This is a genomic window from Rahnella sp. CG8 (genome assembly GCF_023701875.1).
GTDB classification, from domain to species: Bacteria; Pseudomonadota; Gammaproteobacteria; order Enterobacterales; family Enterobacteriaceae; genus Rahnella; species Rahnella aceris.
Window position 1 is genome coordinate 1 of record NZ_JABAED010000019.1, and the last position, 57,671, is coordinate 57,671.

At 52.1% G+C, this 57,671-nt stretch carries 52 protein-coding genes and 1 riboswitch (1 of these 53 running past the window's edge); of the genes, 27 read left to right on the plus strand and 25 right to left on the minus strand.

All coding sequences use genetic code 11. The annotated features are described in order from the left end of the window. Positions 1-122 precede the first annotated feature (122 nt). Positions 123-1,004, minus strand: coding sequence for a glutamate racemase (gene murI, locus HGO41_RS17375; RefSeq protein WP_217192453.1), 882 nt, complete (start codon positions 1,002-1,004; stop codon positions 123-125). Beyond that, positions 949-2,826 carry a TonB-dependent vitamin B12 receptor BtuB gene (btuB, locus tag HGO41_RS17380; RefSeq protein ID WP_241916837.1) on the minus strand — a complete coding sequence of 626 codons (1,878 nt, stop codon included), beginning with the start codon at positions 2,824-2,826 and terminating at the stop codon, positions 949-951. Before btuB ends, murI begins: the two co-directional genes overlap by 56 nt. A 71-nt stretch (positions 2,827-2,897) precedes the next feature. Beyond that, positions 2,898-3,172: riboswitch (cobalamin riboswitch) on the minus strand. Positions 3,173-3,313: 141 nt separating this feature from the next. Between btuB and trmA the strand changes: the two genes are divergently transcribed. Then, positions 3,314-4,414 (plus strand): tRNA (uridine(54)-C5)-methyltransferase TrmA, encoded by a 1,101-nt coding sequence (gene trmA, locus HGO41_RS17385; RefSeq protein ID WP_241916836.1) that lies wholly within the window; start codon positions 3,314-3,316, stop codon positions 4,412-4,414. 70 nt (positions 4,415-4,484) lie between these two features. Here the strand turns inward: trmA and bglB are convergent, their stop codons facing one another. The 4 genes from bglB to fabR all read right to left on the minus strand — a co-directional run bounded on the left by bglB (position 4,485) and on the right by fabR (position 8,523). Next, positions 4,485-5,624 carry a beta-galactosidase BglB gene (gene bglB, locus HGO41_RS17390; RefSeq protein ID WP_112152604.1) on the minus strand — a complete coding sequence of 380 codons (1,140 nt, stop codon included), beginning with the start codon at positions 5,622-5,624 and terminating at the stop codon, positions 4,485-4,487. A gap of 24 nt (positions 5,625-5,648) precedes the next feature. Beyond that, positions 5,649-7,235, minus strand: coding sequence for an MFS transporter (locus tag HGO41_RS17395; RefSeq protein WP_013577562.1), 1,587 nt, complete (start codon positions 7,233-7,235; stop codon positions 5,649-5,651). 273 nt (positions 7,236-7,508) lie between these two features. Then, positions 7,509-7,868, minus strand: coding sequence for a YijD family membrane protein (locus tag HGO41_RS17400; RefSeq protein WP_013577564.1), 360 nt, complete (start codon positions 7,866-7,868; stop codon positions 7,509-7,511). Then, a complete protein-coding gene (fabR, locus tag HGO41_RS17405) occupies positions 7,843-8,523 on the minus strand; it encodes an HTH-type transcriptional repressor FabR (RefSeq protein ID WP_013577565.1) in 681 nt (226 codons plus the stop codon). Before fabR ends, HGO41_RS17400 begins: the two co-directional genes overlap by 26 nt. 212 nt (positions 8,524-8,735) lie before the next feature. On the opposite strand from fabR, the gene sthA reads away from it, so the two are divergent. Next, positions 8,736-10,136 (plus strand): Si-specific NAD(P)(+) transhydrogenase, encoded by a 1,401-nt coding sequence (gene sthA, locus HGO41_RS17410; protein ID WP_037035313.1) that lies wholly within the window; start codon positions 8,736-8,738, stop codon positions 10,134-10,136. Here sthA and oxyR read toward each other — a convergent pair. Then, positions 10,119-11,042 carry a DNA-binding transcriptional regulator OxyR gene (gene oxyR, locus HGO41_RS17415; RefSeq protein WP_013577567.1) on the minus strand — a complete coding sequence of 308 codons (924 nt, stop codon included), beginning with the start codon at positions 11,040-11,042 and terminating at the stop codon, positions 10,119-10,121. The genes sthA and oxyR overlap by 18 nt on opposite strands. A 160-nt stretch (positions 11,043-11,202) precedes the next feature. Here oxyR and HGO41_RS17420 point away from each other — a divergent pair, with 160 nt between their 5' ends. Next, on the plus strand, positions 11,203-11,964 hold the full coding sequence (locus HGO41_RS17420; protein WP_013577568.1) for a glutathione peroxidase: 762 nt from the start codon (positions 11,203-11,205) through the stop codon (positions 11,962-11,964). A 54-nt stretch (positions 11,965-12,018) separates the two neighbouring features. Here the strand turns inward: HGO41_RS17420 and argH are convergent, their stop codons facing one another. The 3 genes from argH to argC all read right to left on the minus strand — a co-directional run bounded on the left by argH (position 12,019) and on the right by argC (position 15,385). Beyond that, complete coding sequence (argH, locus tag HGO41_RS17425; protein WP_013577569.1) at positions 12,019-13,392, minus strand: argininosuccinate lyase; 1,374 nt, start codon at positions 13,390-13,392, stop codon at positions 12,019-12,021. A gap of 83 nt (positions 13,393-13,475) precedes the next feature. Next, positions 13,476-14,249, minus strand: a complete 774-nt coding sequence (argB, locus tag HGO41_RS17430; protein ID WP_013577570.1) for an acetylglutamate kinase — start codon at positions 14,247-14,249, stop codon at positions 13,476-13,478. A 131-nt stretch (positions 14,250-14,380) separates the two neighbouring features. After that, entirely contained in the window at positions 14,381-15,385 is a 1,005-nt protein-coding gene (argC, locus tag HGO41_RS17435; RefSeq protein WP_013577571.1) for an N-acetyl-gamma-glutamyl-phosphate reductase, read from the minus strand. Positions 15,386-15,523: 138 nt separating this feature from the next. Here argC and argE point away from each other — a divergent pair, with 138 nt between their 5' ends. Continuing rightward, entirely contained in the window at positions 15,524-16,675 is a 1,152-nt protein-coding gene (argE, locus tag HGO41_RS17440) for an acetylornithine deacetylase (RefSeq protein WP_041673179.1), read from the plus strand. Positions 16,676-16,965: 290 nt separating this feature from the next. Beyond that, a complete protein-coding gene (gene ppc / locus HGO41_RS17445) occupies positions 16,966-19,611 on the plus strand; it encodes a phosphoenolpyruvate carboxylase (protein WP_013577573.1) in 2,646 nt (881 codons plus the stop codon). Positions 19,612-19,683: 72 nt separating this feature from the next. On the opposite strand, the gene metF is transcribed toward ppc, so the two are convergent. The 3 genes from metF to metB form a co-directional block, all read right to left on the minus strand. Further along, entirely contained in the window at positions 19,684-20,592 is a 909-nt protein-coding gene (gene metF / locus HGO41_RS17450) for a methylenetetrahydrofolate reductase (RefSeq protein WP_013577574.1), read from the minus strand. 247 nt (positions 20,593-20,839) lie between these two features. Beyond that, on the minus strand, positions 20,840-23,275 hold the full coding sequence (locus tag HGO41_RS17455; protein ID WP_013577575.1) for a bifunctional aspartate kinase/homoserine dehydrogenase II: 2,436 nt from the start codon (positions 23,273-23,275) through the stop codon (positions 20,840-20,842). A 2-nt stretch (positions 23,276-23,277) separates the two neighbouring features. Beyond that, positions 23,278-24,438 (minus strand): cystathionine gamma-synthase, encoded by a 1,161-nt coding sequence (metB, locus tag HGO41_RS17460; protein WP_013577576.1) that lies wholly within the window; start codon positions 24,436-24,438, stop codon positions 23,278-23,280. 330 nt (positions 24,439-24,768) lie between these two features. Between metB and metJ the strand changes: the two genes are divergently transcribed. Then, positions 24,769-25,086 carry a met regulon transcriptional regulator MetJ gene (gene metJ / locus HGO41_RS17465; RefSeq protein ID WP_004392248.1) on the plus strand — a complete coding sequence of 106 codons (318 nt, stop codon included), beginning with the start codon at positions 24,769-24,771 and terminating at the stop codon, positions 25,084-25,086. A 170-nt stretch (positions 25,087-25,256) separates the two neighbouring features. Here metJ and rpmE read toward each other — a convergent pair whose 3' ends face one another. Further along, complete coding sequence (gene rpmE, locus HGO41_RS17470; protein ID WP_013577577.1) at positions 25,257-25,469, minus strand: 50S ribosomal protein L31; 213 nt, start codon at positions 25,467-25,469, stop codon at positions 25,257-25,259. Between the two features lie 201 nt (positions 25,470-25,670). On the opposite strand from rpmE, the gene priA reads away from it, so the two are divergent. From priA to rraA, 7 genes are all read left to right on the plus strand, one after another. After that, the gene (gene priA / locus HGO41_RS17475) at positions 25,671-27,866 is read left to right on the plus strand and encodes a primosomal protein N' (protein ID WP_015690597.1); all 2,196 of its coding nucleotides are present in this window, start codon (positions 25,671-25,673) and stop codon (positions 27,864-27,866) included. 203 nt (positions 27,867-28,069) lie between these two features. Next, a complete protein-coding gene (cytR, locus tag HGO41_RS17480; RefSeq protein WP_041689037.1) occupies positions 28,070-29,098 on the plus strand; it encodes a DNA-binding transcriptional regulator CytR in 1,029 nt (342 codons plus the stop codon). Between the two features lie 99 nt (positions 29,099-29,197). After that, positions 29,198-30,139: a cell division protein FtsN gene (gene ftsN, locus HGO41_RS17485; protein WP_071823634.1), complete on the plus strand. Its 942-nt coding sequence runs from the start codon at positions 29,198-29,200 to the stop codon at positions 30,137-30,139. 115 nt (positions 30,140-30,254) lie between these two features. Continuing rightward, positions 30,255-30,785: an ATP-dependent protease subunit HslV gene (gene hslV, locus HGO41_RS17490; RefSeq protein WP_015690599.1), complete on the plus strand. Its 531-nt coding sequence runs from the start codon at positions 30,255-30,257 to the stop codon at positions 30,783-30,785. Positions 30,786-30,797: 12 nt separating this feature from the next. Beyond that, positions 30,798-32,132: an ATP-dependent protease ATPase subunit HslU gene (gene hslU / locus HGO41_RS17495; protein ID WP_013577582.1), complete on the plus strand. Its 1,335-nt coding sequence runs from the start codon at positions 30,798-30,800 to the stop codon at positions 32,130-32,132. A 94-nt stretch (positions 32,133-32,226) separates the two neighbouring features. After that, positions 32,227-33,153 carry a 1,4-dihydroxy-2-naphthoate polyprenyltransferase gene (locus HGO41_RS17500; RefSeq protein WP_013577583.1) on the plus strand — a complete coding sequence of 309 codons (927 nt, stop codon included), beginning with the start codon at positions 32,227-32,229 and terminating at the stop codon, positions 33,151-33,153. A 120-nt stretch (positions 33,154-33,273) separates the two neighbouring features. Further along, positions 33,274-33,759 (plus strand): ribonuclease E activity regulator RraA, encoded by a 486-nt coding sequence (gene rraA / locus HGO41_RS17505; protein WP_013577584.1) that lies wholly within the window; start codon positions 33,274-33,276, stop codon positions 33,757-33,759. Between the two features lie 64 nt (positions 33,760-33,823). On the opposite strand, the gene zapB is transcribed toward rraA, so the two are convergent. Continuing rightward, positions 33,824-34,063, minus strand: coding sequence for a septal ring assembly protein ZapB (zapB, locus tag HGO41_RS17510; RefSeq protein ID WP_013577585.1), 240 nt, complete (start codon positions 34,061-34,063; stop codon positions 33,824-33,826). A 577-nt stretch (positions 34,064-34,640) separates the two neighbouring features. Between zapB and HGO41_RS17515 the strand changes: the two genes are divergently transcribed. The 3 genes from HGO41_RS17515 (at position 34,641) to glpX (ending at position 38,212) form a co-directional block, all read left to right on the plus strand. Further along, on the plus strand, positions 34,641-35,489 hold the full coding sequence (locus tag HGO41_RS17515; RefSeq protein ID WP_013577586.1) for an MIP/aquaporin family protein: 849 nt from the start codon (positions 34,641-34,643) through the stop codon (positions 35,487-35,489). 45 nt (positions 35,490-35,534) lie between these two features. Continuing rightward, complete coding sequence (gene glpK / locus HGO41_RS17520) at positions 35,535-37,058, plus strand: glycerol kinase GlpK (RefSeq protein ID WP_013577587.1); 1,524 nt, start codon at positions 35,535-35,537, stop codon at positions 37,056-37,058. Between the two features lie 143 nt (positions 37,059-37,201). Continuing rightward, the gene (glpX, locus tag HGO41_RS17525; RefSeq protein ID WP_013577588.1) at positions 37,202-38,212 is read left to right on the plus strand and encodes a class II fructose-bisphosphatase; all 1,011 of its coding nucleotides are present in this window, start codon (positions 37,202-37,204) and stop codon (positions 38,210-38,212) included. A gap of 56 nt (positions 38,213-38,268) precedes the next feature. On the opposite strand, the gene emrD is transcribed toward glpX, so the two are convergent. Beyond that, positions 38,269-39,462: a multidrug efflux MFS transporter EmrD gene (gene emrD / locus HGO41_RS17530; protein WP_112152573.1), complete on the minus strand. Its 1,194-nt coding sequence runs from the start codon at positions 39,460-39,462 to the stop codon at positions 38,269-38,271. A 324-nt stretch (positions 39,463-39,786) separates the two neighbouring features. Between emrD and fpr the strand changes: the two genes are divergently transcribed. After that, positions 39,787-40,533: a ferredoxin--NADP(+) reductase gene (gene fpr, locus HGO41_RS17535; RefSeq protein WP_112152574.1), complete on the plus strand. Its 747-nt coding sequence runs from the start codon at positions 39,787-39,789 to the stop codon at positions 40,531-40,533. A 16-nt stretch (positions 40,534-40,549) separates the two neighbouring features. Here fpr and HGO41_RS17540 read toward each other — a convergent pair whose 3' ends face one another. Then, the gene (locus HGO41_RS17540) at positions 40,550-40,972 is read right to left on the minus strand and encodes a DUF805 domain-containing protein (protein WP_013577591.1); all 423 of its coding nucleotides are present in this window, start codon (positions 40,970-40,972) and stop codon (positions 40,550-40,552) included. A gap of 158 nt (positions 40,973-41,130) precedes the next feature. Between HGO41_RS17540 and HGO41_RS17545 the strand changes: the two genes are divergently transcribed. Both HGO41_RS17545 and tpiA read left to right on the plus strand, forming a co-directional pair. After that, on the plus strand, positions 41,131-41,739 hold the full coding sequence (locus tag HGO41_RS17545) for a DUF1454 family protein (protein WP_013577592.1): 609 nt from the start codon (positions 41,131-41,133) through the stop codon (positions 41,737-41,739). A 127-nt stretch (positions 41,740-41,866) separates the two neighbouring features. Then, entirely contained in the window at positions 41,867-42,634 is a 768-nt protein-coding gene (tpiA, locus tag HGO41_RS17550; RefSeq protein WP_119262197.1) for a triose-phosphate isomerase, read from the plus strand. A gap of 66 nt (positions 42,635-42,700) precedes the next feature. On the opposite strand, the gene HGO41_RS17555 is transcribed toward tpiA, so the two are convergent. From HGO41_RS17555 to cpxP, 3 genes are all read right to left on the minus strand, one after another. Then, positions 42,701-43,690: a sulfate ABC transporter substrate-binding protein gene (locus HGO41_RS17555; RefSeq protein ID WP_013577594.1), complete on the minus strand. Its 990-nt coding sequence runs from the start codon at positions 43,688-43,690 to the stop codon at positions 42,701-42,703. A 184-nt stretch (positions 43,691-43,874) separates the two neighbouring features. Beyond that, positions 43,875-44,861 carry a 6-phosphofructokinase gene (gene pfkA / locus HGO41_RS17560; RefSeq protein ID WP_013577595.1) on the minus strand — a complete coding sequence of 329 codons (987 nt, stop codon included), beginning with the start codon at positions 44,859-44,861 and terminating at the stop codon, positions 43,875-43,877. A 346-nt stretch (positions 44,862-45,207) separates the two neighbouring features. Next, the gene (cpxP, locus tag HGO41_RS17565; RefSeq protein ID WP_037035326.1) at positions 45,208-45,717 is read right to left on the minus strand and encodes a cell-envelope stress modulator CpxP; all 510 of its coding nucleotides are present in this window, start codon (positions 45,715-45,717) and stop codon (positions 45,208-45,210) included. A gap of 152 nt (positions 45,718-45,869) precedes the next feature. Between cpxP and cpxR the strand changes: the two genes are divergently transcribed. From cpxR to trmL, 3 genes are read left to right on the plus strand one after another with little or no spacing between them, the layout of a single operon-like run. Next, entirely contained in the window at positions 45,870-46,571 is a 702-nt protein-coding gene (cpxR, locus tag HGO41_RS17570; protein ID WP_013577597.1) for an envelope stress response regulator transcription factor CpxR, read from the plus strand. Continuing rightward, positions 46,568-47,938 (plus strand): envelope stress sensor histidine kinase CpxA, encoded by a 1,371-nt coding sequence (cpxA, locus tag HGO41_RS17575; RefSeq protein ID WP_037035328.1) that lies wholly within the window; start codon positions 46,568-46,570, stop codon positions 47,936-47,938. Before cpxR ends, cpxA begins: the two co-directional genes overlap by 4 nt. A gap of 37 nt (positions 47,939-47,975) precedes the next feature. Then, positions 47,976-48,449 (plus strand): tRNA (uridine(34)/cytosine(34)/5-carboxymethylaminomethyluridine(34)-2'-O)-methyltransferase TrmL, encoded by a 474-nt coding sequence (gene trmL, locus HGO41_RS17580; protein WP_013577599.1) that lies wholly within the window; start codon positions 47,976-47,978, stop codon positions 48,447-48,449. Positions 48,450-48,501: 52 nt separating this feature from the next. Here the strand turns inward: trmL and cysE are convergent, their stop codons facing one another. The 5 genes from cysE to HGO41_RS17605 all read right to left on the minus strand — a co-directional run bounded on the left by cysE (position 48,502) and on the right by HGO41_RS17605 (position 51,701). Beyond that, positions 48,502-49,323: a serine O-acetyltransferase gene (gene cysE / locus HGO41_RS17585; protein ID WP_013577600.1), complete on the minus strand. Its 822-nt coding sequence runs from the start codon at positions 49,321-49,323 to the stop codon at positions 48,502-48,504. Between the two features lie 87 nt (positions 49,324-49,410). Then, positions 49,411-50,430 (minus strand): NAD(P)H-dependent glycerol-3-phosphate dehydrogenase, encoded by a 1,020-nt coding sequence (gene gpsA, locus HGO41_RS17590; RefSeq protein WP_013577601.1) that lies wholly within the window; start codon positions 50,428-50,430, stop codon positions 49,411-49,413. Further along, a complete protein-coding gene (secB, locus tag HGO41_RS17595; protein ID WP_013577602.1) occupies positions 50,430-50,900 on the minus strand; it encodes a protein-export chaperone SecB in 471 nt (156 codons plus the stop codon). The genes gpsA and secB overlap by 1 nt, the downstream gene beginning before the upstream one ends. Positions 50,901-50,964: 64 nt before the next feature. Further along, the gene (gene grxC, locus HGO41_RS17600; protein WP_013577603.1) at positions 50,965-51,216 is read right to left on the minus strand and encodes a glutaredoxin 3; all 252 of its coding nucleotides are present in this window, start codon (positions 51,214-51,216) and stop codon (positions 50,965-50,967) included. Between the two features lie 53 nt (positions 51,217-51,269). Beyond that, positions 51,270-51,701: a rhodanese-like domain-containing protein gene (locus tag HGO41_RS17605; RefSeq protein ID WP_013577604.1), complete on the minus strand. Its 432-nt coding sequence runs from the start codon at positions 51,699-51,701 to the stop codon at positions 51,270-51,272. 304 nt (positions 51,702-52,005) lie between these two features. Between HGO41_RS17605 and gpmM the strand changes: the two genes are divergently transcribed. The 5 genes from gpmM to HGO41_RS17630 all read left to right on the plus strand — a co-directional run. Continuing rightward, entirely contained in the window at positions 52,006-53,550 is a 1,545-nt protein-coding gene (gene gpmM / locus HGO41_RS17610) for a 2,3-bisphosphoglycerate-independent phosphoglycerate mutase (RefSeq protein ID WP_037035330.1), read from the plus strand. Between the two features lie 145 nt (positions 53,551-53,695). Then, positions 53,696-54,988 carry a murein hydrolase activator EnvC gene (envC, locus tag HGO41_RS17615; protein WP_015690600.1) on the plus strand — a complete coding sequence of 431 codons (1,293 nt, stop codon included), beginning with the start codon at positions 53,696-53,698 and terminating at the stop codon, positions 54,986-54,988. Positions 54,989-54,990: 2 nt separating this feature from the next. Continuing rightward, positions 54,991-55,920, plus strand: coding sequence for a divergent polysaccharide deacetylase family protein (locus HGO41_RS17620; protein ID WP_153376600.1), 930 nt, complete (start codon positions 54,991-54,993; stop codon positions 55,918-55,920). Positions 55,921-56,101: 181 nt separating this feature from the next. Continuing rightward, entirely contained in the window at positions 56,102-57,325 is a 1,224-nt protein-coding gene (locus tag HGO41_RS17625; protein WP_013577608.1) for a glycosyltransferase, read from the plus strand. 2 nt (positions 57,326-57,327) lie between these two features. Continuing rightward, positions 57,328-57,671: the beginning of a hypothetical protein gene (locus HGO41_RS17630; RefSeq protein ID WP_013577609.1), read on the plus strand. 586 nt of this gene lie beyond the right edge of the window; only the first 344 of its 930 coding nucleotides appear in the window; it begins with the start codon at positions 57,328-57,330; the stop codon falls past the right edge of the window.

Here is a 57,671-nt window from a genome sequence, read left to right on the forward strand (position 1 = left end):
CCGGGCGACTTGTCAGTCGTTGTTCCCGGTCAGTGGAGGCGCATTATAGGGAGTTCTCAGAAGGCCGCAACCCCTAAAATACAAATAATTTACCGACCGCTGAATCTTTCATCAAATGATGTTTAAAGCGACAATTCCTGGATACTTCTGAAGCCATATGCCTGTAAAACAGGCAGCAAACTTTGTGCCTCTGCAGTCATCGCCATGCAGTAGGCGACACACTCGATTTCCACATCGGCTTTTTTTTCAGGAATTGGCACATGAGAAGTTTCAATTAACCAATGCGCGCGCCTCGCAATCGCAGAACCCGAGTCGATCATACGCGTGCCGTCGGGTAAAACCTGTGACAGCTCTTGCGAAAGCAGCGGGAAATGCGTGCAACCTAATACCACGGTATCCGGCGGTTCCCGTAAACGCAGCCACGGGTGCAAGATTTTCTTCAATGCAGCCAGTGAAACCTCTTCGCCATGCAGCTTCGCTTCTGCCAGTTCCACTAGCTCTGCGGAACCCAGCATCAGAATCTGACAATCCGTCGCAAAGCGTGCGACCAGATCATGCGTATAAGGACGCTGAACTGTCGCACGGGTCGCCAGCAATCCGACCACACCATTACGCGTTAATTTAGCTGCAGGTTTGATTGCCGGGACAACCCCGACAACAGGACAACTAAATTTGGCGCGTAATGCGGGGAGAGAAACGGTGCTCGCAGTGTTGCAGGCGATGACAATAATAGAAAGGGGATGGCGTTTCGCAACAGCGGTGACAATCTCCACCACGCGCTCAACGATAAACTCTTCGGATTTCTCGCCGTAGGGGAAAGCCACATTATCGAAGGCATATATATAGTGCAGGTCCGGCAACATCTGCCGGACCTCATCATAAACCGACAACCCGCCGACGCCAGAATCGAAAACCAGCACCGTCGGGCGGTCAGGAACTTGTGTTGTATCAGAAGGTATAGCTTCCAGTAAGGTTGTACTCACGTCCTGGTGTTTCGTAGCCATAAACCGTCTCGTAATCTTTATCAAAGAGGTTGGCAATTCTACCACGAACCGTCAGATGTGACGTTACCGGATATGACACAGCAAGATCCCAAAGACTCACACCACCCAGGCGTACATTTTCATTGGTGTTGTAATTCTTATCGTATCGTTCACCCAAATACTGATAATTGAGCGACCAGTCAAAATCAGCCACAGTCCAGTCGAGCTGATATTTCGCCTGTTGTTTAGCACGGCGTAATAAAATCTCGTTGGTCTCAGCATTGCGGGGATCCAAATATTCCAATGTGACCTGATGCCTCAACGGACCCGTATCGAAAGACCCGGTCCATTCAACACCCTTAATTGTTGCCTTATCGATATTGTAATAACCGAATTGCTGATTGTCGTAACTGATCATCTGATCGATGTCATTACGATAAACAGACAAACGCCAGTTCAATGGTCCGGTCAGGCCTTCCAGCCCACCTTCCCATTCTTTACTTTCTTCAGGCTTAAGATCGGCATTACCGCCAAAACTGCCGTATAACTGTCCCAGATTAGGCGCTTTAAACGCTGTTCCGTAAGACGCAATCAAACGGTAGCCGTCAATAAACTCCCAGGCAGCACTACTTTGCCAGGTGCCATGCGAACCAAACTGTGAATTATCGTCATTACGCACTGCGCCTTCAAAAGTAAAATCGCTCACTTTTTGCTGAGCTGTCGCGTACACCCCCGTGTTTCGTTGGGTATAGCCATCGGTAATATAGTTGGTGCCTGGCTGAGTACTGAGTTTCTGCCAGTCAGCGCCAGCGCTGAGGGTTCCCTGCCCTACCTGGAAAGTGTTTCCCCATTGCAGGTTGTATTGATCTGAATCGTCCAGCGTTGCAGAAGCGGAATAAGGACCGTATTTCGGGTCATAATTGTAGTCTTTAGTATTGCTATAGCTTCCGCTGATTTGCGTCGAATAGATCCCTTGCTGGAAGCGCAACCCGGTATCGTAAGTCCGGCTGTACAACTGGCGTGTGTCAGGCAGCGCATCACTGTGTGCCGGATCTGCGTAACTGTATGTTCCGTCATAGGCCGTGCGGTTATCAAAACCGTATGCGCGGGCAAAACCGCTGAACTGGTCGTTGAACTGATGCTCAAGACCTGCCCAGAGCGTCTTACTCATGAAGCCATCACGATCGGGTTGACGCGGATCACCGTAATTATCCGGCAGATTCGCCACCACATCGGTACCTTTTGTATAGGTATAGTTCCCAGCTACCGTCAGAACAGTATTCTCACCGAGTTTCTGCTGCGTTGAGCCGTCATAAGCCTGATAGCCGTTTGAACCGATACCGGCTGTCAATGTCGTGCCTAATTTATCACGCGTGGTAATGATGTTAACCACGCCCCCAATGGCATCGGAGCCATAAACTGCCGAGCGTGGGCCACGAATAAACTCAATACGCTGAACCAGAGAAATGGGAATCTGGCTGATATCCACCGCGCCGGAAATACCTGCCTGGTTAAGACGCACACCATCCATCAGCACCAATGTGTGGCTGGCATTCGTTCCGCGAACAAATAATGAGGTCTGCTGGCCCATTCCACCGTTCTGGGCAATATCCACGCCCGGTAAACGACGCAAAACATCAGCCACAGATTTTGACTGCCACCGGTCGATATCTGCGCGCGTGACGATATCCGTCGGCGCGAGTACTGAGGAAACGGGCTGTGGAAAACGGTTCGCGGTAACAACCAGATCATCACCACTGTTTGTGGAAGTGCTGTCTTGCGCCCACCCTGAAAAAGCCGTGACAGATAATGCCGTCAGCAGCACATGCTTTTTAATTGTCATGAATCGAGCATCCAAACTTAATTGGCGGATGCCGCAGAGGATCACCGACGGTATTTCGCGACGACGATGATTAATGCGACGTAACATCGGCAGGTCTTCGGACTTAGGATTTGCAGGCTAATTAATTACGTCGTAATTAATTAAAAAATACCCGCACCGGGCGATGACTTCCCATCTCCTCTTCTCTCTTGTCTTTATATAAAGAGGGAAAGAGAAAGAAGAAACAGTGTCTGCATAATAAAGAATGCTATCGCCGTGATTTCCCCATACCGCTGCGCGCCAGTTCCGGATTCACACCGGATTCCCTTTTAACTCAGTCAATGAGGCCGAAGCGCAATCCTACGATCAACCCATTTGGAAATCCAGACATCCGTAACGTCAGGTATGTTTTACCGGAAGAAATGCAACAAAGGTGGACATAGGAGTGACTTTCCCTACAATCCCCCGCAAAGTTTGTTCATTTACTTCCTGTTAGACGAGATAACCGATGACGCCTGAAAACCTGCCCATTGAACACTATGACGACCAGCTGGCGGAAAAGACCGCACGTCTCACGGCGATGATGTCGCCTTATAATGCGCCGCAGCCTGACGTTTTCCGTTCTCCTGTCAGCCATTATCGTATGCGCGCCGAATTCCGTGTCTGGCACGATGAAGGCGACCTGTACCACATCATGTTTGATCAGCAGACCAAAGCCCGTGTGCGTGTGGACCAGTTCCCGACCGCCAGCGAACTGATTAACCGCCTGATGCCTAAGCTTATTGCGGCCATCAAACAAGATCCGGCATTGCGCCGCAAGATCTTCCAGGTCGACTATCTGTCGACCCGCAGTGGCAAAATCATTGCCTCGCTGCTTTACCATCGTAAGCTTGATGACGAATGGCAGCATGCCGCCACCGCCTTGCGCGACCAGTTGCGCGCTGACGGGTTTGACATCCAGCTGATTGGTCGTGCAGCCAAAACTAAAATCATGCTCGATCAGGATTATGTCGACGAAGTCCTTCCGGTGGCGGGCCGCGATATGATTTACCGTCAGGTGGAAAACAGTTTCACCCAGCCAAACGCTGAGATGAACATTCAGATGCTGGAATGGGCGCTGAAGGCCACGGAAAACTCGACCGGCGATTTGCTGGAACTTTACTGTGGTAACGGCAACTTCTCGCTGGCTCTGGCACGCAACTTCCGCCGCGTTCTGGCGACAGAAATCGCCAAACCTTCCGTCACAGCCGCGCAATTCAACATTGCGGCGAACCATATTGATAACGTGCAGATTATCCGCATGGCGGCCGAAGATTTCACACAGGCGCTGAATGGCGTACGCGAATTCCGCCGTTTGCAGGATATTGATTTAAGCGGGTATGAATGCAACACCATTTTTGTCGACCCGCCGCGCAGCGGACTGGATGACGAAACAGTGAAGATGGTGGCAGGCTACGACCGTATTCTTTATATCTCCTGCAATCCGGAAACACTGTGCGCGAATCTGGAAACACTGAGCAAGACGCACCGCGTGACACGTCTGGCGTTGTTTGATCAGTTCCCGTATACGCACCATATGGAATCTGGCGTGCTGCTGGAAAAAATCTGACAGCGGATGAAAAAACAAAAACGGGCACCTTTTGAGTGCCCGTTTTTACTTCAGTCCGTTATCCGCAATACTACAGATAAACCCGCAGATATTCTGACAGACACAGGATCGCCATTGCCTGTCCGTAAGGCATCGAGGTCAGCGCGATTTCACGATAGAAATCGAGATCATTCCCCATCGCCGTTCCGAATGATGTTTGCGTCAGCTCCCCTGCCGGGTTGATGTGTTTGATCACCCCCTGAATGGCTTTCTCCGCCACCGGCGCATAAGACGCATCGATATAACGTTTACGCACGGCTTTCAGAATGCCATAGGCGAAACCGGCGGTCGCTGAGCTCTCAAGATAAGATTGCGGGTCATCAAGCAGCGTATGCCATAAACCGCTGTCATCCTGACATTTCGCCAGCGCACTGACCTGACTTTCCAGCACCTGCAATAAATAGCGACGGGTGGCGTTATTTTCCGGTAAATCCACCAGTTCGAGGAATTCCGGGATCGCGATGGTCAGCCAGCTGTTGCCACGCGCCCAGCGGGCCTGCGCAAAGTTATGATGTCCGTCGAACGTCCAGCCGTGGAACCACAGACCGGTTTCGCGATCCATCAGATACTGCACATGCATCAGGAACTGATACGTCGCTTCTTCGACAAACTCCGGACGGTCCAGCAGCTTGCCTATTTTCGCCAGGGGCAACACGCTCATCATCAGCGTGTCATCCCACATTTGCTGGTGATTTTCGTTGTTATAAACGATGTGCTGCATCGCGCCTTTATCAGTGCGCGGCATTTCGTACATTACCCATTCCGCCCAGCGCTCCAGATAAGGGCGCCATGCCGCATTGCCGGTTTCCTCATAACGATAAGCCAGCGTCAGGAACGGGCTCATGGTATTGACGTTTTTGGTCGGCGTGCCTTCCGCCAGACGCGCGGTAAACCAGTCGTCGATCACCGCACGCATTTTTTCGTCACCAGTCTGCTGATAATACTGATAAATCCCGTAAAGTCCGATACCGTGCGTCCATTCCCAGCCTGCCCAGCCTTTGGTATCAATCACGCGGCCATCGTCCAACCGCAGCAGGAATTCACCGGTTTTATCTTCGATATTCACCAGATTGTTGGTCACGTTGTGGATCAGCGATTTCAGTTCCCCGCGAGAAATGAAATGTTCCGGCTGTCGCAGCAAGGCACTGTGTTTAACTTCAAAAACTTTCATGGCGTTCTCCTGTGAATTCAAAATTTATAAACGTCCCTGGACCGGCATTTCAGCGGTATTTTCACGGGTCAGCTTTTCGGGAGGCGGGTTATTGCGATGCAGATAACCGATGTTGTTATTGCCCCACAGAGATTCGTATTTCATTCCTGTCAGCATTTCGACCGTAGCCCGGTCTTCCGGCGTAATTTGCTCCGGTACGATACGGTTAGCATCACGCATTTTCTGCGTTTCGCGGGTCAGCACACCGTGCGTTTTCTGATTAAGACGGAAGAACAGGGAGATGGTGAAACCGATACTGAGCATCAGCAATGACCCGATCACCAGTACACCAAGAATGGTATGACCGACTGCCGGAACCTGCTGACTTTGCCCGGAAACGAACCCGGCAAGTTGCAAGATAATCCCTACCAGCATCACCGCACCGGCCTGTGATGCTTTGCGGGTCAGCGTCATCACGCCGGCGAAAATCCCTTCGCGGCGCTGACCGGTAATGGTTTCATCAACGTCAGCGATATAGGTGTAGATATTCCACGGCACGTAGTTGATCCCGCCACGGCCAAGACCGGCCAGCGCGGAAATCAGCAGCAGTAATGACATCGAATCATTCATACCGGTGTAATACAGCACGCCGTACGAGATAGCGGCCAGCCCGAACAGGGAAACAGCCAGACGATAAGATGGTGCAGGACCAAAGCGGATACACAGCGGGATCATGCCAATTACCGCCACGAATTGCAGGATGGCCATCATGCCCATCAGGTTGGAGGCAATTGCAGCACTTTGCATCAGCACGAACACGACGTAATAGGTGAAGACGGCATTAAACACGTCCTGCGCGATATACCCGCCAAGGTATAACCCCAGATGTTGACGGAAAATCTTGATGCGCAGCGTCGAGGATAATTCCACTTTCAGACGTTTCAGGCTCTGCGCCAGCGTCAGTTGCTGACGTTCGCGCTCAATTTTCTTCGTGGCTTCAGATTTGAGCTCTTCCGGTCTTTCCCAGGTAAAGAAATACACCAGTGTCAGAACGAATGCGCAAATTACCGCAAAGACCAGGCTCGAATAGAAGAAGGAAATGGCATTATCTTTGCCGAAATGCTGCAACAGAATCCCCGGCAGGAAGGCCGCCAGAATCGCTGACAACTGTGCCAGAGCGATACGGGCGCCGGAAAATTTAGTTTTCTGTTTGAAATCATCGGTCATTTCCGGCACCAGTGTTTCATACGGCACCAGAATCATGGTGTAGACGATATCGAACAGCAGATAGGTCAGCAGATAATAGACATATCCCATGTCTCCCACCCACATGAAGCTGTAGCTGAACACACAAGGAATACCGAGCAGGATGAAGAACTTGCGGCGGCCAAAACGCTTGCCGAGCCAGGTGTTGCCGAAATTATCAGTGAGATACCCCATCAGCGGGCTCAGCACCGCATCGGCTACGCGCGCGGTGGCAAAAATAAAGGTCGCTTCAATGGGCGAAAGACCGCAAAACGTGGTGTAAAAATAGAGTAGCCACGCCGCAGTCAGAGCTGTCGTTCCCGCCCCGAGAAAATCGCCTGACCCGTAAGCGATGTAATTAAAGAATCCGATTTTACGTGTTTTCATTGCCGTGTTGCCTCTGTTAAATCACCTATAGGCGTAGGCTGAATGCGAACGAAAATACTTCGTCCGGCCATGATTCAAATTAACGAGGAGCAGGAATGAAAACCTTTTGGTTTTTGCCACTCAAACGGACTTTATGGCAAAGAAATGAAGAAGTGGGCGATCAATCTCTAAATATTGAACATAGGTTTGATATTAATGAAATGACAGTTCATTAAATGGCTGGATATAAAAAAAGGCAATCCGCAGATTGCCTCTTTTACTTATGAGGAAGGACTACTGAGCGGAAGACTTACGTTTTTTCAGCTTCAGACCTATCCAGAAGATCAGTGCCACACAAATCAGCGACGGCAGGAAGTTCGAGCCCAGTTCAGGGTATTCTGCGCGCACGATGGTGCTGTACAGTAACAGACCCAGCAGGAAGCAGGCTGCGGCCAGAACCGGTAACCCTTTCGGCATTTCACCGCGGTGGTAACGAACGTGCAGGCAATACACCGCTAACACCAGAGAAATGATCGGGAAGATCGAAAACGTTACGACAGAACTGAATAACGCATCGAAAGTGCCATTAATTGATAGCCCGGCAATCAAAGCCAAAACCAGAGTGCCATTATCCTGGTTCGGTTGTTCGGTCATCTTCTTTACCTCGGGTCATATTAGTGAGGGGGGTCACAGCCGTCCGTTCCTGCTGACGGCGATACCAGTAATATGCGCCTTTGGAAATCATCCGCAGCTGCAACACCAGGCGTTCCTCCAGCTGGCGTCGCTGTGCAATATCCACATCCAGCGCTTCCGCCCCGGCGTTGAAAACGATGATCACCATGGCTTCAGCCTGCGCTTCAGTAAAACTGCGCGGCATATGGTTTTCGAGTTGCAGATAGTCGGCAAGTTCCGCAATAAAATGCTGAATTTCACGGGCGACGGCGGCACGAAATGCCGATGACGTACCGGAGCGTTCACGCAACAACAGGCGGAATGCGTTGGGATTGTTACCGATGAATTCCATAAACGTGGAGACGGATGTGCGGATCACGCTGCCCCCTTTCGCAATGCGCTGGCGTGCCTGACGCATCAGCTGACGCAGCATCAGACCACTTTCATCAACCATTGTCAGACCCAGTTCATCCACATCGCGAAAGTGCCGGTAAAAGGAGGTTGGCGCAATGCCTGCCTCGCGGGAAACCTCACGCAGACTCAGACTGGCAAAGCTACGCTCGGCACTAAGCTGGCTAAAAGCCGCCTCAATCAGCGAGCGGCGCGTGCGCTCTTTTTGTTGTGCTCTTACGCCCATAACCTTCATCCGGATAGTATTCTTCTTTTTGATTATTCGCCCGATATCGCTTCACTATACCAAAAATTTTAACGGCCGGAGCCAAAGATACAACAGCATAAAGTGGGTCAGAATGTTGCTGCATTACCATTAAATGACAACCGCATGTGGGGTAAATAGGTGTAATATGTTACTTTCTCGTTGTGATTTTGTATAAAAATAGGTTTCGAACCATGCCACAGCACTCACATTTTGATGCCATCATCATTGGCTCAGGCCCTGGCGGAGAAGGCGCCGCGATGGGACTGGTTAAACAAGGCGCCCGGGTTGCTGTCATCGAACGCTATAACAACGTCGGTGGCGGATGTACTCACTGGGGAACCATCCCTTCCAAAGCATTACGCCACGCCGTCAGCAGAATCATCGAATTTAACCAAAACCCGCTCTACAGTGATAACTCCCGCACTATGAGTTCGAGTTTCCCGGACATCCTGCGTCACGCCGATTCGGTTATTAATCAGCAAACACGTATGCGCCAGGGTTTCTATGAGAGAAACCAATGCCAGCTGTTTTCCGGAGATGCCAGTTTTGTGGATGCCAACACCATCAGCATCCGCTATGCCGATAACACACACGAACAAATTACCGCTGATAACATCGTGATTGCCTGCGGCTCCCGTCCTTACCGGCCAGCCAATGTCGATTTTGGCCATCCGCGGATTTACGACAGCGATCTCATTCTTGAACTGAGCCATGAGCCACGCCACGTGATTATCTACGGAGCGGGTGTAATCGGCTGCGAATATGCGTCGATCTTCCGCGGTCTGAACGTCAAAGTGGACTTAATCAACACCCGTGACCGCTTGTTGTCTTTCCTCGATCAGGAAATGTCAGACGCCCTGTCCTATCACTTCTGGAATAACGGTGTGGTTATCCGCCACAACGAAGAGTTCGAGATGATCGAAGGCGTGGAAGACGGTGTGATCATGCATCTTAAATCCGGTAAAAAAGTGAAAGCTGATGCACTGCTGTATGCCAACGGGCGCACAGGTAACACCGATAAACTGGGTCTGGAGAACATTGGTCTGGAAGCTGACAGCCGTGGGCTGCTGAAAGTGAACAGCATGTATCAGACTGCGCTGTCGCATATTTATGCGGTCGGTGACGTCATTGGCTATCCAAGCCTGGCATCAGCGGCTTACGATCAGGGACGTATCGCCGCGCAGGCCATGATTCAGGGCGAAGCGAAAGTCCACCTTATAGAAAACATTCCGACGGGTATTTACACCATTCCTGAAATCAGTTCCGTGGGTAAAACCGAACAGGAACTGACAGCGATGAAAGTGCCCTACGAAGTGGGCCGCGCACAGTTTAAACATCTGGCACGCGCGCAAATTGCAGGCATGAACGTGGGTAGTCTGAAGCTCCTGTTCCACCGTGATACCAAAGAAATTCTGGGAATTCACTGCTTTGGTGAACGCGCCGCCGAGATTATTCACATCGGTCAGGCCATCATGGAACAGAAAGGTGAAGGGAATACTATCGAGTATTTCGTTAATACCACCTTCAACTATCCGACCATGGCAGAGGCCTATCGCGTTGCGGCACTGAACGGCTTAAACCGCCTGTTTTAAGACTGCGGTTCGGTCCATGTAAGGCTGCATGTGCTCTTTGATGGCTTCCGCCAGCTGCTCGTAACGCCCGCGCAGTGGCGAACCGGGACGATATACCAGCGCGATTGTGCGTCGTGGTTCCGGTTTGTCACACATCAGATACGTCACGCCGTCACGGCTGCGCTCATTGGGCACAGCCAGTGATGGCAGCAAGGTAATCCCGCTTCCCGCTGCCACCATATTACGCAGCGTTTCCAGACTGGTTGCCCGGAAATGGGTATCTTCATCCGCACCTGCCTGGAAGCAGAAACCGAGCGCCTGATCACGCAGGCAGTGCCCGTCTTCCAGCATCAGCAGTTTTTCACCGGCCAGATCTGCCATCGCCACACGATCGCGAGATGCCCATGGATGATCGTCGTAGATCGCCAGCCTCATCGGCTCATCAAACAGCGGCACTTCAATAAACGCTTCGCTCTCTTTCACCAGCGCCAGAATGGCACAGTCGAGTTTTCCGCTGTCCAGTTGAGCCAGTAACTGATGGGTTTGCGCTTCGTGCAGATACATTTCCAGCTTCGGGAAGGTTTTGTGCAGCGAAGGAATAATCTGGGGCAGCAAATAAGGCCCGACGGTCGGGATCAGCCCGATATGCATCGGCCCGGACATCGCTTCACCCTGTTGGCTTGCCATCTCTTTCAGAACTTTCACTTCACGTAACACCGTGCGCGCCTGATCCACCAGCAACAAACCGGCTTGTGTAAACAACACTTTGCGGCTGGTTCTTTCAAGCAACATAACGCCAAGTTCATCTTCCAGTTTACGAATCTGACCGCTTAACGTCGGCTGACTGACATGGCATGAATCTGCTGCGCGGCGAAAGTGACGGAACTCCGCCAGCGCCACCAGATACTCTAGATCGCGAATGTTCATTTTTCCTCCAGTCCCTAAAAGGCAATGAGATAGCTGTTAACGATAGATAAGATAGCAATCAACGATTATATCTATCAACCATTATTGTGAATAATGCCTCCCAGCGAAACGGCAATGCCGAAAATATTTTGTATTTTATTGATTAATTAAGAGGTTATTCATGTTTGCAAGCCAGGAAGGGAAACACGTACCGCACGTTACTTTTCACACCCGACAGGGCGACCAGTGGGTAGATCTCAGCAGCGAGCAGCTGTTTAAAAATAAAACAGTGATTGTGTTTTCATTACCGGGAGCCTTCACCCCGACCTGCTCTTCAAGCCATCTTCCACGTTACAACGAACTGGCTCCGGTCTTTAAAAACCACGGCGTCGACAGCATTCTGTGCGTTTCCGTGAATGACACCTTCGTGATGAACGCCTGGAAAGCCGAACAAAACGCGTCCAACATCACTTTCATTCCGGACGGTAACGGTGAATTCACCAAAGGCATGGACATGCTGGTTGAGAAAGCGGATTTAGGCTTCGGCCCGCGTTCATGGCGTTATTCCATGCTGGTGCGCAATGGTGTAGTCGAGAAAATGTTCGTTGAGCCAAACAAACCGGGTGACCCGTTTGAAGTGTCTGATGCAGACACCATGCTCAAATATCTGGCACCAGAATTTAAAGTACAAGAATCCGTGTCCGTATTCACCAAACCGGGCTGTCCGTTCTGTGCGAAAGCCAAACAAATGTTGCAGGAACGCGGCATTCAGTACGAAGAAATTGTATTAGGTAAAGACGCGACCACCGTCAGTCTGCGCGCCGTGACAGGGCGGGCGACAGTGCCGCAAGTCTTTATCGGTGGACGCCACATTGGGGGAAGTGACGACCTGGAGGTTTACCTCCATTCAGAAACAGAAGCGTTGTGCGAAGTCGCACAATAAGCGTCGGGAAACCAAACAGTAAAATCAGGCGGACTTCGGTCCGCCTTTTTTATTTTACGCTAAACGCGCTTTCGCATCGGCAATCGCCTGCGCGACCTGCTGCGGAGAAACGCCACCTTTGGCGGCACGTTTGTCGAGACAGGATTGCAGTTCAAGGATCGCGTAAACGTCATCGCCAATCACATTGCTGAATTTCTGCAAATCAGCCAGCGGCAATTCTTCCAGCGCCTTCCCCTGATTAATCGCTTCGACCACCGCTTCACCCACAATATGGTGTGCTTCGCGGAACGGCACGCCTTTGGCAACCAGATAGTCTGCCAGTTCGGTGGAATTAGCGTAGCCTTGCTGTGCAGCTTCTTTCGCACGCGGGCGTTTCACCTGAATGCCGTCCAGCACCAGCGACGCCATATTCAGGCAATCCATCCAGGTGTCGAGCGCATCGAACAGCCCTTCTTTGTCTTCCTGCATGTCTTTGTTGTACGCCAGCGGCAGGCCCTTCATGGTCATCATCATGCCAGTCAGTGCGCCTTGTACGCGGCCACATTTGCCGCGGATCAGCTCCAGCGCATCCGGGTTTTTCTTCTGCGGCATCAGGGAGGAACCTGACGTTACGCGATCGGACAAATCAATAAACGCCGCTTCGCCGGTGTTAAAGAAGATCAGGTCTTCGGCAAAACGGGAAAGGTGAACCATACTGATGGCCGCGTTGGACAGCAGTTCAAGAACATGGTCACGGTCAGAAACGCTGTCGAGGCTGTTACGGGTCGCAGAAGCAAAACCTAACCAGCCCGCCAGCTGTTCGCGATCCATCGGATATGCCGTACCGGCCAGTGCGCCACAGCCCAGCGGGCTGACGTCCAGACGGGTCAGGGTATCTTTCAGACGGCTTTCGTCACGCGCCAGCATTTCAACATACGCCATGCACCAGTGCGCAAAGGTCACAGGCTGAGCGCGTTGCAGATGGGTGTAACCCGGCATCACCGCGTCCTGATTGGCTTCGGCGGTGGCGACCAGCGCCTGCTGTAAATGATGCAATGCATCGCCCAGTTCAACCACCTGCGCTTTACACCACAGTTTGATGTCGGTCGCGACCTGATCGTTACGGCTGCGGCCGGTATGCAGTTTCTTGCCAAGATTACCGACTTTGTCGATCAGTTTACCTTCGACCCAGCTATGAATATCTTCGGCGTCGCTGGCTAAAATAGCGCGGGGATTGGCACGGACTTCTTCCAGCAGCACGGTCAGCGCCTCTTCCAGCTGGATTTGCTCGTCAGCGGTTAATACGTTGACGGTCACCAGCGCTTTGGACCAGGCTACTGAGCCCACGATGTCCTGCTCTGCCAGCCGGTAATCGAAACGCAGTGAGTCATTGAGTTCTTTAAACCGCTGATCCGCTGCCTGAGTAAAACGTCCGCCCCAAAGTGCCATTTTCCTGCTCCTGAATTTTTTATGCAAAAGGGCGCACTATGCTGCGCCCTTGAAAAGGGTATACCGAATGCGCCGCCGGTGCGTTACGCCAGAATACGTGTGCCGATGGCGACGCCGTTAAACAGTGCCGGTAATTGTTCGGCATGACGCCAGCTGGCAATATCAACCGGACGTCCCAGAGAACGGGCGGCGTCCAGCGCAGCGTGAACTTTGACGATCATGCCATCGGTGATAATACCCTGCGCGATAAGCTGCTCGGCTTTCTCTGCGCTCATTTCCGGGATACGCTGACCTTTGCCGTCAAGAATGCCACTGACATCAGACAGCAGGATCAGATCCGCGCCCAGCGTGGCCGCCAGTGCAGTCGCAGCCTGATCAGCGTTAACGTTCATCAGCTCGCCGTTTGCGGTGATGCCGATAGAACTGACAATCGGCAGGTAGCCTGCGCCGTGCAGCGTGTTAATCAGCGCCGGGTTACCCGCTTCGGCTTTACCGACGAAGCCCAGTGATTCATCCAGCTGTGTAACGCTGACGGTACCGCCGTCTGCCAGAGACAGGCCAACAGCGTTGATATGATTTTTAACCGCCCACGCCAGCAGGGTTTTGTTAGCGCTGCCAGCAAGTGCGCCGGTGATAATGTCAATCTGATCAGCCGGAGTCACACGCAGACCGGCTTTTTTCACCACCGGCAGATTCAGCTTTTTCATCAGCTCGTCAACCAGGCAGCCGCCACCGTGAACAATAACCAGCGGGCGGTGATATTCCTGACGATAAGCCACTACCGCCATGAACAGGCGCTCGAGCGCTTCTTCATTGTCCAGCAACACACCACCTAATTTTATGACTAACGGATTCATAGCTGTTCGCGCCCCGACCGGTTGAGAATGTTAATTAATAACAATACATTTAATTTAATCTAACACCCCTGCGCGTCTGAATAAAAGCTCAGGGGCGGTTGTTTTTTGTTTGCTGACAATCTGACGAAGTGTTAAAGCAGTGATTGTGTTTCCGGGAAGCCGAAACGGATATTCATGCACTGAACCGCCTGCGCGGACGCGCCTTTAAGCACATTATCCTCCGTCGCCACCACAATCAGATGTTCGCCTTTCACCGCAAAACCGATATCGCAAAACGGCAGGCCAACCACGTCTTTCAGCGCCGGAACGCCTTTGGTGTACAAACGCACCAGCGGTTTATCGTGATAAGCATTATGGAAGGCTTCCGCCACGTCCTGCTCCGTGACACCCGCGTTCAGACGGCAGGTGATGGTCGCCAGAATACCGCGCGGGAAGTTGCCCAGATGCGGTGTGAAAATCACCGGCACGCCAAGATGCTCGGCAATTTCCGGATGATGACGGTGGCTGAAAAGTTTGTATGGCTGAAGGCTGACTTCGCAGAAGCTGTTGCCGAGCGTGGCTTTACGGCCTGCACCACTAACACCGCTGGTGGCGTTGATCACCGGCCACTGGCTGTCATTGAGCAAACCATTTTCGATAAGGGGTTTAAGCGCCAGCTGCGAAGCGGTCGGGTAACAGCCCGGAACGGCGATCAGCTGTGCGTCTTTTAATTTGTCAGCCTGCCATTCGGCCAGGCCGTACACAGCTTGGTCGAGCAGGTCGAGATGCTGATGCTCAAAACCGTAGAATTCGGTATAAAACTCAGGTTTGCTGACGCGAAAAGCACCGGATAGATCAAACACCACGCAGCCCGCCGCCAGAAACTGTGGCGCTAAATCGTGGCTGACTTCATGCGCGGTCGCCAGAAATACCACATCGACACCTTTCGCGGCTTCCGCCACGTCAGTCAGTGGCGAAACAGGCAAATCGACGATGCCTTTTAATTGAGGATGCAAATCAGAAAGTAATTTTCCTGCATCTGCACTTTGCGCTGAAACCGTTAAACCGGTTATGTTCATATGTGGGTGGCGATTCAGGTAAGCAGCGAGTTCGGCTCCGGCATAACCTGTGGCACCAACAATCAGCGTATTTAACATAGGGCTTGTTCACCTTCTCAATTTTTGGGTAGGGGCCGGATGAATTTTTTTCCGGTTTCCTTACGCGCTGGCTTATTGTATTTTTATTCACAATTATTGCATGAATATGAATACTACCCTAACTAAAGGCTGTCAACAGTGAAGATGAAATTACCTCCTTTTATTGAGCTCTACCGGGCGTTAATCGCCACCCCTTCCATCAGCGCCACAGACGCTGCGCTGGACCAGAGCAATGAGACGTTAATCAATCTACTGGCAGGCTGGTTCGGTGATTTAGGCTTCAAAGTCGAAGTGCAACCCGTGCCAGGAACACGCCATAAATTCAACATGTTAGCCAGTACCGGTGAAGGTGCAGGCGGGTTGCTGCTGGCGGGTCATACCGATACCGTTCCGTTCGATGACGGCCGCTGGACACGTGATCCTTTCACCCTGACCGAGCATGAAAATAAGCTCTATGGTTTAGGGACTGCCGATATGAAAGGTTTCTTCGCGTTCATCCTCGATTCATTGCGTGATGTCGATCTGACCAAACTGACTAAACCGCTGTATATTTTGGCGACCGCCGATGAAGAAACCACCATGGCCGGTGCCAGCTATTTCTCTAAAAATGCCAAAATTCGCCCTGACTGCGCGATCATCGGTGAACCCACGTCGCTCAAGCCGGTTCGTGCGCATAAGGGGCATCTGTCGAATGCAATCCGCATCACCGGTCAGTCCGGCCATTCCAGTGATCCGTCCCGCGGCGTGAACGCTATTGAACTGATGCACGAATCGATTACCCATTTAATGACGCTGCGCAATACGCTGAAAAGCCGTTACAACCACAGTGGTTTCGTGATCCCGTACCCGACCATGAACTTTGGTTATATCAACGGCGGCGACGCACCAAACCGTATTTGTGCCTGTTGTGAAATGCACATGGATATCCGCCCGCTGCCGGGTCTGACGCTGACCGACATTGATGGTCTGTTGAACGAGGCACTGGCCCCCGTCAGCGAACGCTGGCCGGGACGTATTGTGATTGAAGAACTGCATCCACCGATCCCGGGCTATGAATGTCCGCCGGATCACCCGCTGGTGCAGGTGGTCGAGAAATTACTGGGCGTGGAGACGGAAATCGTTAACTACTGCACCGAAGCGCCGTTTATTCAGGAACTGTGCCCGACGCTGGTGCTCGGACCAGGTTCTATCGATCAGGCACATCAGCCAGATGAATATATTGATACTGCGTTCATTAAACCGACTCGTGAGCTGATTTCTCAGGTTGTTCATCATTTCTGTTATCACTGATACTGAATGAAGGATTGATGAAGAAACAATCAGGGCGCTCACGGGCGCCCTTTGATACTGTACAAAAGGTGGATTAGCCAAACTGATATCGCCGCTGTTGTAATTAAATTTCAGCGACATCGCCAAAAAGACCATTTTTCACGTGAGTGTTCAGGGGTTTTTGGGTTAAAACATGTGCTGCATTTAAAAAGTATGGCCAGGTTGGCAGGGTGAACGGGGCAAGAATGCCTGACGGGTGAAAGTTATTTACAGAATATAAAAATTAAACGAGAGAACGGGTCAGAGGTAATATGAACGAACAATATTCCGCAATGCGAAGTAATGTCAGTACTTTAGGTAAATTGCTGGGCGACACGATCAAAGATACGTTGGGAGAGCATATCCTGGATCGTGTTGAGAAAATCCGTAAGCTGTCGAAATCCTCCCGTGCCGGAAATGACGCGGATCGACAGGAGTTACTGTCAACGTTGCAAAACCTCTCAAACGATGAGCTGTTGCCTGTTGCCCGTGCTTTTAGCCAGTTTCTGAATTTAGCCAACGTGGCTGAACAATATCACAGCATTTCGCCGCACGGCGAAGCGGCCAGCAATCCTGAAGCGCTGGCGCAATTGTTCGATCGTCTGAAATCCAAAAACCTCTCTGAGCAGCAGTTACGGGATGCCGTTGACCAGCTTTCTATCGAACTGGTGCTGACCGCACACCCGACAGAAATCGCCCGTCGTACGTTGATCCACAAACTGGTGGAAGTGAATAACTGCCTCAAGCAGCTCGACCATAATGATCTGGCCGATTACGAGCGCAAACAAATCATGCGCCGCCTGCGTCAGTTAATCGCGCAGTCATGGCATACCGATGAAATCCGCAAAAACCGCCCTTCTCCGGTGGATGAAGCCAAATGGGGTTTTGCGGTAGTCGAAAACAGCCTGTGGGAAGGCGTGCCGGCTTTTCTGCGCGAACTGAACGAACAGCTGGAAACCTCACTGGATTACAAAATGCCAGTGGAAGCCGTGCCGGTTCGCTTCACCTCCTGGATGGGTGGCGACCGCGACGGTAACCCGAACGTAACCGCCGATATCACCCGTCACGTGCTGTTGCTGAGCCGCTGGAAAGCGACTGATCTGTTCCTGCGTGATATCGCGGTGCTGGTGTCAGAACTGTCGATGACCGAATGCACACCGGAACTGCGTGAACTGGCTGGCGGTGCGGACATCATCGAACCTTACCGCGAAATCATGAAACAGCTCCGTTCGCAGCTGACCAATACTCAGGTGTATCTGGAAGCCCGTCTGAAAGGCGAGCGTGTTGCACGTCCTCACGATTTGCTGGTGAAAAATGACCAGCTGTGGGCGCCGCTTTACGCCTGCTACCAGTCATTGCAGGCCTGCAACATGGGCATTATTGCCAACGGCCAGTTGCTGGATACCCTGCGCCGCGTGCGCTGCTTCGGCGTGCCGCTGGTGCGTATCGACGTGCGTCAGGAAAGCACCCGCCACACCGACGCTATCGCAGAAATTACCCGTTATCTGGGTCTTGGCGATTACGAAAGCTGGTCAGAATCCGACAAACAGGCTTTCCTGATCCGCGAACTGAACTCAAAACGTCCGCTGGTGCCACGTCACTGGGAACCGAGCGCCAACACCAAAGAAGTGCTCGATACCTGTCAGGTGATTGCCGAAGCGCCGGAAGGCTCGATTGCAGCGTATGTCATCTCGATGGCGCGCACGCCGTCTGATGTGCTGGCCGTACACCTGCTGCTCAAAGAAGCCGGTTGTCCGTTCCCGATGCCCGTTGCGCCGCTGTTCGAAACGCTCGACGACCTGAACAATGCCGACGATGTCATGAAGCAATTGCTGAGCATCGACTGGTATCGCGGTTTCATTCAGGGCAAACAGATGGTGATGATTGGCTATTCCGACTCCGCAAAAGACGCGGGCGTGATGGCCGCATCGTGGGCGCAATATCGTGCGCAGGATGCTCTGATCAAAACCTGCGAGAAAGCCGGAATTGCCCTGACTCTGTTCCACGGACGTGGCGGTTCTATCGGCCGTGGCGGCGCACCGGCACAGGCAGCGTTATTGTCTCAGCCTCCGGGCAGCCTGAAAGGTGGCCTGCGCGTTACCGAACAAGGCGAGATGATCCGCTTCAAATTCGGTCTGCCGGAAGTCACCATCAGCAGTCTGGCGCTGTACACCTCTGCAATTCTGGAAGCCAACCTGTTGCCACCGCCTGAGCCGAAACAAGCCTGGGTGGATATCATGGAACAACTGTCTGACGTGTCCTGCAAAATGTACCGTGGCTACGTTCGCGAAAATAAAGACTTCGTGCCTTACTTCCGCGCCGCAACGCCGGAACAGGAACTGGCCAAACTGCCTCTGGGTTCACGCCCGGCGAAACGTAAAGCCAGTGGTGGCGTCGAAAGCCTTCGTGCCATCCCGTGGATTTTCGCCTGGACGCAAAACCGTCTGATGCTGCCAGCCTGGCTGGGTGCCGGTGCCGGTTTGCAGGCTGTGGTTGATGACGGAAAACGCGACGAGCTGGAAACCATGTGCCGCGACTGGCCGTTCTTCTCCACGCGAATCGGTATGCTGGAAATGGTGTTTGCGAAAGCTGACCTGTGGCTGGCGGAATACTACGATCATCGTCTGGTCGGCAAAGAATTGTGGCCGCTCGGTCAGCAGTTGCGCGATCAGCTGGCAAGCGACATCAAAGTCATTCTGGCGATTTCTAACGACGATCATCTGATGGAAGATTTGCCGTGGATTGCAGAATCCATCGCACTGCGAAACGTCTACACTGACCCGCTGAACGTCTTGCAGGCTGAATTGCTGCACCGTTCCCGCGAGCTGGAAAAAGACGGCAAGCAGGATGCCAACGTCGAACAGGCGCTGATGGTGACGATTGCCGGTGTGGCAGCGGGTATGCGTAATACCGGCTAGTTTTCGCTGACATCAGCCCAAGAAAAACCCGCGAATTCGCGGGTTTTTTGTATTCAGTGTCGGGCAAAAAGATTAAGCGCGAACCGGCACAGCGATGTCTGGACGCACACCCAGCGTGTGGCAAATCGCGTAACTCATTTCTGCACGGTTCAGGGTGTAGAAATGGAAGTCCTTCACGCCTTCGCGGCTGAGGATTTTCACCATGTCCATCGCGATATTGGCACCGACCATTTTGCGGGTTTCGGCGTCGTCATCCAGCCCTTCAAACTGGCTGTTCATCCAGTGCGGTACACGCACATTGGTCATCGTCGCAAAGCGGGTCAGCTGTTTGAAGTTAGACACCGGCAGGATGCCTGGCACGATTTCCACGTCAATCCCCTGACCGGCGCAGCGGTCGCGGAAACGCAGGTAACTTTCCACATCGAAGAAGAACTGCGTGATGGCGCGGTTCGCACCAGCATCGATTTTACGTTTCAGGTTAATCAGATCTGACTGCGCGCTTTTAGCCTCAGGATGCACTTCCGGATAGGCCGCGACGGAAATATCAAAGTCGCCCACTTCTTTCAGCAGATGCACCAGATCGGTGGCGTACATTTCCGGCTTGCCGCCGCCTGCCGGCAAATCGCCACGCAGAGCCACAATGTGGCGGATGCCACTGTCCCAGTAATCCCGCGCGATCTGACGCAGTTCATCGCGGCTGGCATCGATACAGGTCAGGTGAGGTGCCGCTTCCAGACCGGTACGTTCTTTAATGCCTTTGATGATGCTGTGTGTACGATCACGCTCGCCGGAGTTCGCGCCGTAAGTCACAGAGACAAACTTAGGCTTGAGGCTGCTGAGACGATCAATAGAGCTCCACAACGTATCTTCCATCTCGCTGGTACGAGGCGGGAAAAATTCGAAAGAAACGTTAATCTGACCCTGTAATTCAGCCAGATTCTGATTCAGCGCTTCGCGCTGGTTTGCGTGGAAAAAGCTCATAAACACTACCTCATGGATCACTGCGTTTTGATTATGGTTCGTCATGATGGACGTTTGGACGTCTAAACGTATAGATAGAAAATGACGGAAAGAGAACAAAGTGTCAACGTTAAAATGATGGCAGGGGATGATTAATCTTCACGCAAACTGAAAGAATTTCACGTTGCGAAAATGCGGCTGAGGGGAAGCTGAGGAAAGTTAGAGGTTTTTTACGCCTTCCCCTCATGAGAGGGGAAGGCGTAAGGAATTACAGAAGTTGCGTCAGACGATTAAGATCAGATTGCAACGCACCTGCGGTCACGTCACGTCCTGCACCCGGCCCGCGGATCACCAGCGGATTATCACGATACCAGCGACTTTCGATAGCGAACACGTTATCGCACGGCAGTAATGCGGCCAGAGGATGGTCGTCACGCACCGCTTCAACACCCACACGGGCTTTGCCATTGGCATCGAAACGGGCCACGTAGCGCAGCACCAGGCCCATTTCACGGGCGGCTTCCAGACGTTGCAGCATTTGCTGGTTCAGCGCCTCACCGTCTTCAAAAAACTGATCTACGGAACCGTTCGCGCAACTTTCCGGCACCAGAGATTCCACGCGAACCTGCGTCGGTTCGATGTCATACCCCGCTTCGCGCGCCAGGATCACCAGCTTGCGCATGACGTCCTGACCGGATAAATCATCGCGCGGATCCGGCTCAGTCAGCCCCTGCTGCCAGGCTAAATCCACCAGTTCGGTGAACGGCAGCGTGCCGTCAAATTGCAGGAACAGCCAGGACAATGTTCCCGAGAAAATGCCGCTGATGGCCAGAATGCTGTCGCCGCTTTCGCGTAAATCACGCACCGTATGGTTAACCGGCAAACCAGCGCCGACAGTGGCGTTATACAACCAGTGGCTGCCGGTTTTTGAAAACGCGTCGCGGATCTGACGGTATTTATTCGTGTCCGACGCGCCTGCCTGTTTGTTGGCACTGATGACATGGAAACCGTAGCTGGCGAAATCCAGATACTGATCGGCCAGTTCAGCGCTGGCGGTGACATCCAGAACCACTAAATCGTCATAAGGATGCGCGCGCATCCACAGGAACAGCGATTCTTCGTCATGCGCCTGCGATTCATCATCAAAGAAGGCCAGCGCACGGCTGGCGTCCAGCCCTTCATAATTGAGCAGACTGCGCTTGCTGTCGACCACACCGGCCAGCACAAACTCAAAACCGCTGCGGGCAGAAATATTCTTTTGTTCACGGGCGAACAGTTCCAGCCAGCGTGAACCGATATTGCCTTTACCAAACAGCATCAGACCGATTTGCTTTTCAGCACGGAACAACGTTTTGTGCAGCCCCTGAATCAGGTGCGCGGTCGGGCCGATACGCAGTACAGCCACCAGACTGATACCGTCTTCGGCCTGCCAGATAAACTCCACTGGCTGATCTTTCATTTCCTGATAAAAACGGTGGCTGTGCAGCGGATTCTTGCACACGCCCGCCCCGACCAGCGCCACCAGCGCCAGCCCTTCACGCAGGGTCAGACGCGCCGGAAGGGCTGCCTCTTCGAGAACCTGCAACGCGCTACCCGCCACTTCAGAGGTGTAGCAAAGTTGCAGCAGATTACGGTCAGGATGAATGCCGGTACACAGCGGTTTGATCTGCGCACGTTTAAGCAGCAGCTCAACATCTTTTTGTGCCAGACCAAAATCGTGGCCGGAAGGAATGACCATTTCGATCAGACAAATATCATCATGGCTGGTGACAATTTTCGCGCCGGTACCGGAAGCCAGCACGCGTTCAATACGCGTTGAGCCCTGCTCCGGCTGGTAACTGCAACGCAGTTGCAAATCAATATCGCTGCCGGAAACCGGCTGAAGGGTACGGGTGTGCAGAACCGGTGCCGCCAGACGCGCAAGTTCACTGGCTTCATCGAGACGCAATAACGGCAGCAGGCAGGCATCTTTCACTTTGCGCGGGTCGGCGCTGTAGACACCGGCCACATCACTCCAGATGGTCACACGGCTGGCATTAGCCAGTGCGCCAATCTGGGTGGCGGAATAGTCACTGCCGTTACGGCCAAGCAGTACGGTTTCACCCGCGTCACTGCGGGCGATAAAGCCGGTCACCACCAGATATTGCTGAGGATGCTGCGCGAGAAGTTGTTGCAGCAGCGGATACGAACGGCCTTCATCAACCTGAGGTTGCGCAGCGCGTTCAGCCCGCAGGAATTCACGGGCATCCAGCCAGGCGGCCGGTAATTCCAGCTTACACAGCACTGCAGACATCAGGCGTGCAGACCAGACTTCGCCGTGCCCGACGACTTCAGCATAAATTGCATCGGTCATTTTGCCGTCAAGCAAAACAGCCAGACGTTCGAGATCATGAATAAAAGAAGCAATAAGCGGTTCGGCCATTTCCGGCGGCAACAGACCAGTTATCAAATCACTCTGATAACGGCGCAAAGCCTGCTGAACCTGATGCGCAGAAATTCTGTCTGTCTGGCTGAGCTTCAGCCAGCTGATCAGCTGGTTGGTTGTGCTGCCAGCCGCCGACACCACCATCATGTCGCCCGGCTTCGCATACTCGGCCATAATGCCAGCGACACGCAGATAACACTTCACGTCGGCCAGACTGCTACCACCAAATTTGTGCAACTGACGACTTCCCGCCGGCGCTGCAACCGCTATTGCATTCATACTTACCTCGTTGCCACTGACTGGAATGCATTTTCCAGATCAGCAATCAAATCTTCGCTGTCTTCAAGACCTACAGAAATACGGAGCAAGCTGTCAGAAATCCCGGCGGCTTTGCGCGCTTCCGGCGCCATGCCAGCATGTGTCATGGTCGCGGTATGAGAAATCAGGCTTTCGACGCCTCCCAGTGATTCTGCGAGGGTAAATAACTTCAATTCTTTCAGGAAATGGCGCAACTGAGCTTCATCCCCGTTAAATTCAAAACTGATCATGGCACCAAAGCCACGTTGCTGGCGGCAGGCAATTTCATGTCCCTGGTTTTCCGGCAGCGACGGATGATACAGCTTTTTGACCTGCAATTGTTTTTGTAAATAAGCAACAATTGCCAGTGCATTTTCCTGTTGCTGTTTCACGCGAACCGTTAACGTGCGCAAACCGCGCAATAACAGATAGCTGTCAAAGGCCGCAGCGGTAACGCCAATGTTGTTCGCCCACCAGGCGAGTTCTGTCGCATGTTCTGCGGTCTTAGATATTACCGTACCGGCGACCACATCAGAATGCCCGTTCAGATATTTAGTACATGAATGGACGACTAAATCCGCACCAAGCTGCAATGGATTTTGCAACGCCGGACTCAGGAAGGTGTTGTCCACCACTGTCAGGGCACCGGCGGCGCGGGACGCGTCGCAAATCGCCTGAATATCCACCACACGCAGCAAAGGATTGCTCGGCGTTTCAATCAGCACCAGCTTCGGCTTTTCTTTCAGCGCATCGGCCAGCGCCTGTGGATCACCCTGATCCACAAACAGCACGCGATACGCGCCACGTTTGCTCAGGCTGTCGAACAACCGGTAACTGCCGCCGTAGCAGTCGTGCGGCGCAACCAGTAAATCGCCAGGTTTCAGAAAGACCGTACACACCAGATGAATGGCTGACATACCGCTGCTGGTCAGAACCGCACCGGCGCCGCCTTCCAGATCAGCCAGCGCACGCTGGACAACATCCCGTGACGGATTGCCGCGACGTGAATAGTCATGGGCTCTTGGCTGATTGAAATCTTCAAAGTTATAGGTACTGGAAAGGTAGATTGGCGGAACTACACAACCATATTGCTGATCATTGTTCAGGCCACTGCCCACGGCAATGGTGGCTTGCTTGTGCGTCATAATCGTTTCTTCCTGACGAATTGCGAAGGATGAGGATATAAAGAGTAACGTCCGGATTTATAGACGTCAATACATCTAGACATCTAAACTTCTTTGCGTATAGATTGAGCAACAGCGCAATACCCGCTAAAATTATGGCGTTAATGAAGATGTCAGGCAGATCTGTCGTGCCGGGAGACGTAAGCTCAAGGTAACAAAATGAACAGTGCCGCAGGGAAAAACGTGAAATGTCCCTGTTAAATTCCGACATTTACTTAGTGAGAACAGTGAAAATCGGGCATAATCACGCGGTTTTCAGAATTTTATTTTTTGATAAATTTAAGGTGTCCCATGGCTGAGTGGAACGGCGAATATGTCAGCCCTTACGCTGAACACGGTAAGAAAAGCGAACAAGTTAAGAAAATCACGGTATCCATTCCGCTGAAAGTCCTCAAAATTCTCACCGATGAACGCACCCGTCGCCAGGTAAACAACCTGCGTCACGCGACCAACAGTGAATTATTGTGTGAGGCTTTTCTGCACGCCTTCACCGGTCAGCCTTTGCCGAATGACGAAGACCTGCGTAAAGAACGCAGTGACGAAATACCGGAAGCGGCGAAGATCCTGATGCGTGAACTGGGTGTGGATCCTGATACCTGGGAATACTGATCGCAACATCGCAAAGATGTGCTGAAAGACCGTGCGGCTCCCGTCGCGCGTTTTTTCAGTATCTGCGCGAAGAAAGAGAGTGCGGGAACGGGCATTTTATCTGGCGGGACGTCAAACGACAGGTAACAAAAAAGGCGCCAAAGGCGCCTTTTTTTGCTCTCAAGCGAAGCTTATTTGCTGCCTGGAACGCTGAAACGCTTGTTGAAGCGGTCAACGCGGCCACCGGTAGCCACTTCACGTTGCTTACCAGTGTAGAACGGGTGGCATTCGCCACAAACGTCCAGGTTCAGATCGTGACCCACAGTTGAGTGAGTTTTGATAACGTTACCGCATGAGCAAGTTGCAGTAACTTCTACATATTTAGGGTGAATACCTTGTTTCATGGAAAACCTCTTCTTAAGGCCGCGTCGCTATCCAACCCTGTTCTGTCAGACACCACGCGTAGTGGATGATAGGCTTTGAGTACGAAATGCACCAAAGGCGGCGAATCATACAGAATCTCTGACAACCGCGCAATCATGTTCATGCATTTCGAAGGACACAGTGTACACTATCTCGTCATTTTTTTATAGTCTGGACCCCCAATGCCTGTTGCCCACGTTGCTTTACCCGTCCCGCTCGCCCGTACTTTCGACTATCTGTTGCCGCCTGATATGCAGGTTTCAAAGGGTTGCCGGGTCAGTGTGCCTTTCGGAAAACGCGACGCCATTGGCATCGTCACTCAGGTCAGCGACTTCAGCGAATTTGGCCTGGAGAAACTGAAACCGGTGCGGGAAGTCCTCGACAGCTCCAGTCTGTTTACCCCTGATCTGTGGCGCATCTTGTTTTGGGCCGCCGACTATTACCATTACCCGATCGGCGAAGTGCTGTTCCATGCGCTGCCGGTATTGTTACGTCAGGGGAAAGCCGCTGAGCTTACACCGCTGTGGCAATGGTTCGCCACCGAGGAGGGGCGCGCGACGCCGCTCGACAGTCTCAAACGTGCGCCAAAACAACAGCAGGCGATGGCAGCACTGATGCAAAAACCGTTGTATCGTCATCAGGTTGCCGATCTTGATCTTACCGATACGGCCCTGCAGGCATTACGAGCCAAAGGGCTGACGGATTTACGCAGTATTGCGCCCGCCACGCACGACTGGCGCCAGGATTTCTCGGTGATCGGCGAACGTTTACGACTCAATACCGAGCAGGCCACCGCCGTCGGCGCGATCCGCAGTGAAGATCAGCAATTTTCCGCCTGGTTGCTGGCCGGTGTAACCGGCTCAGGTAAAACCGAAGTGTATCTGAGCGTGCTGGAAAACATTCTGGCGCAGGGTCGGCAGGCGCTGGTGATGGTGCCGGAAATCGGCCTGACGCCGCAAACCATCGCACGTTTTCGCGAACGTTTCAGTGCGCCGGTGGATGTGCTGCACTCCGGCCTGAACGACAGCGAACGCCTCGCCGTCTGGCTGCGGGCGCGCAATGGCGAAGCGGGCATCGTCATTGGCACCCGTTCATCGCTGTTTACACCGTTTGCGCGCCTCGGCGTCATTATCATTGATGAAGAACACGACAGTTCTTATAAGCAGCAGGAAGGCTGGCGCTATCACGCCCGTGATCTGGCGGTGTACCGCGCTCACGCTGAAAATATCCCGATTATTATGGGCTCGGCAACCCCGGCGCTGGAAACGCTGCACAATGTTGAACTGGGGAAATATCGTCAGCTCAAACTGACCAAACGTGCCGGAAATGCCAAACTCGCCCGTCAGAATTTGCTGGATTTAAAAGGGTTGCAGCTGAAAGTCGGGCTGTCTCAACCGCTGATCCAGAAAATGCAGGAGCATCTGAAAGCCGATAATCAGGTCATGCTGTTCCTCAACCGCCGCGGCTATGCGCCTGCCCTGCTTTGCCATGAGTGTGGCTGGATAGCCGAATGTCAGCGCTGTGATCACTATTACACTCTGCACCAGAATCAGCGTCAGTTACGCTGCCACCATTGTGACAGTCAGCGCGCCGTGCCGCATCAGTGTCCGCATTGCGGCTCAACACAACTGGTCTCGGTCGGCGTCGGTACAGAACAGCTGGAAAACGAACTGGCGCCGTTGTTCCCGGATACGCCAATCACGCGCATTGACCGCGATACCACCAGCCGGAAAGGTTCGCTGGAACAACACCTGAATGAAGTCCATCGTGGCGGCGCACGTATTCTTATCGGCACCCAAATGCTGGCAAAAGGGCACCACTTCCCTGATGTTACGCTGGTGTCATTGCTGGATGTCGACGGCGCGCTGTTCTCGGCAGATTTCCGTTCTGCCGAGCGCTTTGCCCAGCTTTATACGCAGGTTTCAGGCCGTGCCGGACGTGCAGGCAAACAGGGTGAAGTCGTATTGCAAACTCACCATCCCGAACATCCGCTGTTACAGGTGCTGTTGCAGCAGGGCTACGACGAGTTCGCCAGACAGACCCTGGCGGAGCGCAAAAGCGTCTTCCTTCCTCCTTATACCAGCCACATTATGATCCGCTCGGAAGACCACGATAATCAGCAATCTGCGCTGTTCCTTCAGCAGTTACGTAATCTGCTCGAATCCAGTCCGCTGAAAGATGATTCGCTGTGGATCCTGGGGCCGGTTCCTGCCTTACAAGCCAAACGCAGCGGACGTTTCCGCTGGCAGCTTTTATTGCAGCATCCTTCACGGCGCGTTTTGCAGCATCTGATCAAAAGCTCTCAGCCGCTGATTTCAAGTCTGCCGCAAGCCAAAAAAGTGAAATGGACACTGGATGTCGATCCGATTGACAGCTGATTCCAAAAGCGAATTTGCGTGAATAGTCAGGTTTTTTGCGTGATGCATCGAAAAAAGCATCTGGGTCACACTTTTAATGCAAATTAGGTAACAAATCCTACTCACATTCTGTTTAGAATGTGATGAGCTACACATCATGCGTAGCCAGGTGAGGAATGTTGATGTTGTTGTCTCAGTTTGATGCTGTTGCAAGGAGAGAGACGTTGGAGCACAAGAAAGAATTACCCGCCGCAACAATGAAAGATGTGGCTGAACAGGCAGGCGTTTCAACAGCAACCGTATCCCGTGCATTAATGAATCCGGAGAAAGTCTCCGCCGCGACTCGCCAGAAAGTTGATCAGGCCGTCATGGCCGTCGGTTATTCTCCTCATGCCCTGGCCCGCAACCTGAAGCGTAATGAATCACGCACTATTTTGGTGATCGTCCCCGACATCTGCGATCCGTTTTTCGCCGATCTGATCCAGGGGATCGAGCGCACGGCCGCCGAAAGCGGTTATCTGGTGTTGATCGGTGATTGTGCTCAGCAAAATCAGCAAGAGAAAACCTTTATCAATCTGATCATTACCAAGCAAATTGACGGTATGCTGCTGCTCGGCTCTGATTTACCTTTCGATGCCAGCAAAGAAGAACAACGCAATTTGCCACCGATGGTGATGGCGAATGAATTTGCGCCGGAACTTGAACTGCCGACAGTCCACATTGATAACCTGACGGCCGCGTTCGAAGCTGTGCATTATCTTCTCAAGCTGGGGCATCACCGTATTGCCTGCATCGCCGGGCCAAAGCATATGCCATTGTGCCAGTACCGTTCACAAGGTTATGTGCAGGCGCTGCGCCGCAACGGACTGAGCGTCGAGAGCAAGCTGACCATTCATGGTGATTTCAGCTATGAATCGGGGGCGCAAGCCGTCACCGAGTTGATGGCCCTGCCCGTGCCGCCGACGGCGATTTTCTGCCACAACGATGTGATGGCGATTGGTGCCATGTTCCAGGCGAAAAAAATGGGTCTGCGCATTCCGCAGGATTTGTCGGTTGTCGGCTTCGATGACATCAAGGCCAGCCAGTATACCGATCCTCCGCTGACGACCGTTGCGCAGCCGAGATTCCAGCTTGGCCGTCAGGCCATGTTATTATTACTTGAGCAGTTACAGGGAAATCCGGTACAAAACGGTTCGCTGCTGCTTGATAGCGAGCTGGTGGTGCGGGAAAGCACTGCTGCCCCAAAAGCGTGAGTCCGATTTTATGCTGTTCAACAGTTTTAATTTCAGTAAATGTTCAGGGTTGAGTAACATGACGCACTTCTTCATTCATCACGACACAGCGAAACGATAGTGGCACAAAGAGACTATGTAAGCCGTGGGCGCTCAGGAGCGCGGCGGAAAAGTACCAGCCGGAGTAAAAAACGCAGTTCCACAACGATCTCCAAAACCATGGTGGTGTTAGCCGTTGCGGTACTGGTGGTGTTTGTCGGTGGCCTCTATTTTATTGCGCACAATAAACATGAAGAAGCGACAGTGTTGCCGACGCACGCTGTCCGTCCGGGTAATGGATTGCCACCTAAGCCAGAAGAACGCTGGCGCTACATTAAAGAACTGGAAAACCGCCAGATGGGCGTCACCACGCCGACAGAACCGACGGCGGGCGGACAGGTCGAATCCAAAACACAACTGACGCCTGAACAGCGCCAGCTTCTCGAACAGATGCAGGCCGATATGCGCCAGACACCAACACAGTTGTCTGAAGTGCCGTATAACGACCCGAATCAGGCCACGCAGGCACCGGCGCATACTCAACGTCAGGTTCAGCAACAGCAGCCGACGTACGCGCAGCAGCAGCCGGTAACTCAGCCGCGTCAGGTTCAGCCACAGCCAACGTATACGCCGCAAACGCAGCCGGTACGTGCGCCTCAGGCCCAGGTGCAAACGCAACCCGTTCAGCCAAAACCGAAGCCGCAAGTGAAAGAGCCGGTGAAAGAAGCACCGAAACCGCAACAGCCAGCCACCATTACCCAGGCTGAGCCGGAAAAACCGAAAGCACAGGAAAAAACCCAGCGCTTTGTGGTTCAGTGCGGTTCGTTCAAAGGATCTGAGCAGGCGGAATCCCAGCGCGCCAAGCTGGCATTCGAAGGTTTTGAAGGCCGGATCACCACCGGCGGTGGCTGGAGTCGCGTCGTCATCGGCCCGTACAACAGCCGTTCTGGTGCTGACAGCACACTATCGCGCCTCAAAGGCGCTGGCATCTCCGGTTGCATTCCCGTCGCAACCGGGGGTTGAAAACCCGTAATCCTTCCCCAATCTATACTTTCAATATGCCCCGTAAGTTTGTGAGACACGTTCAGTGTCCCGCAAACCTGCGGGGATCTTTTCCGTCTGCAACGAGGAACCGCTCGTGACAACAATTGTAAGTGTACGCCGCAACGGCAAGGTCGTTATCGGTGGTGATGGCCAGGCCACATTGGGAAATACCGTCATGAAGGGCAACGTCAAAAAAGTACGTCGCCTGTATAACGACAAAGTGATCGCGGGCTTTGCTGGCGGCACGGCTGATGCCTTCACGCTGTTTGAGCTGTTCGAACGCAAACTGGAAATGCACCAGGGTCATCTGGTGAAAGCCGCCGTTGAACTGGCAAAAGACTGGCGTACCGACCGCATGTTACGCCGTCTGGAAGCCCTTCTGGCCGTGGCCGATGAAAACGCCTCGCTTATCATCAGCGGTAACGGTGACGTTATCCAGCCTGAAAACGATCTGATTGCCATTGGTTCCGGTGGCCCGTATGCCCAGGCTGCTGCACGCGCGTTGCTGGAAAACTCCGAGCTTGAAGCGCGCGACATCGTCGAAAAATCGCTGAGCATCGCCGGTGACATCTGCATCTACACCAACCAATTCCACACTATCGAAGAATTGTCTTCTAAAGCGTAAGGATCGAAAATTATGTCTGAGATGACCCCGCGCGAGATCGTCAGCGAGTTAGACAGTTACATCATTGGCCAGGATAAAGCGAAACGCGCCGTGGCTATTGCTTTGCGTAACCGCTGGCGCCGGATGCAGCTTGATGAAGCGCTGCGCCACGAAGTCACCCCGAAAAATATTCTGATGATCGGTCCGACCGGTGTCGGTAAAACCGAAATTGCCCGCCGTCTGGCGAAGCTGGCTAACGCGCCGTTCATCAAAGTAGAAGCGACTAAATTCACGGAAGTCGGTTACGTCGGTAAAGAAGTGGATTCCATTATCCGCGACCTGACCGATTCCGCCGTAAAAATGGTGCGCCTGCAATCTATTGAGAAAAACCGTTATCGTGCTGAAGAACTGGCCGAAGAACGTATTCTGGATGTGCTGATCCCGCCAGCGAAAAACAACTGGGGACAACCTGACGAAGCGCAGGAACCTTCTGCTGCACGCCAGAACTTCCGCAAAAAACTGCGTGAAGGCCAGCTCGACGACAAAGAGATTGAAATCAGCCTGGCATCCGGCCCGATGGGCGTGGAAATCATGTCCCCTCCGGGTATGGAAGAAATGACCAATCAGTTGCAGTCGATGTTCCAGAGCATGGGTGCTCAGAAACAGAAACCGCGCAAACTGAAAATCAAAGAAGCGCTGAAGCTGCTGATCGAAGAAGAAGCCGCGAAACTGGTGAACCCGGAAGATCTGAAAGAACAGGCAATCGAGGCCGTTGAGCAACACGGCATCGTGTTTATCGATGAGATCGACAAAATCTGTAAACGTGGCGGCCAGAGTTCAGGCCCGGACGTCTCCCGCGAAGGTGTTCAGCGTGACCTGCTGCCTCTGGTGGAAGGCTGTACGGTGTCTACCAAGCACGGCATGGTGAAAACCGATCACATTCTGTTTATCGCTTCCGGCGCATTCCAGACGGCCAGCCCGTCAGACCTGATCCCTGAGTTGCAGGGTCGTCTGCCTATTCGTGTGGAACTGCAGGCGCTGTCGACTGAAGACTTCGAACGCATACTGACCGAGCCAAGTGCTTCGCTGACTCATCAGTACAAAGCATTGATGGCGACCGAAGGCGTAACCATTGATTTCACCGCTGACGGTATCCGCCGTATTGCGGAAGCCGCATGGCAGGTGAACGAAACCACCGAGAACATAGGTGCGCGTCGTCTGCATACCGTTCTGGAGCGTCTGATGGAAGATATCTCTTACGATGCCAGCGAAAGCAACGGTATCTCCATAAACATTGATGCAGATTATGTTAGAAGCCACCTTGACCAGCTGGTAGCTGATGAAGATCTGAGCCGTTTTATCTTATAATTTGCTCATACGTTCCGAAAGTGATCTTCAGGGAGGCGTTTGCCTCCCTGATTTTTTTAGATTTCGGACTGATTCTTCACCTGAGAAATCACCTATGAGCACAATCACGCCTTTCACTCCGACAACCCCCGCCCGCGCCTGGCTCGAAAGCCTGCGCCCGAAAACCTTGCCACTGGCGTTTGCTTCTATCGTTATGGGTTCTGCCATTGCCAGCCTGCAAGGCGTTTTCCATCCGCTCATTGCACTACTGGCGCTGCTGACTGCGGGCTGTTTGCAAATTTTGTCAAATCTGGCGAATGACTATGGCGATGCCGAGAAAGGCAGTGACACGCCGGAACGCGTCGGGCCCTTACGCGGCATGCAAAAGGGCCTGATTACCGCCGGGCAGATGAAGCGCGCGATTATCCTGACCATCGCGCTGACCCTTATCTGCGGTACTGCGCTTATTGCCGTGGCCTGTCATAAGCCCAGTGACGTGGTCGGGTTTCTGATCCTCGGCTTGCTGTCGATTGGCGCCGCCATTACCTATACCGTCGGCACACGACCTTATGGCTACATGGGACTTGGCGATATTTCCGTGCTGATCTTCTTCGGCTGGATCAGTGTCGCAGGGACGTTTTATTTACAGGCAGGCTATTTCGACTGGATCGTAATGCTTCCGGCGACGGCGACAGGTTTGCTGTCCACTGCGGTACTCAATATCAATAATTTGCGCGATATCGAAACCGACAGCGCCAACGGCAAGAATACCCTGGCGGTTCGCCTCGGGCCGGTTAACGCACGACGCTATCACGCCATCATTCTGACCGCCGCCGTGCTGTGTCTGGTGATTTTCTCCGCCCTGCACCTGCCTCACTGGACCGGCTGGCTGTTTATCCTGGCGCTCCCAATGCTGGCAAAACATCTGATGCGGGTGATGAAATCGACAACATCCACTGAAGTCCGCCCGTTGCTGGAACATATGGTAAAAACCGCGTTGCTGACTAACGTCTTGTTTGCAGTGGGTCTGTTGCTCAATTGAGTAAAGTTGGCCTGATGTGCGTTTATCAGGTCACTTTTCACATTTAACAATTGATGATTTTGCCAACATCCGCCGGAAAGGGATATACTGAACACTCATGCAGCAACCAGATGAAATCCTATGAAATACGATACTTCCGAACTTTGCGACATCTACCATGAAGAAGTGAATGTCGTTGAACCCTTGTTCTCCAACTTTGGCGGCCGTACTTCATTTGGCGGGCAAATCACCACCGTGAAATGCTTCGAAGATAATGGCTTGCTTTATGACCTGCTGGAAGAAAATGGCCGTGGCCGTGTATTAGTGATAGATGGTGGCGGTTCTGTTCGTCGCGCACTGCTGGATGCCGGACTGGCACGCCTTGCATTGCAAAACGAATGGGAAGGCATCGTGATTTACGGTGCAGTCCGTCAGGTTGATGATCTCGAAGAGCTGGATCTGGGTATCCAGGCGATGGCGGCTATCCCGGCTGGCGCAGGCAGTGAAGGGATTGGCGAAAGCGACATTCGTGTCAATTTCGGCGGCGTCACCTTCTTCTCCGGCGACCATCTTTATGCCGATAATACCGGTATCGTGCTGTCCGAAGACCCGCTCGATATTGAGTGATTTCCTTCTGAGCACAACAAAAAAGGACGCCTTGGCGTCCTTTTTTATTTGGAATATGAAGTAATTAAACTTCTTCCATTTTTCCCAACAATGCACGCAGACGATCCTGCCATACGTGTTGTTCTTCTTTCAGCTGCGCATTTTCACGCACCAGAGACTCATGGTTGCCGCTGGCTTGCTGAACTTCCTGAGACAGGGTGTTGTTCTGCTCTTTCAGTTCTTCGATTTCCATCTGCAACAGAGTAATGGTATCAATCGCTTGCTGAACTTTAGCTTCTAATTTCTCAAATACTTCAAATGACATTTTTCGGTCCCCTTATGTTCGCAAGGCGCACATCTTATGTTCTGCCGCATCGTCCGGACACGGCTCAAAAATTCCTGCACTCCGTCGATTTTTATAACGAATTCATCAGAGAATTGCGCAAAACCAGCGTGTGTCTTAACGGGTGATTGTATGTAGCCAGCTTTGTTCTGTCTACCCGCAACCCCTTTATCCACGCAGTCTGTTGCAATTTAACAGCGCCGGGTATCAGGAAATGCTTAAAAAGCAGCGTCACACACCAGAAATACTGTTTAATGCCGAATAACCTTAGCCGCTGCGCGGGAAGGCATGTTGATGTTCGTTTGTCACAAATGGCGGCTGAAAATGTTAAATCATGGACTTTTTGCGCTGCATCAAGTTCCAGCAATACGCGAAATCGCTCATTTTTATGACGCGACACACAAAATTTGATTTCGCTATTTCTCGTTTATGCTCGTTAACGATAAATTCACATTACGTTCTCATTTAATGATGAACGCCAAAATCCGATTACGTTGACAAACGACATAACAGAAAAATTATAACTAACCATTAACATCATCCTTAGCAGGATCAAACTATGAGCCAAACCATGAGTTCCACATTAAAAGGTCAGTGCATCGCTGAGTTTCTGGGTACCGGGCTTATCATTTTCTTTGGTGCGGGCTGTGTCGCAGCAATGAAACTTGCCGGGGCAACCTTTGGCCAGTGGGAAATCAGTATTATCTGGGGTCTGGGTGTGGCAATGGCCATCTACCTGACTGCCGCCATCTCCGGCGCACACCTGAATCCGGCGGTGACCGTCGCACTTTGTTTGTTTGCAAACTTTGAAGGACGCAAAGTTCTGCCTTACATCATTGCGCAGGTCGCGGGAGCTTTCTGCGCCGCCGCACTGGTCTACGGCCTTTACTACAACCTGTTCTTCGATTTTGAGCAAAGCCACAACATGGTGCGCGGCAGCGTCGAAAGTCTGGATCTGGCCGGTATTTTCTCTACCTATCCAAACCCGCACATCAGCGTATTGCAGGCGTTTCTGGTAGAAACGGTGATTACGGCCATTCTGATGGCGCTGATCCTCGGCCTGACCGATGACGGCAACGGCATTCCACGTGGTCCGCTGGCGCCATTGCTGATCGGTATCCTGATCGCGGTTATCGGTGCCTCCATGGGGCCACTGACCGGATTCGCCCTGAACCCGGCACGTGACTTTGGTCCGAAAGTCTTCGCCTACTTCGCTGGCTGGGGCAAGGTTGCCTTCACCGGCGCGCGCGATATTCCTTATTTCCTGGTGCCGATTTTTGGCCCGCTGCTCGGTGCTTCTCTGGGTGCCATCGCGTATAAAGCGCTGATCGGCCGCCATTTGCCAAATCAGATTAATGAGCCGGCAGAAGAAAAAGCACCTCAGCCATCCAAACAGCGTAAGGCCTGATCGGCTAAACTGTTCCACAGCTTACTCATTCGCAGGATGAATATTATGTCAGCAGATACGACTCACGAAAAAAAATACATTGTTGCACTCGACCAGGGTACAACCAGTTCACGCGCGGTAGTGCTGGATCACGATGCCAATATCGTCAGCGTGTCACAACGCGAATTCACCCAGATCTACCCTAAGTCAGGCTGGGTTGAGCACGACCCGATGGAAATCTGGTCATCGCAAAGCTCGGTGCTGGTGGAAGTGCTGGCGAAAGCCGACATTAACTCCGATCAGATTGCCGGTATCGGTATCACCAACCAGCGCGAAACCACCATCGTGTGGGAAAAAGAAACTGGCAAGCCAATCTATAACGCGATTGTCTGGCAATGTCGCCGAACTGCTGACATCTGCGAAAAACTGAAAAAAGACGGTCTGGAAGAATACATTCGCCATAACACCGGCCTGGTTATCGACCCTTACTTCTCCGGCACCAAACTGAAGTGGATCCTCGACAACGTTGAAGGTTCTCGCGAACGCGCTAAACGCGGCGAACTGCTGTTCGGCACCGTCGACACCTGGTTGGTCTGGAAAATGACGCAGGGACGTGTTCACGTGACGGATTACACCAACGCTTCGCGTACCATGCTGTTCAACATCCATGATCTGCAATGGGATGAGCGCATGCTGGAAGTGCTGGATATTCCACGTGAAATGCTGCCGGAAGTTCGCTCTTCTTCTGAGATTTACGGCCAGACCAACATTGGTGGTAAAGGCGGTACGCGTATTCCTATCGCTGGCATCGCAGGTGACCAGCAGGCGGCGCTCTATGGTCAGCTGTGTGTACAACCGGGTATGGCGAAAAACACCTACGGCACTGGCTGCTTCCTGCTGATGAATACCGGTACTGAAGCGGTCGCCTCTAAAAATGGCCTGCTGACTACCATCGCCTGCGGCCCGCGCGGCGAAGTCAACTACGCGCTGGAAGGGGCTGTGTTTGTCGGCGGTGCGTCCATTCAGTGGCTGCGTGATGAACTGAAGCTGATCAGCGACGCAACTGACTCCGAATATTTCGCCATGAAAGTGAAAGACACGAACGGCGTTTACGTAGTGCCTGCCTTTACCGGCCTCGGCGCCCCTTACTGGGATCCGTATGCCCGCGGCGCAATCTTCGGTCTGAGCCGTGGTGCGAACAGCAACCACATCATCCGCGCGACGCTGGAATCTATCGCTTACCAGACCCGCGACGTACTGGATGCCATGCAGGCAGACTCGGGCGCTCGTCTGCAGGCACTGCGTGTGGACGGCGGTGCGGTGGCCAACAACTTCCTGATGCAATTCCAGTCAGACATTCTTGGCACCCGCGTTGAGCGCCCTGAAGTGCTGGAAGTCACCGCGCTGGGTTCTGCTTTCCTGGCAGGTCTGGCCGTCGGCTTCTGGAACGACCTGGAAGAAGTGCGCAGCAAAGCGACCATCGAACGTGAATTCCGCCCAAGCATTGAAACGACGGAACGTAATGTCCGCTATAAAGGCTGGCAAAAAGCGGTGGCACGCGTTCGTTCGTGGGAAGATCACGACGAGTAATCGCCAGATATTATCACCAACACCCCTTTCTGAAACTCCCCATCCGGGGAGTTTTTTTATGCACCTTTCCCGTTGTGCTAAAATCTGCGCCACAGATGAGCCTCGCCTCACCGACCTCTTTTTTTCTTTCTACAGGCTTTCCAATGAAACGTGAATTAGCAATCGAGTTCTCCCGCGTGACCGAAGCTGCCGCGCTCGCCGGTTACAAATGGCTGGGTCGTGGCGATAAAAACCTTGCCGATAACGCTGCCGTTCAGTCCATGCGCATCATGCTCAATAAAGTCGATATCGACGGCACTATCGTGATTGGCGAAGGGGAGATTGATGAAGCGCCGATGCTGTATATCGGTGAAAAAGTCGGTACCGGCAACGGCGACGCGGTGGATATCGCGGTCGATCCTATTGAAGGTACACGCATGACCGCCATGGGCCAGTCCAATGCGCTGGCTGTGCTGGCAGTTGGCGACAAAGGTTCGTTCCTCAATGCACCCGACATGTACATGGAAAAGATCGCCGTCGGGCCGGGTGCCAAAGGCGCGATTAATCTCGAACTGACGCTGGCAGAGAATCTGGCCAATATTGCTAAAGCGCTGGATAAACCGCTGACCGAACTGACCGTCGCTGTTCTGGCAAAACCCCGTCACGACGACGCCATCCGCGAAATGCTGGCGTCAGGCGTGCGTGTGTTCGCATTCCCGGACGGCGATGTGGCGGCGACAATCCTGACCTGCATGCCGGAAAGTGAAGTGGATGTGCTGTATGGCATCGGCGGTGCGCCGGAAGGCGTGATTTCCGCTGCGGTGATCCGTGCGCTGGATGGCGATATGCAGGGCCGTTTGCTGGCGCGTCATGATGTGAAAGGCGATACACCGGAAAACCGTCGTATCGGCGAAGAGGAGCTGGCGCGCTGTAAAGCGATGGGGATCGAGGCCGGTAAAGTGCTGCTGCTGGATGATATGGCGCGTAACGATAACGTGATTTTCTCCGCGACCGGTATTACCAAAGGCGACCTGCTGGAAGGCATCAGCCGTCAGGGAAACATGGCGACCACCGAGACGCTGCTGATCCGCGGAAAATCCCGCACCATTCGCCGTATCCGCTCGACCCATTACCTCGACCGAAAAGACGCTGCGCTGCACGAATTTATTATCTGATCAACTTCCTTCCGGTCATCAAAAAGCAGGGCCATCAGCGCCCTGCTTTTGCACCATCAGGCAGTATGTCCTTCATGCTGGCTACGGTTCGACATCGGCCACCAGCACAGTAAAATCAGCAATGCCATCGCAAACATCAGTAACCCGAGGCTGAACTGACCAGTTTGCGGCAACATCGCCGACATCCATGCCACCAGTCCTGACCCCATATTCTGCAATCCGCCAACCAGCGCACCGGCCGCGCCCGCCAGATACGGGAAAGGCTCCATTGCACCGGTGGTCGCCAGCGGGAACAACATGCCAGCGCCAAAGAAAAACAGCGAAGCCGGCACCACCAGCGTCCAGATATTCATGATACCCAGCCAGCCAGGGATCCACATCGCCAGACCGGCCAGCAGACAACTGATGACCGAATGCCACATCAGTTGCTGGAAACTTTTCTCCGCCCGCCCGGCATACCAGGCACCAAAGAAGGCAGCAGGGATCGGCAGGATAAACAGTACGCTGACCATCACACCGCTCAGCCCGAGGACACCGCCCATCAGCACACCGCAACTGGCTTCAAACACCGCCACACCGGCCAGTGCACCGACCAGCATCACCAGATAGCGGCTGAAATTGGCGTCGGCCAGTAATAAACGCAGGCTACCCAGCATGTTGCGCGGCGGATGGTCGGCAGTGAATTCCGGACGAGTTTCCGGCAACCAGCGGTACATCGAAAACGCCACACCGGCGCACAGAATCAGCAGGAAACCAAAACTGGCCCGCCAGCCTAACCACGCTGACAGTGCGCCACCAATCACCGGCGCCAGCAGCGGGCTGATCAGAATGCCCATGTTCAGCAGGCTGTTGGCATGGCGCAACGCGCCGCCACTGTAGAGATCACGCGGCATGGTTCTCGCCATTACGCCCGCCACACCGGTGCCCAACCCCTGAATGGCTGCAAAGGCGATCAGCATATTCAGGCTCGTTGACATCATCGCGCCCGCCGCACCAATCAGGAAAATCATCAGGCCGGTGAGGATCACCGGTTTACGGCCAATATTATCGGAAAGCGGGCCGTAAACCAGTTGCGAGCCGCCGTATGTCAGCAGATAGGCTGCCATCACCCGCTGTACCGCGCCCGGTTTCACGGCCAGACTGGTGGCCATGTCCGCGATATTCGGCACATAAATGGTTTGTGCCATTTGCCCGACAGCCACCAGCAAAATGAGCATGATAAGCAGGTGGATATTTTCCAGATTTTTCATTTTTCAGTTCATTATCAAATAAGATTGGAAAAGTGCAGAACAAATAACCAGTAAATTCAGCCAGGACTACAGCGGCGCATAAGTTAACAAATTAATATGAATAAGCGAGTGTTGTAGGAAACTCTTCTCAACCTGTACTGGCAGCAGCGGGAACCACATGTGTAACGCAGGGTGTACGAAAATCGATATTGGCTAACGGGTGATGAACAGGCTGATAACATTTAACCGATACGGGATTCGGAAAATTTGAAATAAAATCAGGACATAATTTTGCAATTCATATTTCTCACTACATGAAGAAATCAGAAACCACGGGAGTTTTTTATGGCTGATTGGGTGACAGGAAAAGTCAAAAAAGTTGAGCACTGGACAGACAATTTGTTCAGCATCACGGTCAATGCGCCCATCGATCCTTTTACCGCTGGCCAGTTCGCCAAACTTTCGCTGGATATTGACGGCGAGCGGGTGCAGCGCGCGTATTCCTATGTAAACCCACCCTCCAGCGGCGAACTGGAGTTTTATCTGGTGAATGTGCCGGAAGGAAAACTCAGCCCGCGGCTTCACGTGATGCAGCCCGGTGACGAAATCAACATCACCAAAGAAGCCGCCGGATTTTTCGTGGTTGAAGAAGTGCCTGAATGCGCGACCCTGTGGATGCTGGCAACCGGTACCGCTATCGGGCCGTATCTGTCTATTTTGCAGGAAGGCATCGGACTGGAGCGGTTCAAGAATATTGTTCTGGTTCACGCGGCACGCTTTGCAGCGGATCTCAGCTATCTGCCATTAATGCAGCAACTGCAACGCCGTTATGAGGGCAAACTCCATATCCAGACCGTGGTCAGTCGCGAGGAGATTTCCGGTTCGCTGACCGGTCGCGTGCCTGCGCTGATTGAAAGTGGTGCACTGGAAGCGGCTGTCGGCCTTAAGATGCTGGCAGAGGACAGCCACGTGATGTTGTGCGGCAATCCGCAGATGGTTCGCGATACCCAGCAAGTACTGAAAGACACGCGGGGTATGCGCAAACATCTCAAACGTAAGCCTGGCCATATGACCAGCGAGCATTACTGGTAAGTCTGTTACCGCGAAACTAGCGGAATTTAACGTCGTCCGGTTCCGGGCCAAAGCGATTTGCGCCCGGTGTGCCGGTAAAACCGCCGCAGTCGATCAGCAACATGATGAAAATCACTGATGGCGCGAGCCGGCCCAGAACCCAGCTCCACGTCTGCGGCATCGCCGCTGCCCAGTTACCCGCCACCAGCATCCACGCCAGCACAAACAGCAGCGCCCACCAGGCCGATTTATTGCGGTCATGCAATCTTTTCACCAACACTGCGGCAGTCGGCCACAGTAAAACCACCAGCGCGAATCCGGCGGACTGATAGGTAATCCATTCCTGTGCGGCAAAAAAGAAATCAACCACCATCAGAATCAACCAGCTAACCATCCAGAGCCAGAAATCGCGGCGGCCCAGGCGGCCGTTAAAAGAAAACAGTGCATGCTGTAACGTCATTGGCAGTCCGTTCCGTAAAGTACAAGGGGAGTAAAATATTAAAACAGGCGGAGTGTAACTCACGGGCAGCGATGACGAGAATCTTTACGCACTCCTTTTGACATTACCCCCCGTTCCCCGCTTTAATCGGACTGTTGAAACAAAATAAGAAACGCCCTATGACTGTTGCTCAATCCTTATTACGACTGGCGCTGCCCGCGCTGCTTATGCTCGCTTGCCAGAATAGTGCACTCGCCGATCCGCCGGTCGATCACTCTGGCGCAGAGGAGATGCCAAAAGCCCCTTACCTGCTTGCTGGCGCACCCACCTTTGAAACGACGCTGATCAATTTTCGCGCCAAATACAATGAAGCCAATCCGACCCAGCAGATTGGCGAGTTCCGGTCGATCAGTGATAAATCTCCAAACAGTTCCCTGACCCGCGCTGCCAGCAAGATTAATGAAAACCTGTATGCCTCGACCGCACTGGAAAAAGGCACCGGTAAAATCAAAACGCTGCAAATCACCTATCTGCCGATTCAGGGGGCTGAAGAAAAGGCCGCACGCACGCTGGCGATAAGCTATATGGCTAACCTGATGCGTCAGTTCGACGCCACATTATCCACCGAGCAAAGCGTGGCAAGAGTCGCTTCTCTGATCGAAAAAGGAAAAGGTCAGCAGTTTTATAAGCAGGAGGTAGGCGCGGTGCGTTTTGTCATTTCAGACAATGGCGAAAAAGGACTGACATTCGCCGTTGAGCCGGTCAAGCTGGCGCTTGCTGAGCCGTGAGATGACGGTTTTTAATGACAAAAAGCAAAGCCTTTATGACCAATGATCTCTATACTGTTGCACAGGTAATCTGCTTATTTGGCAGAAATTTTAATCGACACTCGCGTCCCCTTTTGGAGGAAAAAACATGCGACATCCATTAGTGATGGGTAACTGGAAGCTTAACGGCAGCACCCACATGGTTAACGAACTGATTGCTGCTCTGCGTACTGAACTGAGCACAGTTGTAGGTTGTGGCGTTGCAATTGCTCCACCAGAAGTTTACCTGTCACAGGCTAAACACGCTCTGGCTGGCAGCCGTATTACGCTGGGTGCTCAGAACGTTGATGCTAACCTGTCTGGCGCATTCACCGGTGAAATCTCTGCCGACATGCTGAAAGACATCGGTGCGCAATACATCATCATCGGTCACTCAGAACGCCGCACTTACCACAAAGAAAGTGATGAGTTCATCGCGAAAAAATTCGGCGTGCTGAAAGAAGCGGGTCTGACTCCTGTTCTGTGCATCGGTGAAACCGAAGCAGAAAACGAAGCAGGCAAAACTGAAGCCGTTTGCGCTAAACAACTGGACGCGGTTCTGAGCACTCTGGGTGCGAAAGCATTCGAAGGCGCAGTCATCGCTTACGAACCTGTTTGGGCGATCGGTACCGGCAAATCTGCCACCCCGGCTCAGGCTCAGGCTGTTCACAAATTCATCCGTGACCACATCGCGAAACAAGATGCTGCGGTTGCTGAACAAGTTATCATCCAGTACGGCGGTTCTGTTAACGCTGCAAATGCTGCTGAACTGTTCACCCAGCCAGACATCGATGGCGCACTGGTTGGCGGCGCATCACTGAAAGCAGACGCTTTCGCTGTGATCGTGAAAGCCGCTGCTGAAGCTAAACAAGCGTAAGCCTGTTTCTTCTGCGCATAAAAAACCCCGGCATGCCGGGGTTTTTTATTGTCTGTAACATGGCGATTAACGCCTGGAGATTTGGTCGAAAATTCCGTCTGTCGCAAAATGGTCTTTCTGCGCCTGAGCCCAGGTACCTGCAACCTGATCAATGGTGAACAGTTTCAGTTTCGGGAATTCAGCCGCGAATTTCTTCTCAACTTCCGGATCACGCGGACGGTAATAATTTTCTGCCGCGATAGTCTGGCCTTCCGGCGAGTACAGGTATTTCAGGTAAGCATCCGCCACTGTACGGGTATCACGCTTATCCACGACTTTATCAACCACAGAAACCGTTGGCTCCGCCAGGATCGATTCGCTTGGCGTGACGATTTCGAACTTATCTTTGCCGACTTCTTTTGTTGCCAGCAATGCCTCGTTTTCCCAGGCAATCAGCACATCACCGATACCACGTTCAACGAAAGTATTGGTCGCGCCACGTGCACCGGAGTCCAGCACTTCGACGTTTTTATACAATGCTTTCACGAAATCCTGAGCCTTCGCTTTGTCATTGTTGTTGTGATGCAACGCGTAACCCCAGGCTGCCAGATAGTTCCAGCGTGCGCCGCCAGACGTTTTAGGGTTCGGCGTAATCACCGATACACCCGGTTTGATCAAATCATTCCAGTCATGAATTTGTTTCGGGTTGCCTTTGCGCACCAGGAACACAATGGTGGACGTGTAAGGCGCAGAGTTGTCCGGCAGGCGGGTGATCCAGTTTTTATCGATACGGCCGCGTTCTGCAATAGCATCAACGTCATAAGCCAGCGCCAGTGTTACCACATCCGCTTCAATGCCATTAATTACTGACGTAGCCTGTTTGCCTGAGCCACCATGCGACTGGCGTACGGTGACGGTATCACCGGTTTTGCCCTGCCAGTATTTACTGAATGCCTTGTTATATTGTTCATAGAATTCGCGGGTTGGATCGTATGACACGTTCAGAATCTGAATATCTTTGGCAATTGCTCCGGTTGCCACCAACAGCAATCCCAAACCTGCAGCCCATTTACGCATCGTACTCTCCCGAAATAGTTTCTATGGATTTCATTTATTTGTTCGTTAAAGAGAGCGTGCCAGATAAAAACGAAACACATAAAGAATAAAAGGTTTTTTTCTATTACTTTATGGAATAAACAAAAAGAGTGGCGAAAAAAAACCTCCCGCAAAGGAGGTTCTTTTAAACACGCAATAAGCTGAATCAGAAAAGTTTTTTCGCCGTGTCGTACCAGTCTTCTTTAAATTTGCTTTTCTTGTTCTCTGGCGCGATACAAATTGAGATGAGTTCGTGAACCATTTTCTCGTTTTCAACACCCACGCAGAAACCGCCCTGAGAATAGTCACGATCTTCTTCCAGCAACAGGTCAACAGCATACGCACCCATGCGGGAAGCCAGAATACGGTCATAAGCGACAGGTGCGCCGCCACGCTGAATATGACCTAATACCGTGCCACGCGTTTCACGACAGGTTTCTTTCTCGATGTATTTAGCCAGTTCTTCAATGTCATCTAACTTCTCGGTGATGGCAACGATGGCATGTTTTTTGCCTTTCGCGATACCGGCTTTGATTTCAGCAACCAGATCATCACGTTTGAATTCAACTTCAGGGATAGCGATAAATTCGCAACCCCCGGCAATCGCTGCTGCTAAGGTCAAATCACCGCAATAACGGCCCATCACCTCAACAATAGAGATACGCTGGTGTGAAGAGGAGGTATCACGTAAACGGTCAATGGCTTCAACCACTGTACCCAGCGCCGTGAAGAAACCGATAGTGTAGTCAGTGCCCGCAACGTCGTTATCGATTGTGCCTGGCAGGCCGATGCAACGGATGCCACCTTCTTTGGTCAGCAGGTCTGCACCGGCATATGAACCGTCACCGCCGATAACCACAAGGCCATCGATACCACGGTCTTTCATATTCTGCAGCGCAACTTTACGCATTTCTGGATCACGGAATTCCGGGAAACGTGCTGAACCCAGGAAAGTACCGCCACGGTTGATCATATCGGAGACGCTGTAGCGATCCAGTTTGCGCATGCGGTTTTCATACATGCCGAGGTAGCCATCTTCAATACCGTAGACTTCCAAATCTGCAGATAAAGCGGCGCGGACAACGCCACGGATCGCAGCATTCATGCCTGGGGCATCGCCACCACTTGTCAGTACACCAATTTTTTTGATCATGACTACCTCTGAACTTGTAGATGCAATTTCTTAAGAATCTTGAGCCAGCCTGTTGGGCGAATTTTTTTATGCAGCCAAAAGGGCTTATTAGCGTTTGAGCCTATAGTATAACAAAACACCGGTGCTGAATTGATTCAAGTCAGCAAGAATACGCATACACCGCTCGGTACATCGCAATTTACTGATTCATACGGCTTTTACAAGATATTTCCAGTTCGTTACGGTCACATTTCCACCTTGTTAATTTCCTGTTCTGCAAATCCAACCCAAATTGAGGACAAAAAAAACCCCACCTTTCGATGGGGGAAGACAGGGATGGTGTCTATGGCAAGGAAAAACAGGGATCTTACTCGGTCGTGCTGGTACTACTCGTCTTCTGGGCAGAAGAGGGCTGTAATCCAGATAACTGCAATTGCATCTGTTTCATGCGCTGCTCATGTTTCTGGTTCAATACATCTTTTTGCTCAGGGGTCAGCAGATTAAACATCTGGTTGCGGATGCGGGCCATTTCGACCTGACGATCCACCTGCTCCTGAGCCATTAATTCAGCTTGTGCTCGCACGGCGGCCTGATCAAACTTTTCGGCGGTAACCAGCCTGTGCATCGTTTCTATCTGTTCTACATTTACATGGGGTAGATCTTTACGAGCCTGGTGCATCAGGTCACGCATTTGCTGGCGCTGTTGCTCAGTAAGATTTACACCATCAAACATGGTGTTGCGTTCCTGAGGCTTATCCAACATCGTGCTATCATGTTCTGCTGGCATCGCCGACACTGGTTTCGCACCATCTGCTAAAACGACACCTGAACTCAGCGTCAGAAGCGTGGCCAAACCGAATGAAGCTGCCTTAAACATCACATACTCCTAAAGTCTTTATCGCTTCATCGCGAATCATTGAAAAGCAGTCTAAACCTGCTGCTGCAAACAAGCGTCAGTGCTTGTAAAAGTACGTAAAGTCATGGAATAGCGGCAATTGATGACGTATTTTGCGTCTAGAGGTAAATACAATGAATAAAATTTTGTTAGTTGATGACGACCGTGAACTGACTTCACTTTTGAAAGAATTGCTCGAAATGGAAGGCTTTAATGTTGTAGTGGCTTACGACGGTGAGCAGGCATTAGAGAAAATCGATAATACCATCGATCTTCTGTTACTTGACGTGATGATGCCGAAGAAAAACGGCATTGAAACCCTTAAAGAATTACGCCAGCGCCATCAGACGCCAGTGATTATGTTAACTGCGCGTGGCAGTGAATTAGACCGTGTCCTCGGCCTCGAACTGGGTGCCGATGACTATCTGCCAAAACCGTTTAACGACCGTGAGCTTGTGGCACGTATCCGGGCCATGTTGCGGCGTTCTAACTGGAGCGAACAGCAGCAAACCAATGAGAACAACGGTTCACCGACGCTTGAAGTCGATGGCTTACAACTGAACCCCGGCCGTCAGGAAGCCAGCTTTAACGGTGAAGCGCTGGATTTAACCGGCACTGAATTCACCCTGTTGTACTTACTGGCAAAACATCTCGGACAGGTCGTTTCCCGCGAACATCTGAGTCAGGAAGTGCTGGGTAAACGTCTGACGCCGTTTGACCGTGCTATTGATATGCACATCTCGAATTTACGCCGTAAATTACCCGATCGTCAGGACGGACATCCATGGTTTAAAACCCTGCGTGGACGCGGTTATCTGATGGTTTCTGCTTCATGATAAACAGTCTTACGGCACGTATTTTTGCCATTTTCTGGTTCACATTAGCCTTAGTGCTGATGCTGGTATTAATGGTGCCGAAACTCGATTCACGCCAGATTACGCCGTTGCTTGATAACGAGCAGCGGCAAGGCCTGATGATTGAACAACACGTTGAAGCTGAACTGGCGACCGATCCTGCCAATGACCTGATGTGGTGGCGCCGGTTGTTCCGTGCCATCGACAAATGGGCACCGCCGGGTCAACGCTTGTTGCTGGTGACCAGCGAAGGGCGCGTTATTGGCGCTCAGCGCAATGAAATGCAGATCGTACGTAACTTTATCGGCCAGTCGGATAACTCAGATCGTCCAAAGAAGAAAAAATATGGTCGCGTCGAAATGGTGGGGCCTTTCTCCGTTCGTGATGGCGAAGACAACTACCAGCTTTACCTGATGCGCCCCGCCAGCAGTTCTCAGTCTGATTTTATCAACCTGATGTTCGACCGTCCGCTATTGCTGCTAATCGTCACCATGCTGATCAGCGCCCCGCTGTTGCTCTGGCTGGCGTGGAGCCTGGCAAAACCTGCACGTAAGCTGAAAAACGCCGCAGACGACGTTGCACGCGGCAATCTCAAGCAGCATCCGGAACTCGAAGCCGGACCGCAGGAATTCCTTGCGACAGGTGCCAGTTTCAACCAGATGGTCAGCGCACTCGAACGAATGGTAACAGCACAGCAACGGCTGATTTCGGATATCTCACACGAGCTACGTACCCCACTGACGCGCCTGCAACTGGCCACCGCGTTGATGAGACGTCGTCATGGTGAGGGTAAAGAGCTGCAACGTATCGAAAATGAGGCTCAGCGCCTTGATGGCATGATCAATGACCTGCTGGTGTTATCACGCAGCCAGCATAAAAATGAATTATCGCGCGAAACCCTGAAGGCCAGCGAATTGTGGGCGGGTGTGATTGACGATGCACAGTTTGAAGCCGAACAGATGGGTAAAACCCTTGAGGTCACGTCGCCACCTGGCCCGTGGAAACTGATCGGTAATGCTGCGGCTCTCGACAGTGCGCTGGAAAACATCGTCCGTAACGCCCTGCGTTATTCGCATCATCACATTGTCCTGAACTTCGCCCACGACAGTGAAGGGATCACCATCACCGTTGATGACGATGGCCCTGGTGTGAGTGAAGAAGATCGTGAACAGATTTTCCGTCCGTTCTACCGCACTGATGAAGCACGTGATCGGGAATCCGGCGGCACCGGCCTTGGGCTGGCGATCGTGGATACCGCGGTTCAGCAGCACAGAGGTAAGGTAAAAGCCGAAGACAGCCCGCTGGGCGGCCTTCGTTTGATTATCTGGCTGCCGCTGCACCAGCGTTAAGATTCTGCTATTCTGCGTCCCTCTATCAGGGGGACGCATGCTTAACATTGTTTTATTTGAACCAGAAATCCCGCCCAACACCGGCAACATTATCCGCCTGTGTGCCAACACCGGATGTCAGCTTCACCTCATCGAACCTTTGGGCTTTGGCTGGGACGATAAACGTCTGCGCCGTGCCGGGCTCGATTACCATGAATTCGCCCATATAAAGCATCACGCCAATTATGACGCTTTCCTAAGTAGCGAAAATCCACAACGTCTTTTTGCCCTGACAACCAAAGGCACGCCAGCACACAGCGCCGTGAGCTATCAGGATAATGATTTCCTGCTGTTTGGCCCTGAAACTCGCGGCTTACCGGCGTCTATTCTGGATAATCTGCCCGCACAGCAGAAAATTCGCATTCCTATGCGCGCAGAAAGTCGCAGCATGAACTTGTCGAATGCTGTTTCTGTGGTGGTTTATGAAGCCTGGCGTCAACTGGGATATCCGGGCGCATTGCTGAAAGAATAGCGGAATGGAAGTGAAGAAGATGGCATGCAGATTCATGCCATCTGAAAAACCGTCAGATACCGTCGCCGAATTCAAAACCCTGCGCAATACCGTTGAAATGCTGATCCATATCCATGGAAGGACGCTCGCTTTCCGGACGCCCGACAATTCGCGCCGGAACGCCTGCAGCCGTGGTGTGCGGAGGAACTGATTGCAACACGACTGAGCCCGCACCGATTTTCGCACCAGCACCCACTTCAATATTGCCGAGGATTTTCGCACCGGCACCAATCATGACGCCTTCACGGATTTTAGGGTGGCGGTCACCGCAGGTTTTTCCTGTACCACCAAGCGTCACAGATTGCAGAATCGATACGTCATTCTCAACCACGGCCGTTTCACCGATGACAATCCCGGTGGCGTGGTCAAACATGATGCCGCAGCCAATACGCGCCGCCGGGTGAATATCTACGCCGAATGACACTGAAATCTGATTTTGGAAATAAATCGCCAGCGCTTTACGATCCTGCTTCCACAGCCAGTTACCGATACGGTATGCCTGCAGCGCGTGGAATCCTTTCAGATAGAGTAACGGGGTGGAATATTTGTCGACTGCCGCATCACGCTGATGCACAGCCAGAATGTCACGGGCAGCAGAGAGGATCATTTGTTCGTCGTTGCGATAGGCTTCTTCGACAACTTCACGGATCGCCATCGCAGGCATAATCGGATTGCCCAACTTGTTGGCCAGAATGTAGCTCAACGCGCCGCCCAGCGTTTCATGTTTTAGCAACGTCGCATGGAAAAAACTGGCCAGCATCGGTTCACACTCAGCCAGCGCTCTCGCCTCTGATTTAATGTTATTCCAGACCAGTTCTAATTCTTCTAGCGACATCACTTTTCCTTACGACTTTGCAAGTTCGGGTAATAAAAAGCCGCCCTGTCGGGAATACCAACAAGGTGGCTATTCTGCAGATGCCTTTCAGTGGCTGTGTTTTTCATCCTTGCTCGCACGGGCAAGCAAACTGATCGCCGCTTCACGCGCATCTTTACCGCAGTACAAGACCTGGTAAATCTGTTCAGTGATTGGCATTTCAACGTTATTACGCTGCGCCAGAGCCCGTACTTCTTTCGTATTGCGATAGCCTTCAACAACCTGACCGATGGTGTCCTGAGCAGTCTGAACATCCTTGCCTTGCCCCAGCATAATGCCAAAGCGACGGTTACGGGACTGGTTATCTGTGCAGGTTAACACCAAATCACCCAAGCCTGCCATGCCCATAAATGTGGCCGGATCAGCGCCTAAAGCGGAACCCAGGCGGGTCATTTCAGCCAGACCACGGGTAATCAGTGCGGTTCTTGCATTAGCCCCAAAGCCGATACCATCGGACATTCCGGCACCAATCGCGATAACGTTTTTAATCGCACCGCCCAACTGAACCCCGATAAAATCGGGATTGCTGTAAACACGGAAGCTTTTGCCACAGTGCAGCAATTGCTGCAGATCTTCGGCAAAACTGGCATCAGTGGCGGCCAGTGAGATTGCTGTTGGCATGCCTGCCGCCAGTTCTTTGGCGAATGTCGGCCCGGAAACCACCGCTAACGGAATGGCATCACCGAGTTCTTCACGCGCGACATCCTGCAACAGACGGCCGGTTTCTGCTTCCAGCCCTTTCGTCGCCCATACCACGCGCGCATCAGGGCGCAAATGGGGTTTCAGCTGACGCAAAACGTCACCAAATACATGGCTGGGTACCACAACCAGCACATTACGGCTGGCCGCTAACGCGACAGACAGATTGGTTTCGAGCAACAGATTATCGGGGAACGGAACATCAGGAAGGAATTCCTGATTACAACGGGCACGTTGTAATGCGTTGATGTGGTCGGGATTATGTCCCCACAGCACAACGGGATGGCCATTTCTGGCAAGAGTAATCGCTAAAGCGGTGCCGTACGAGCCGGCACCGATCACTGTCATTGACGCATTGACGGTTTTCATCAGGCATCCTGATGCGGTTCAGCACCTTCGCCTTCAGCTTGCTGTTGCAGATAGTTCATGAACAGAGCGTCAAAGTTAACAGGTGCAAGGTTCAGTTGCGGGAAGGTACCGCGGGAAACCAGGCTGGTGATGCACTCACGGGCATACGGGAACAGAATGTTCGGGCAATATGCACCCAGGCAGTGCGCCATCTGGTTGCCATCAATACCGGAGATAGTGAAGATACCACCCTGCTGAACTTCGCACAGGAACGCAGTTTCGTCGCCCAGTGAAGAAGTTACCGTCACACGCAAGACGACTTCATATACGCCTTCAGCCAGCTGGCTGGAAGCGGTATCAAGATCCAGTTTAACTTCTGGCTGCCAGTCTTGCTGGAAAACCTGAGGCGCATTTGGCGCTTCAAAAGAGATGTCTTTGGTGTAGATACGTTGGATCTGGAAAGCCATCTCGGTGTTATTTTGTTCTGACATGTGAGTAGTACCCTCGGGTTAATAGTCCTTTTAAACACTTAATGAAAAACAGCCGCCGCCTTTATTAACCCAGCATTGGGTCAAGGCCACCGCGTGCATCAAGTGCATGTAAATCATCACAACCGCCGACATGCTGCCCGTCGATAAAGATCTGAGGAACGGTTGAACGACCGCTGCGGGCGATCATTTTTTCACGTTTATCTGCATCGCCGTCGATAGCGATTTCATCGAATGAAGCTCCTTTGCTATTAAGCAGAGCTTTCGCACGATGGCAATAAGGGCAGGTTGCCTTGGTGTAGATTTCAATTTTTGCCATGGGTTCCACCTCAGAGTCGTAAAATTGAGTGCCGTAGCAGTTGGCTTAATGTCTTATTTACCGCGCACTAAAGGCAGGTTTTCACTGCTCCAGCCGCTGATACCTTCTTTGAGTGTAAACACGCGCTCAAAACCAGCAGCAATAAGGCCTTCAGCCGCAGTGCGGGAAGTTTGTCCTGTGGCACAAACCACGATAACAGGCTGTGCTTTATGTTTGGTCAGCTCACCCAGGTTGTTGTTCTTGATGTCAGCAGACAACACATTCTGTGATTCAGCGATGTGGCCTTTGCGGAATTCTTCACGCGCGCGAACATCGACAACGATGGCATCTTCTTTGTTAATCAGGCGGGTTGCTTCGCCACGGGTGATCTCTTTCACTTTAGAAAAACGTGTTTTAAAGGTGGTCACAATTACTGCAATCAGTAACGCAACCCACGCCAGGCTGAGAACCGGATGCGCACTGATGAATGGCATAATATCTTGCATGGGGTGTAGCAACTCCCGTCAGTTGGGGGAAAATTCAAGGCTTCAGAGTATACCTGCGCGTCGGAGCAAATACAGCCAGTAAGCGCGGGTGAATGCCACAATCTGCGGCACATCCTGGAAAATTAACACGGCTTTATGCCGAAAGTTAACCCTCACCCCGCCTCATCTTTGATCTCCTCGGGCTATTCACACACGGCGCTGGGGTAAAATCAGCCCGCCTGAGTGCATTTAGCCGCGCCTGTTCATGCCGTTGCAACTGGCGAGCCTATTGAGCATTTCATCTTTTAAACTGAGGTCAATTGACATGTCGAGCAACAAAAAACCGATGGTTCTGGTGATTCTGGATGGCTACGGGCATCGTGAAGAACAACAAGATAACGCAATTCTGAATGCCAAAACCCCCGTCATGGATAATCTGTGGGCCACTCACCCGCATACCCTTATCGCCGCATCCGGGCTGGACGTCGGTCTGCCTGATGGCCAGATGGGAAACTCCGAAGTCGGCCATGTCAATTTAGGTGCCGGCCGCATCGTGTATCAGGATCTCACCCGTCTGGACAAAGAAATTAAAGAAGGCGACTTCTTTAATAATAGCGTACTGACTGGCGCTGTTGATCGCGCAATCGCCGCAGGCAAAGCGGTTCACATTATGGGACTGTTGTCTGCGGGCGGCGTTCACAGCCACGAAGACCACATCATGGCGATGGTCGAACTGGCGCAACGCCGTGGCGCGAAAGCCATTTATCTGCATGCCTTCCTGGATGGTCGCGATACACCACCACGCAGCGCTGAAGCGGCGCTGAAACGCTTCTCAGAGAAATTCGCACAAATCGGTACGGGTCGTATTGCGTCAATCGTGGGCCGTTATTACGCCATGGATCGCGATAACCGCTGGGATCGTGTGCAACTGGCCTATGATTTGATGTCACAGGCAAAAGGCGCATTTACTGCCGATAATGCACTGGCTGGCCTGCAGGCCGCTTATGCCCGTGATGAAAATGATGAATTCGTGAAGCCAACCGTATTGCAGGCAGCAGGCGAAGAATCCGCAGCCATCAATGACGGCGATGCACTGATCTTCATGAACTTCCGCGCAGACCGGGCCCGCGAAATCACCCGCGCCTTTATCAGTCCGGACTTCGATGGTTTTGCCCGCGAAAAAGTCATCAACTTCGGCGATTTCATCATGCTGACCGAATATGCTGCAGACATCAACGCAGCCTGCGCCTATCCACCGGCATCACTGAAAAACACGCTGGGTGAATGGCTGATGGCGCACGGCAAAACGCAGTTGCGTATCTCTGAAACCGAGAAGTATGCCCATGTCACCTTCTTCTTTAACGGGGGCATGGAAGATTCGTTTGAAGGCGAAGACCGTATTCTGGTGAAATCACCAAACGTGGCGACTTATGACCTGCAACCGGAAATGAGCTCTGCTGAACTGACGGAAAAGCTGCTCGGCGCAATCAGCAGTGGTAAGTACGACACCATCATTTGTAACTATCCGAATGGCGACATGGTCGGTCATACCGGCGTTTACGACGCAGCAGTGAGTGCCGTTGAAGCACTCGATAAATGTGTTGCTCAGGTTGTGGACGCAGTGAAAGCCGTGGGTGGTCAGTTGCTGATTACCGCCGACCACGGTAATGCAGAACAAATGCGTGACCCGGCGACCGGTCAGGCACACACTGCACACACCAGCCTGCCGGTTCCGCTGATTTATATCGGCGGAAATGCACAAGCGGTTGAAGGCGGTAAATTATCTGATATCGCGCCAACCATGCTTTCACTGATGGGCATGGAAATTCCGCCGGAAATGAGCGGCAAGCCGCTGTTTATCGCGCGTTAATTTCTGTTAAAAACCGTCAAAAAAGGCGTACTGACACCCGTTGGTACGCCTTTTTTGTTTGTGCATCAGCGGGTTGATTAGTGTTACGATACGAAAAGGGACAGCCATATTGTCTATCATCCACGGTCGACAAGCGGAAAAAAGTTTGAGCAAATTCAATCATTTCAGCCTGATGAGAACCCGCCTTTCCGCTCAGGACAAGGCCGTATCTGCCTTCCCATCTCCAGCCTTACTACTTTGCGTTTCCCTGCTGTCTCTTTCTGTGAGTGTGCATGCTGACGACAATAAAGATCAGCTCAAAACCATTCAGCAAAACATCGCGGAAAAAGAGAAAAGCGTAAAACAGCAGAAACAGCAACGCGGCACGTTATTGCAGCAATTGCAGGCGCAGGAAAAAACCATCGCCTCAGCCAGCAGTCAGTTACGCAGCACTCAGTCAACCCTCGCCACGTTGGGAAAAGACATTTCCGGGCTGAATGCGTCCATTGATAAATTGCAAAAACAGCAAAAGACGCAGGAAGCTATTCTGGCAAAGCAGCTCGATGCCGCATTCCGGATCGGGCAGCATAAAGGCCTGCAATTACTGCTGAGCAGCGAAGAGAGCGCACGCAGCGAGAGGATCCTGGCTTATTTTGGTTATCTGAATGAAGCGCGACAGAAAACCATTGAGGATCTGAAACAGACCCGAGCCACGCTGGCTGAACAGCGTGTTTCTTTGCAATCGAAACAAACCCAGCAAAAAAGCCTGCTGAGTGAACAACAAACCCAGCAGCAGAAACTCGAACAGGCTCGTGCCGCCCGTAAGCAAACGCTCACGGCACTGGAGTCTTCATTGCAAAAAGATGAGCAGAGCCTGACCGAACTGCGCGCTAACGAATCCAGCCTGCAAAACAAAATTGCCGCTGCCGAACGTGCTGCCAAAGCACGCGCAGAAAAAGAAGCGCGTGAAGCTGCGGCAGTCAGAGCGAAAGAACAGCAGGCGAAGAAATCCGGTTCCACCTACAAACCGACCCAAAGCGAGCAATCTCTGATGGCCCGTACCGGCGGTCTGGGCAGACCATCAGGTCAAAATATGTGGCCTGTTAATGGTTCGTTGATACATCGCTTCGGCGAACAGCTGCAGGGTGAACTACGCTGGAAAGGGATTGTGATCTCAGCAAGAGAAGGCAGTGATGTCCGGGCGATTGCTGACGGACGCGTCATTCTGGCGGACTGGTTACAGGGATACGGTTTGGTTGTGGTTATCGATCATGGCAAAGGCGATATGAGCCTGTACGGTTACAACCAGGATGCACTGGTCAGCGTAGGCGACCAGGTCAGAACGGGCCAGGCCATTGCTAAAGTTGGGAACAGCGGCGGACAAGGCCAGCCATCGCTGTATTTTGAAATTCGTCGTCAGGGCCAGGCCGTTAATCCACAGCCGTGGTTGGGAAGATAGCATTGCGATATAACAAGTCCGTTTTAGCTGCCCTTTGTGGTACTGCGTTTTTTGCTTGTCAGGTTCAGGCAGCGAAATTATCCATCCTGATCGATGACTTTGGTTATCGCCAGCATGAGGAAAACCAGGTACTTCAGATGCCAAAAGCGGTATCCGTCGCGATTTTCCCCAACGCACCCGATTCACAGATGATGATGAACAAGGCTCACCAGCAGGGGCGTGAAATTCTGATCCATCTGCCGATGGCGCCACTTAGTAAGCAACCGCTGGAAAAAGACACGCTGACCCCCTCCATGAGCGCCGCAGAAGTGAAACGTATTGTCGATCAGGCGATCAGCAATATCCCTTACGCGATTGGCATCAATAACCATATGGGTAGTGCTATGACCTCCAGCCTGACCGGGATGGAAAATGTCATGCAGGCAATGAATGCCCACAACCTGTTTTTCCTCGACAGCATGACCATTGGTAACACCCAGTCAGTCAAAGCGGCTCAGGGCACCCGGGTGAAAGTCATTAAGCGCAATGTCTTTTTAGATGATGTGCAGAATGAAGCGGAAATCCGCCGTCAGTTTGAACGCGCAATTCAGCTCGCACGCAAGAATGGATATGCCATCGCGATAGGACACCCGCATCCGACGACAGTGAAAGTACTGCAGCAAATGTTGCCGAATCTACCTTCCGATATCGTTCTGGTCAGGCCAAGTGATCTGCTGAACGAACCCCAGCGCAGCACACCCGCCGGTAAGGTCACGATTACGCCCGTAAAATCATCACGTAAAGGCATCAGCATCTGCCGCCTCAGGCAACCTCTCCCGCAGATTTATGCCGACAGCATGTTTAAAATTCTGGGGGAAAGCCTGAAATCTTCACCCGCTGCGGCATTTGTTGAACGGCAGTATTCTGTGATAACAACTTTTACTAAAAAGTAGAAATCGCACACATTGGCGGTTTCCTGATTATATTGGTGGTACGCATATATTTGGCATCACCAAATAACTTATTGATATCAATTGATTTCATAGCCAAACTAAAAAGTAGAGCTTCTGGGTTTTGCCTCATATAATGGGCGCTGTATATTTTTTTGACCGGACTGAGCAAGGGCGCTAACCGATGGGACAAGATCGATCTAAAATTCTGCTACTGGATAGTGGCAAGGAATGGGGAGGCGGGACTAACAGCATGTTAGAACTGCTGAAAAGAATCGATCGTGAAAAATATGAAATCAGCTGCTGCTTTTACAACGATTACGCCCGGGACAACGGCGAAACTATCAGTCAGATTTTAAACTCACTGAATGTACCGGTATTTTTTATTCCGCAGGTTAAGCAACCTGCCTGGGCGAAAATAGCTAAAGAAGTATTAAGAACGCTGTTTTTCTTTAGCAGTAATTTGCGTCAGAAAGCCATTTACTCTATCGACAAAATCTGGCGTATTAATCCCAATATCCGCAAAATTCACTCCCTGCTTGAACTCGGTCAGTTTGACATTCTCTATATGAATAATCAGCCCAGCTCTAACGTCGAAGGCTATTATTCTACTGCCGGTTTACCCACAGAAATCGTACAGCATTGTCGCATTGAACCGGTGCTCAACCGGGAGGTTGTGCGCATCGTTAACCGGTTCTGCCACAGCATTATCTCTGTTTCTCAAGGCGTTCAGGAACAACTGCTCAAACGTGGTGTACGCAAAGAGTTATGTTTTACCGTTTTTAATGGCATTGATATCCATCAGCCATTGCCCGAAGGCACAAAAATCCGGGAAGAATTAGCAGCCGACAACGACACGTTCATCTTTGGCAGTATAGGTTCTCTGATTAACCGCAAAGCTCATCACTTCACATTACTGGCACTAGACAAATTTAATCGCGCATTTCCGGAAGCCAAATGGAAAATGGTGTTTGTGGGTGAAGGCCCGAATTTACGCCGTCTCATTCAGCAAACTTCGGCTCTGAATATGATGGATAAAGTGGTATTTACAGGCTTCCAGAGCAATGCGCTGGAATATCTGTCCGCGTTTGATGCCTTTATATTAGGCTCAAAAAGTGAAGGGCTTCCGCGGGTCGTGTTGGAATCCATGCTGCTGAAAACGCCGGTGATTGGTTCGAATGTCACCGGTACAGCCGAACTGATTAAAAATGCAGAAACCGGCATGTTATTTGAGTATGGCGATATTGATATGCTCTTTAATCATATGAAAACACTGTATCTCAATGCCCATCTGAGAAATGAAATTGCAGAGCAGGCAAATCTGACTGTTCGCGAAAAATTTGCAATTGAAAAATATGTCTCAGGCGTTGAAACCGTTTTAAGCAGTGTGAAAAAGAAACAAGGCTGAATATGTTCAAATTTCTAAATCCAAAATATCGTCACATTCTTTCACGCCATAATTTGCCGTATGACGGGACCGTCATGGCAGGAAAACCAAAGAACAGCGTGACGTCTGTGGTGATCCCTTCCGCGGGGGCTGACTATATTGAAGAAGCTTGTCTGTGTGCAGAGTTTGCCGATAAATTTGCGACCGCATTACAGGAAATCGTGATTGTTACCGATCAGGCTGCCAGCCAGTTTCGCCCGTTACCGGAGAAAGTCCGGATCGTCACGCTTCACCCTGAAACCAAATCCGGTGATTATCGTTATAAACAAATTTATCTCAGCCGCCTGATCAAACTGATGGCGCCTTT

Excerpts from the sequence above, each read along its gene's own strand:
- metB (WP_013577576.1), bottom strand. The coding sequence starts at position 24,438 with ATGACGCACAAGCAAGCCACCATTGCCGTGGGCAGTGGCCTGAACAAT.
- ppc (WP_013577573.1), top strand. The coding sequence starts at position 16,966 with ATGAACGAACAATATTCCGCAATGCGAAGTAATGTCAGTACTTTAGGT.
- HGO41_RS17545 (WP_013577592.1), top strand. The coding sequence starts at position 41,131 with ATGACTGTTGCTCAATCCTTATTACGACTGGCGCTGCCCGCGCTGCTT.
- HGO41_RS17605 (WP_013577604.1), bottom strand. The coding sequence starts at position 51,701 with ATGCAAGATATTATGCCATTCATCAGTGCGCATCCGGTTCTCAGCCTG.
- oxyR (WP_013577567.1), bottom strand. The coding sequence starts at position 11,042 with ATGAACATTCGCGATCTAGAGTATCTGGTGGCGCTGGCGGAGTTCCGT.
- bglB (WP_112152604.1), bottom strand. The coding sequence starts at position 5,624 with ATGAAAGTTTTTGAAGTTAAACACAGTGCCTTGCTGCGACAGCCGGAA.
- cysE (WP_013577600.1), bottom strand. The coding sequence starts at position 49,323 with ATGTCGCTAGAAGAATTAGAACTGGTCTGGAATAACATTAAATCAGAG.
- trmA (WP_241916836.1), top strand. The coding sequence starts at position 3,314 with ATGACGCCTGAAAACCTGCCCATTGAACACTATGACGACCAGCTGGCG.
- HGO41_RS17500 (WP_013577583.1), top strand. The coding sequence starts at position 32,227 with ATGAGCACAATCACGCCTTTCACTCCGACAACCCCCGCCCGCGCCTGG.
- HGO41_RS17420 (WP_013577568.1), top strand. The coding sequence starts at position 11,203 with ATGTTTGCAAGCCAGGAAGGGAAACACGTACCGCACGTTACTTTTCAC.
- HGO41_RS17395 (WP_013577562.1), bottom strand. The coding sequence starts at position 7,235 with ATGAAAACACGTAAAATCGGATTCTTTAATTACATCGCTTACGGGTCA.
- trmL (WP_013577599.1), top strand. The coding sequence starts at position 47,976 with ATGCTTAACATTGTTTTATTTGAACCAGAAATCCCGCCCAACACCGGC.
- HGO41_RS17540 (WP_013577591.1), bottom strand. The coding sequence starts at position 40,972 with ATGACGTTACAGCATGCACTGTTTTCTTTTAACGGCCGCCTGGGCCGC.
- fpr (WP_112152574.1), top strand. The coding sequence starts at position 39,787 with ATGGCTGATTGGGTGACAGGAAAAGTCAAAAAAGTTGAGCACTGGACA.
- metJ (WP_004392248.1), top strand. The coding sequence starts at position 24,769 with ATGGCTGAGTGGAACGGCGAATATGTCAGCCCTTACGCTGAACACGGT.
- argC (WP_013577571.1), bottom strand. The coding sequence starts at position 15,385 with ATGTTAAATACGCTGATTGTTGGTGCCACAGGTTATGCCGGAGCCGAA.
- emrD (WP_112152573.1), bottom strand. The coding sequence starts at position 39,462 with ATGAAAAATCTGGAAAATATCCACCTGCTTATCATGCTCATTTTGCTG.
- tpiA (WP_119262197.1), top strand. The coding sequence starts at position 41,867 with ATGCGACATCCATTAGTGATGGGTAACTGGAAGCTTAACGGCAGCACC.
- metF (WP_013577574.1), bottom strand. The coding sequence starts at position 20,592 with ATGAGCTTTTTCCACGCAAACCAGCGCGAAGCGCTGAATCAGAATCTG.
- hslU (WP_013577582.1), top strand. The coding sequence starts at position 30,798 with ATGTCTGAGATGACCCCGCGCGAGATCGTCAGCGAGTTAGACAGTTAC.
- btuB (WP_241916837.1), bottom strand. The coding sequence starts at position 2,826 with ATGACAATTAAAAAGCATGTGCTGCTGACGGCATTATCTGTCACGGCT.
- cpxR (WP_013577597.1), top strand. The coding sequence starts at position 45,870 with ATGAATAAAATTTTGTTAGTTGATGACGACCGTGAACTGACTTCACTT.
- zapB (WP_013577585.1), bottom strand. The coding sequence starts at position 34,063 with ATGTCATTTGAAGTATTTGAGAAATTAGAAGCTAAAGTTCAGCAAGCG.
- HGO41_RS17625 (WP_013577608.1), top strand. The coding sequence starts at position 56,102 with ATGGGACAAGATCGATCTAAAATTCTGCTACTGGATAGTGGCAAGGAA.
- argB (WP_013577570.1), bottom strand. The coding sequence starts at position 14,249 with ATGAATCCGTTAGTCATAAAATTAGGTGGTGTGTTGCTGGACAATGAA.
- secB (WP_013577602.1), bottom strand. The coding sequence starts at position 50,900 with ATGTCAGAACAAAATAACACCGAGATGGCTTTCCAGATCCAACGTATC.
- gpsA (WP_013577601.1), bottom strand. The coding sequence starts at position 50,430 with ATGAAAACCGTCAATGCGTCAATGACAGTGATCGGTGCCGGCTCGTAC.
- priA (WP_015690597.1), top strand. The coding sequence starts at position 25,671 with ATGCCTGTTGCCCACGTTGCTTTACCCGTCCCGCTCGCCCGTACTTTC.
- fabR (WP_013577565.1), bottom strand. The coding sequence starts at position 8,523 with ATGGGCGTAAGAGCACAACAAAAAGAGCGCACGCGCCGCTCGCTGATT.
- grxC (WP_013577603.1), bottom strand. The coding sequence starts at position 51,216 with ATGGCAAAAATTGAAATCTACACCAAGGCAACCTGCCCTTATTGCCAT.
- murI (WP_217192453.1), bottom strand. The coding sequence starts at position 1,004 with ATGGCTACGAAACACCAGGACGTGAGTACAACCTTACTGGAAGCTATA.
- HGO41_RS17455 (WP_013577575.1), bottom strand. The coding sequence starts at position 23,275 with ATGAATGCAATAGCGGTTGCAGCGCCGGCGGGAAGTCGTCAGTTGCAC.
- glpK (WP_013577587.1), top strand. The coding sequence starts at position 35,535 with ATGTCAGCAGATACGACTCACGAAAAAAAATACATTGTTGCACTCGAC.
- glpX (WP_013577588.1), top strand. The coding sequence starts at position 37,202 with ATGAAACGTGAATTAGCAATCGAGTTCTCCCGCGTGACCGAAGCTGCC.
- sthA (WP_037035313.1), top strand. The coding sequence starts at position 8,736 with ATGCCACAGCACTCACATTTTGATGCCATCATCATTGGCTCAGGCCCT.
- HGO41_RS17515 (WP_013577586.1), top strand. The coding sequence starts at position 34,641 with ATGAGCCAAACCATGAGTTCCACATTAAAAGGTCAGTGCATCGCTGAG.
- gpmM (WP_037035330.1), top strand. The coding sequence starts at position 52,006 with ATGTCGAGCAACAAAAAACCGATGGTTCTGGTGATTCTGGATGGCTAC.
- argH (WP_013577569.1), bottom strand. The coding sequence starts at position 13,392 with ATGGCACTTTGGGGCGGACGTTTTACTCAGGCAGCGGATCAGCGGTTT.
- cpxP (WP_037035326.1), bottom strand. The coding sequence starts at position 45,717 with ATGTTTAAGGCAGCTTCATTCGGTTTGGCCACGCTTCTGACGCTGAGT.
- rpmE (WP_013577577.1), bottom strand. The coding sequence starts at position 25,469 with ATGAAACAAGGTATTCACCCTAAATATGTAGAAGTTACTGCAACTTGC.
- cpxA (WP_037035328.1), top strand. The coding sequence starts at position 46,568 with ATGATAAACAGTCTTACGGCACGTATTTTTGCCATTTTCTGGTTCACA.
- HGO41_RS17400 (WP_013577564.1), bottom strand. The coding sequence starts at position 7,868 with ATGACCGAACAACCGAACCAGGATAATGGCACTCTGGTTTTGGCTTTG.
- HGO41_RS17555 (WP_013577594.1), bottom strand. The coding sequence starts at position 43,690 with ATGCGTAAATGGGCTGCAGGTTTGGGATTGCTGTTGGTGGCAACCGGA.
- pfkA (WP_013577595.1), bottom strand. The coding sequence starts at position 44,861 with ATGATCAAAAAAATTGGTGTACTGACAAGTGGTGGCGATGCCCCAGGC.
- rraA (WP_013577584.1), top strand. The coding sequence starts at position 33,274 with ATGAAATACGATACTTCCGAACTTTGCGACATCTACCATGAAGAAGTG.